This is a genomic window from Sphingobacterium alimentarium, assembly GCF_004342685.1.
Lineage (GTDB): Bacteria > Bacteroidota > Bacteroidia > Sphingobacteriales > Sphingobacteriaceae > Sphingobacterium > Sphingobacterium alimentarium.
This window is the reverse complement of sequence record NZ_SMBZ01000016.1, coordinates 1-57,671: the sequence shown is the minus strand read 5'-3', so window position 1 is coordinate 57,671 and position 57,671 is coordinate 1. Positions and strand designations below refer to the sequence as shown.

Annotated in this window: 47 protein-coding genes, 2 tRNA genes and 1 pseudogene (1 of these 50 running past the window's edge); 29 read left to right on the top strand and 21 right to left on the bottom strand. The window is 38.5% G+C overall.

Translation table 11 applies throughout. The features are described from left to right. From EDC17_RS07640 to EDC17_RS07630, 3 genes are all read right to left on the bottom strand, one after another. Positions 1 to 26, bottom strand: partial view of an MlaD family protein gene (locus EDC17_RS07640; protein ID WP_132777502.1) — the 5' end (the start) only. 922 nt of this gene lie to the left of the window's left edge; 26 of the gene's 948 nt are visible here — the first part of the coding sequence; the start codon lies at positions 24 to 26; its stop codon lies off the left edge, out of view. Between the two features lie 75 nt (positions 27 to 101). Then, positions 102 to 968: an N-acetylmuramoyl-L-alanine amidase family protein gene (locus EDC17_RS07635; RefSeq protein WP_243646077.1), complete on the bottom strand. Its 867-nt coding sequence runs from the start codon at positions 966 to 968 to the stop codon at positions 102 to 104. A gap of 28 nt (positions 969 to 996) precedes the next feature. Further along, complete coding sequence (locus EDC17_RS07630) at positions 997 to 1,821, bottom strand: N-acetylmuramoyl-L-alanine amidase family protein (RefSeq protein ID WP_132777500.1); 825 nt, start codon at positions 1,819 to 1,821, stop codon at positions 997 to 999. Between the two features lie 195 nt (positions 1,822 to 2,016). On the opposite strand from EDC17_RS07630, the gene EDC17_RS07625 reads away from it, so the two are divergent. From EDC17_RS07625 to EDC17_RS07605, 5 genes are all read left to right on the top strand, one after another. Next, positions 2,017 to 4,638, top strand: coding sequence for a putative LPS assembly protein LptD (locus EDC17_RS07625; protein ID WP_132777499.1), 2,622 nt, complete (start codon positions 2,017 to 2,019; stop codon positions 4,636 to 4,638). Positions 4,639 to 4,661: 23 nt separating this feature from the next. After that, entirely contained in the window at positions 4,662 to 5,903 is a 1,242-nt protein-coding gene (locus EDC17_RS07620) for a competence/damage-inducible protein A (RefSeq protein WP_132777498.1), read from the top strand. A gap of 102 nt (positions 5,904 to 6,005) precedes the next feature. Further along, complete coding sequence (locus EDC17_RS07615; protein WP_132777497.1) at positions 6,006 to 7,364, top strand: dihydrolipoamide acetyltransferase family protein; 1,359 nt, start codon at positions 6,006 to 6,008, stop codon at positions 7,362 to 7,364. A 159-nt stretch (positions 7,365 to 7,523) separates the two neighbouring features. After that, positions 7,524 to 9,008, top strand: a complete 1,485-nt coding sequence (gene cls, locus EDC17_RS07610; RefSeq protein ID WP_132777496.1) for a cardiolipin synthase — start codon at positions 7,524 to 7,526, stop codon at positions 9,006 to 9,008. An 84-nt stretch (positions 9,009 to 9,092) separates the two neighbouring features. Next, the gene (locus EDC17_RS07605; RefSeq protein WP_132777495.1) at positions 9,093 to 11,798 is read left to right on the top strand and encodes a carboxypeptidase regulatory-like domain-containing protein; all 2,706 of its coding nucleotides are present in this window, start codon (positions 9,093 to 9,095) and stop codon (positions 11,796 to 11,798) included. A 143-nt stretch (positions 11,799 to 11,941) separates the two neighbouring features. Here the strand turns inward: EDC17_RS07605 and EDC17_RS07600 are convergent, their stop codons facing one another. The 3 genes from EDC17_RS07600 to EDC17_RS07590 are packed head-to-tail and all read right to left on the bottom strand — an operon-like array spanning position 11,942 to position 15,574. After that, positions 11,942 to 12,793, bottom strand: coding sequence for a DMT family transporter (locus tag EDC17_RS07600; protein ID WP_207895720.1), 852 nt, complete (start codon positions 12,791 to 12,793; stop codon positions 11,942 to 11,944). Next, positions 12,793 to 13,848: a YihY/virulence factor BrkB family protein gene (locus EDC17_RS07595; RefSeq protein WP_243646076.1), complete on the bottom strand. Its 1,056-nt coding sequence runs from the start codon at positions 13,846 to 13,848 to the stop codon at positions 12,793 to 12,795. Before EDC17_RS07595 ends, EDC17_RS07600 begins: the two co-directional genes overlap by 1 nt. Then, the gene (locus EDC17_RS07590; protein ID WP_132777494.1) at positions 13,814 to 15,574 is read right to left on the bottom strand and encodes an AMP-dependent synthetase/ligase; all 1,761 of its coding nucleotides are present in this window, start codon (positions 15,572 to 15,574) and stop codon (positions 13,814 to 13,816) included. The genes EDC17_RS07595 and EDC17_RS07590 overlap by 35 nt, the downstream gene beginning before the upstream one ends. A gap of 184 nt (positions 15,575 to 15,758) precedes the next feature. Here EDC17_RS07590 and EDC17_RS07585 point away from each other — a divergent pair, with 184 nt between their 5' ends. Beyond that, complete coding sequence (locus tag EDC17_RS07585) at positions 15,759 to 16,265, top strand: hypothetical protein (protein WP_132777493.1); 507 nt, start codon at positions 15,759 to 15,761, stop codon at positions 16,263 to 16,265. Between the two features lie 53 nt (positions 16,266 to 16,318). Here EDC17_RS07585 and EDC17_RS17580 read toward each other — a convergent pair whose 3' ends face one another. From EDC17_RS17580 to EDC17_RS07570, 3 genes are all read right to left on the bottom strand, one after another. Beyond that, the gene (locus tag EDC17_RS17580) at positions 16,319 to 16,636 is read right to left on the bottom strand and encodes a transposase (RefSeq protein ID WP_394343353.1); all 318 of its coding nucleotides are present in this window, start codon (positions 16,634 to 16,636) and stop codon (positions 16,319 to 16,321) included. A gap of 77 nt (positions 16,637 to 16,713) precedes the next feature. After that, on the bottom strand, positions 16,714 to 17,421 hold the full coding sequence (locus tag EDC17_RS17020; protein ID WP_207895719.1) for a hypothetical protein: 708 nt from the start codon (positions 17,419 to 17,421) through the stop codon (positions 16,714 to 16,716). A gap of 65 nt (positions 17,422 to 17,486) precedes the next feature. Then, positions 17,487 to 19,265 (bottom strand): M61 family metallopeptidase, encoded by a 1,779-nt coding sequence (locus EDC17_RS07570; protein ID WP_132777491.1) that lies wholly within the window; start codon positions 19,263 to 19,265, stop codon positions 17,487 to 17,489. Positions 19,266 to 19,408: 143 nt separating this feature from the next. On the opposite strand from EDC17_RS07570, the gene EDC17_RS07565 reads away from it, so the two are divergent. Both EDC17_RS07565 and EDC17_RS07560 read left to right on the top strand, forming a co-directional pair. Continuing rightward, on the top strand, positions 19,409 to 20,272 hold the full coding sequence (locus EDC17_RS07565; RefSeq protein WP_132777490.1) for an N-acetylglucosamine kinase: 864 nt from the start codon (positions 19,409 to 19,411) through the stop codon (positions 20,270 to 20,272). Between the two features lie 9 nt (positions 20,273 to 20,281). Continuing rightward, on the top strand, positions 20,282 to 20,788 hold the full coding sequence (locus tag EDC17_RS07560; RefSeq protein WP_132777489.1) for a glutathione peroxidase: 507 nt from the start codon (positions 20,282 to 20,284) through the stop codon (positions 20,786 to 20,788). Between the two features lie 43 nt (positions 20,789 to 20,831). Here the strand turns inward: EDC17_RS07560 and EDC17_RS07555 are convergent, their stop codons facing one another. Beyond that, positions 20,832 to 21,416, bottom strand: a complete 585-nt coding sequence (locus EDC17_RS07555; protein WP_132777488.1) for a thymidine kinase — start codon at positions 21,414 to 21,416, stop codon at positions 20,832 to 20,834. Between the two features lie 192 nt (positions 21,417 to 21,608). Between EDC17_RS07555 and EDC17_RS07550 the strand changes: the two genes are divergently transcribed. Then, on the top strand, positions 21,609 to 22,508 hold the full coding sequence (locus EDC17_RS07550; RefSeq protein ID WP_132777487.1) for a hypothetical protein: 900 nt from the start codon (positions 21,609 to 21,611) through the stop codon (positions 22,506 to 22,508). Positions 22,509 to 22,563: 55 nt separating this feature from the next. On the opposite strand, the gene EDC17_RS07545 is transcribed toward EDC17_RS07550, so the two are convergent. After that, positions 22,564 to 23,052 carry a substrate-binding domain-containing protein gene (locus EDC17_RS07545; RefSeq protein ID WP_132777486.1) on the bottom strand — a complete coding sequence of 163 codons (489 nt, stop codon included), beginning with the start codon at positions 23,050 to 23,052 and terminating at the stop codon, positions 22,564 to 22,566. Positions 23,053 to 23,144: 92 nt separating this feature from the next. Here EDC17_RS07545 and EDC17_RS07540 point away from each other — a divergent pair, with 92 nt between their 5' ends. Both EDC17_RS07540 and EDC17_RS07535 read left to right on the top strand, forming a co-directional pair. Further along, positions 23,145 to 23,459, top strand: coding sequence for a YbaB/EbfC family nucleoid-associated protein (locus EDC17_RS07540; protein WP_132777510.1), 315 nt, complete (start codon positions 23,145 to 23,147; stop codon positions 23,457 to 23,459). A gap of 11 nt (positions 23,460 to 23,470) precedes the next feature. After that, positions 23,471 to 24,166: a metal-dependent hydrolase gene (locus EDC17_RS07535; RefSeq protein WP_132777485.1), complete on the top strand. Its 696-nt coding sequence runs from the start codon at positions 23,471 to 23,473 to the stop codon at positions 24,164 to 24,166. Between the two features lie 78 nt (positions 24,167 to 24,244). Here the strand turns inward: EDC17_RS07535 and EDC17_RS07530 are convergent, their stop codons facing one another. Both EDC17_RS07530 and EDC17_RS07525 read right to left on the bottom strand, forming a co-directional pair. Continuing rightward, positions 24,245 to 25,105, bottom strand: coding sequence for an N-acetylglucosamine kinase (locus EDC17_RS07530; RefSeq protein ID WP_132777484.1), 861 nt, complete (start codon positions 25,103 to 25,105; stop codon positions 24,245 to 24,247). 192 nt (positions 25,106 to 25,297) lie between these two features. Continuing rightward, on the bottom strand, positions 25,298 to 27,025 hold the full coding sequence (locus tag EDC17_RS07525) for an MFS transporter (RefSeq protein ID WP_132777483.1): 1,728 nt from the start codon (positions 27,023 to 27,025) through the stop codon (positions 25,298 to 25,300). Positions 27,026 to 27,352: 327 nt separating this feature from the next. Between EDC17_RS07525 and rho the strand changes: the two genes are divergently transcribed. Further along, positions 27,353 to 28,858: a transcription termination factor Rho gene (rho, locus tag EDC17_RS07520; protein ID WP_132777482.1), complete on the top strand. Its 1,506-nt coding sequence runs from the start codon at positions 27,353 to 27,355 to the stop codon at positions 28,856 to 28,858. 59 nt (positions 28,859 to 28,917) lie between these two features. Continuing rightward, positions 28,918 to 29,598 carry a CDP-diacylglycerol--serine O-phosphatidyltransferase gene (gene pssA / locus EDC17_RS07515; RefSeq protein WP_132777481.1) on the top strand — a complete coding sequence of 227 codons (681 nt, stop codon included), beginning with the start codon at positions 28,918 to 28,920 and terminating at the stop codon, positions 29,596 to 29,598. Here the strand turns inward: pssA and EDC17_RS07510 are convergent. Together EDC17_RS07510 and EDC17_RS07505 are read right to left on the bottom strand one after the other, a co-directional pair. Continuing rightward, a complete protein-coding gene (locus EDC17_RS07510; protein ID WP_132777480.1) occupies positions 29,591 to 30,004 on the bottom strand; it encodes a hypothetical protein in 414 nt (137 codons plus the stop codon). The genes pssA and EDC17_RS07510 overlap by 8 nt on opposite strands. An 82-nt stretch (positions 30,005 to 30,086) precedes the next feature. Then, on the bottom strand, positions 30,087 to 32,900 hold the full coding sequence (locus tag EDC17_RS07505; RefSeq protein ID WP_132777479.1) for a hypothetical protein: 2,814 nt from the start codon (positions 32,898 to 32,900) through the stop codon (positions 30,087 to 30,089). A gap of 584 nt (positions 32,901 to 33,484) precedes the next feature. Between EDC17_RS07505 and mgtE the strand changes: the two genes are divergently transcribed. The 7 genes from mgtE (at position 33,485) to EDC17_RS07470 (ending at position 37,558) form a co-directional block, all read left to right on the top strand. Beyond that, entirely contained in the window at positions 33,485 to 34,864 is a 1,380-nt protein-coding gene (gene mgtE / locus EDC17_RS07500) for a magnesium transporter (RefSeq protein ID WP_132777478.1), read from the top strand. A 111-nt stretch (positions 34,865 to 34,975) separates the two neighbouring features. Beyond that, positions 34,976 to 35,049: transfer RNA gene (locus EDC17_RS07495), tRNA-Asn, on the top strand. Positions 35,050 to 35,129: 80 nt separating this feature from the next. Next, positions 35,130 to 35,203, top strand: a tRNA-Asn gene (locus EDC17_RS07490). Between the two features lie 380 nt (positions 35,204 to 35,583). Beyond that, positions 35,584 to 36,045 (top strand): patatin-like phospholipase family protein, encoded by a 462-nt coding sequence (locus EDC17_RS07485; RefSeq protein WP_132777477.1) that lies wholly within the window; start codon positions 35,584 to 35,586, stop codon positions 36,043 to 36,045. Positions 36,046 to 36,102: 57 nt separating this feature from the next. Beyond that, entirely contained in the window at positions 36,103 to 36,891 is a 789-nt protein-coding gene (locus EDC17_RS07480) for a hypothetical protein (RefSeq protein ID WP_132777476.1), read from the top strand. Beyond that, a complete protein-coding gene (locus tag EDC17_RS07475) occupies positions 36,884 to 37,234 on the top strand; it encodes a hypothetical protein (protein ID WP_165894382.1) in 351 nt (116 codons plus the stop codon). The genes EDC17_RS07480 and EDC17_RS07475 overlap by 8 nt, the downstream gene beginning before the upstream one ends. Positions 37,235 to 37,243: 9 nt before the next feature. Next, positions 37,244 to 37,558, top strand: coding sequence for a hypothetical protein (locus tag EDC17_RS07470; RefSeq protein ID WP_132777474.1), 315 nt, complete (start codon positions 37,244 to 37,246; stop codon positions 37,556 to 37,558). Between the two features lie 433 nt (positions 37,559 to 37,991). Here EDC17_RS07470 and EDC17_RS07465 read toward each other — a convergent pair whose 3' ends face one another. Both EDC17_RS07465 and rlmF read right to left on the bottom strand, forming a co-directional pair. After that, positions 37,992 to 38,333 carry a hypothetical protein gene (locus tag EDC17_RS07465; RefSeq protein WP_132777473.1) on the bottom strand — a complete coding sequence of 114 codons (342 nt, stop codon included), beginning with the start codon at positions 38,331 to 38,333 and terminating at the stop codon, positions 37,992 to 37,994. 100 nt (positions 38,334 to 38,433) lie between these two features. Next, entirely contained in the window at positions 38,434 to 39,309 is an 876-nt protein-coding gene (gene rlmF, locus EDC17_RS07460) for a 23S rRNA (adenine(1618)-N(6))-methyltransferase RlmF (RefSeq protein ID WP_132777472.1), read from the bottom strand. A 202-nt stretch (positions 39,310 to 39,511) separates the two neighbouring features. On the opposite strand from rlmF, the gene thrS reads away from it, so the two are divergent. From thrS to EDC17_RS07420, 8 genes are all read left to right on the top strand, one after another. Next, positions 39,512 to 41,437, top strand: a complete 1,926-nt coding sequence (thrS, locus tag EDC17_RS07455; RefSeq protein WP_132777471.1) for a threonine--tRNA ligase — start codon at positions 39,512 to 39,514, stop codon at positions 41,435 to 41,437. A gap of 48 nt (positions 41,438 to 41,485) precedes the next feature. Beyond that, on the top strand, positions 41,486 to 42,010 hold the full coding sequence (gene infC, locus EDC17_RS07450; RefSeq protein ID WP_394343352.1) for a translation initiation factor IF-3: 525 nt from the start codon (positions 41,486 to 41,488) through the stop codon (positions 42,008 to 42,010). Between the two features lie 39 nt (positions 42,011 to 42,049). Further along, the gene (gene rpmI / locus EDC17_RS07445) at positions 42,050 to 42,250 is read left to right on the top strand and encodes a 50S ribosomal protein L35 (protein ID WP_132777469.1); all 201 of its coding nucleotides are present in this window, start codon (positions 42,050 to 42,052) and stop codon (positions 42,248 to 42,250) included. A gap of 99 nt (positions 42,251 to 42,349) precedes the next feature. Continuing rightward, positions 42,350 to 42,694 (top strand): 50S ribosomal protein L20, encoded by a 345-nt coding sequence (rplT, locus tag EDC17_RS07440; protein WP_132777468.1) that lies wholly within the window; start codon positions 42,350 to 42,352, stop codon positions 42,692 to 42,694. 251 nt (positions 42,695 to 42,945) lie between these two features. After that, positions 42,946 to 44,013 (top strand): LacI family DNA-binding transcriptional regulator, encoded by a 1,068-nt coding sequence (locus tag EDC17_RS07435; protein ID WP_132777467.1) that lies wholly within the window; start codon positions 42,946 to 42,948, stop codon positions 44,011 to 44,013. Positions 44,014 to 44,297: 284 nt separating this feature from the next. Continuing rightward, a complete protein-coding gene (locus tag EDC17_RS07430; RefSeq protein WP_132777466.1) occupies positions 44,298 to 44,846 on the top strand; it encodes a zinc-binding metallopeptidase family protein in 549 nt (182 codons plus the stop codon). Between the two features lie 59 nt (positions 44,847 to 44,905). After that, positions 44,906 to 45,298 carry a M20/M25/M40 family metallo-hydrolase gene (locus EDC17_RS07425; RefSeq protein WP_132777465.1) on the top strand — a complete coding sequence of 131 codons (393 nt, stop codon included), beginning with the start codon at positions 44,906 to 44,908 and terminating at the stop codon, positions 45,296 to 45,298. Between the two features lie 134 nt (positions 45,299 to 45,432). After that, on the top strand, positions 45,433 to 48,033 hold the full coding sequence (locus tag EDC17_RS07420; protein ID WP_132777464.1) for a DUF3857 domain-containing protein: 2,601 nt from the start codon (positions 45,433 to 45,435) through the stop codon (positions 48,031 to 48,033). Between the two features lie 63 nt (positions 48,034 to 48,096). Here the strand turns inward: EDC17_RS07420 and EDC17_RS07415 are convergent, their stop codons facing one another. The 4 genes from EDC17_RS07415 to EDC17_RS07400 form a co-directional block, all read right to left on the bottom strand. Next, positions 48,097 to 48,540 carry a retropepsin-like aspartic protease gene (locus EDC17_RS07415; protein ID WP_132777463.1) on the bottom strand — a complete coding sequence of 148 codons (444 nt, stop codon included), beginning with the start codon at positions 48,538 to 48,540 and terminating at the stop codon, positions 48,097 to 48,099. Positions 48,541 to 48,610: 70 nt separating this feature from the next. Then, complete coding sequence (locus tag EDC17_RS07410) at positions 48,611 to 49,549, bottom strand: malate dehydrogenase (RefSeq protein WP_132777462.1); 939 nt, start codon at positions 49,547 to 49,549, stop codon at positions 48,611 to 48,613. 87 nt (positions 49,550 to 49,636) lie between these two features. Continuing rightward, positions 49,637 to 51,964 (bottom strand): translocation and assembly module lipoprotein TamL, encoded by a 2,328-nt coding sequence (gene tamL, locus EDC17_RS07405; RefSeq protein ID WP_243646074.1) that lies wholly within the window; start codon positions 51,962 to 51,964, stop codon positions 49,637 to 49,639. Further along, the gene (locus EDC17_RS07400; RefSeq protein ID WP_132777460.1) at positions 51,954 to 57,236 is read right to left on the bottom strand and encodes a translocation/assembly module TamB domain-containing protein; all 5,283 of its coding nucleotides are present in this window, start codon (positions 57,234 to 57,236) and stop codon (positions 51,954 to 51,956) included. The genes tamL and EDC17_RS07400 overlap by 11 nt, the downstream gene beginning before the upstream one ends. A gap of 217 nt (positions 57,237 to 57,453) precedes the next feature. Here EDC17_RS07400 and EDC17_RS17220 point away from each other — a divergent pair. Then, positions 57,454 to 57,671, top strand: a pseudogene (locus EDC17_RS17220) (IS5/IS1182 family transposase); the annotation flags it as partial.

The following is a 57,671-nucleotide window of genomic DNA, read 5'->3' as shown; positions in this document are numbered from 1 at the left end:
ACTTTAGTTTCGTTAGATAATTTCAATTTTACTACGTTTAGATTCTACCTGATATATGCATAACATCTTAAATATATAAAATGTTTATATATCCCCTGCATTTAGAATTTTTTTATAGCGTTAAATAAGCTATTAACTATTGCATCTTGACCTTTCGCAGACATTAAGTATTTTTCTTCTTCCGAATTACTGATAAAACCCACCTCCGTCAGTACAGCAGGCATGCCCGCAGTTTTCAACACGGCTAATGGTTGCTCTTTTATCCCTCGGTTGACACGACCTGCTTTAGCATATTCCGCCTGTATGAGTTTGGCCAAATGAATGCTGCGGTCTCTGTATTTTCTTTTTAGCACCTTGAAGACAATATAGGAGGAAGGATCTTTTGGGTCAAATCCCCCGTAGTTTTCCTCGTGATTTTCTTCCAATAATATGGAAGCATTTTCACGGATAGCTACATCTTGATTTCCCATGCTATTGTATCCCAATACCAATGTCTCTGTTCCCCTTGCCGAAGAGTTGGCTACTTTTTGAGTGACCCATTTACCTTGTTTATTTTTGACACGACGCGTGGTTGTGCCTCCGGCATTCAGGTGAATGGATATAAAGAGATCAGCATGGTGTTTGTTTGCTAATTGTGGGCGTTCGTAAAGATTGGGGTAAATATCTGTTTTACGTGTGTATATGACTTTTGTGTTGGGAAGTTCTTCTTCCAAACGCTTTCCAAGCTTTAAGGTAATTTTTAGAGCAATATCCTTTTCTTTGGAGCTTTTGCCTACGGCTCCTGGGTCGCGTCCTCCGTGCCCTGCATCCAACACGATTATCCGTTGTTTGGGGTTAGGAGTTGGGCTATCAATGGTGGTAAAGCTGCTAATTACGGTGAATAAACATAAACCGAATAAGAGATGACTTATCTTTATAATCCTATTTTTCGTGTATTCCTTATTTTTCAACATACTGATGTTTTTCACTTTGTTTTCGTATCTCTCTAATGAGAGATTAACGCTCTACGGCAGATTTATAATTTTTGATGGCGTCAAAAAGATTTTTTACAATCTCTGTTTGTCCCGCTTCAGATAGCATATAATCCTCTTCCGTCGGGCTGGAAATAAATCCAATCTCAGTCAATACAGCCGGCATACTAGCACGAGCCAATACCGCTAATCCTTGTTCTTTCACACCACGATTAGGTCTTTGGGAAGTGACATATTCATTTTGAATCAAGGAGGCCAAGCGAATACTACGGTCACGATACTGACGTTTCATGACTTTGAAGACAATGTACGATGAAGGATCTTTTGGATCAAAGCCCACTAAATCGGCATTATTCTCTTCATAATTGTCTTCCAATAACATGTCAGCATTCTCACGGATAGCCACATCTTGCTCATTCATGCGGTGAAAACCCAAAACCAATGTTTCTGTTCCAGTCACTTGCGGGTTTTTTCTGCGCTCCGAATTTGCGGAGTTAGCATGTATAGATATAAAGATGTCTGCGTGATTTTTGTTTGCGATCTCCGAACGTGTGCGAAATGGTACATCCACATCTGTATTTCGGGTTAAGATAACGCTGATGGCCAATTTATCTTCAAGTTCTTTTTTTAATTTTTGGGATACTTCAAGCACGATCTCTTTTTCTTTGGAGCGCCTTCCGACAGCACCAAATTTGTCACCTCCATGACCTGGGTCAATGACTACCGTGAAAGTTTTTTTAGGAGGATTGGAGTTCGTAGAAGGGTTAGTCTGAAACGAGGATGTCGTTGTAATAAGAATAATGGCTAATACGTGGAAGCTTATATATTTAACACTATTTATAAATTTCATCTTTATAATTTTGACATTTTTGTATGGTGAATCAAAAATTGTTCAGTGACAAAGATAAAGCATAATATTTTAATCAAAAAAATATGACCTTTATCTATTTCTTTTTTGACTATTTTTGACCTTAATAGTTTATTTTTGCGCTAAATTAATTATAAGATTTTCGATTTGAAGACGGTAACAAGTTTTTTATGTGTAATGGTATTCCTTTTCCTAGGAATAAGTGTTGGTAATTCACAGGTTATTCGTCCTCAATCTTCGAATATAACCGTACCCGATACGAGTCGCGCAGCAGCAGATACTTCCAAAAATCATCTTAAAGTGACCAATGGTCAGGACACTGTCGTCATGAAAGGCGAGAGTGGATTAGAAACTGTAGTTACTATCGTAGCCAATGACTCTTCGTGGAATGAAGTAAACAAAAATATAATTCACCTATATAGCGGTGCGAAGGTCAAGTACCAGGATTTTGAACTTTCGGCAGACTATATCCGACTGGACCGTAATACGAATATGCTTTATGCCAGTGGGGTGACAGATCACACCGGTAAATATGTCGGTCGACCTGTCGTACTATTTCCGAATGAAACACCCAAAGCGGTCGATTCGCTATTGTATAATTACAAAACCCAAGAAGGTAAGACGTTTGGGATCATGACCGAAGAAGACGGTGGATATATTCAGGCGCGTGTGCTGCGCAAAAATTTGTATGATGAAATGTCCATACAAAATGCAATGTACAGTACCTGTGATTTGCCTTTTCCGCATACGCACTTTGGAATTGCTATTCCCAAAGGATTAATTACCTCAAAGCAAGTCATTGCTTCGTGGCCACATTTGGTCGTGCAGGGTATTCCTTTTAAGTTTATAACCGTTCCATTTGGCTTCTTTCCGAAGACCAATAAAAAGCAATCGGGCTTTTTATTTCCTTCATTTGGTGATGATGTCACTCGTGGTTTTGGTTTACGGGATTTTGGTTGGTATTTGACATTCAATGATTATTGGGATTCGGAGCTACGAGGTTCCTTTTACTCCAAAGGAGCATGGGAATCATCTATCCGTACAAATTATCTTGTCAATTACAAGTATAGTGGTGGTTTTAATATCCGTTTCGCCTCGACACCAACGGGTGTAGAGGGCTCTGATAATTATAAAAGAGCAAAAGATTTTAACGTCACTTGGACGCATACACAACGTCAAGAGGCTAATCCGGGAACATCCTTCTCAGCTTCGGTGAATTTTGGTACTTCCTCTTATTTCCAAAATTCGGGAGCAGGAAGTACCTACAACTATCAAGAGTTGACGCGTAACAATATGTCCTCTTCCATCAGTTATGGTAAAGTATTTGCCGATGGCAAGGTGAACTTCACATCGAGTGCCACGCACCGTCAGGATATGAGCACTGGAAAAGTTGATATCGAGTTGCCAACATTTTCTCTCAACGTTTCAACTTTCAATCCTTTCGATTCGAAAGATCGTGTAGGTGAGCAAAAATGGTATCAGCGCATTACGGTAGGTTACAGTTTACAAGGTAGAAACTCCCTATCTACGGGCGACTCCACTATATTTTCAAAACAGACGCTTCAGCAGTTTACTAATGGATTCCAACATAATATTCCTGTAAGTTTAAGCTTGAATGCTTTTAAGTATTTCCAATTTAATACTTCGGTAAACTATACAGAGCGTTGGTATTTGCAAAGTATCCGTAGGTATCGTGCTAATGAAATAAATGGATATATCAATGCCCGCGATACTGTACCGGGTTTCCGCCGGGCTTATGATTATGGTGTATCCAGTGGATTGTCCACCAAGATATACGGAATGTATCCGAAGATTGGTAAAATAGAAGCTATCCGTCATGTGGTAACACCGTCTATCAATTTTAATTACAGACCCGATTTTGCTGATTCACGCTACGGATACTACCGAGATTGGATAGATGAGAAAGGTAGACTTTCCAATTACTCTATTTTCGAAGGCGCAATTTTTGGAGGACCTTCTTCAGGTAAATCTATGGGAATTGGTTTCTCCGTCGATAATAATATCGAGGCTAAGGTTCGCAATAAAGGTGATTCCACGGACAATAGTGCATTTAAGAAAATTCCTATTCTGCAAGGTTTAACTTTTAGTGGGGACTATAATTTCGCAGCGGATTCACTCAAATTGTCCATTATTTCCTTTTCGGGACGTACAAGTTTATTCGACAAAAAGATCAATTTAAACTTTAATGGTACGTTGGATCCTTATCAACTTGATAACCAAGGTCAACCTATAAATAAATTTGCTATTGAGAACGGTAAGTTAGCACGCTTGACACAATTTGGGGTTTCTTTTGATTATAGCTTTAATCCAGATGCATCACGTAGTCGGAGCAATAATATTGATTCGATGAAAAATCAGATGCCAAATATGACCCAAGAACAAGCGCAGGCACTTTCACGCATCAGTAGAGATCCTAATGCGTTTGTGGATTTCAATATTCCATGGAATTTGGCAGGATCTTTCAGTTTGCAATATTTCAATCGGTGGGATTCGCAGGTTCGTCGTGAGCGCAGTGATTATACAGCGACAGTCAATGTACATGGGGATATAAATGTCACTCCAAAGTGGAAAATTCAATTTAATTCGGGGTATGATATCAAGCAGCGCGAAATTGCAATGACGAATTTTTCTATTTATCGTGATTTACACTGTTGGGATATGTCCGTGGGATGGGTTCCTTTTGGTCGCTATCAATCCTACAATATTACAATTCGAGCTAAGGCATCCGTACTACAAGATTTGAAATTAACAAAACGTAATAGCCATTATTCTTATTAGAATATTTTTGGTAACTATGTGTTATGAATGCTGAAATCATAACCATAGGTGACGAAATACTCTTAGGCCAAATTGTCGATAGTAATTCGGCTTGGATAGGTCAACAACTGAATTTGTTGAATATTCGTGTTCGACAAATCACTTCTATTGCAGACAAAGCGCAAGATATTACGCAGAGTCTTTCCCTCGCGTCATCCCGTGCTGAATTAATTATAGTAACAGGTGGGCTGGGACCGACCAAAGATGATGTCACTCGACAGACGATTTCCACATATTTTAATAAACCATTGGTTCGTGATGCTGCGGTATTGAAGCATGTGGAGACCTTATTTAAAAGGTTTGCTCCCGACCGCATGATGCCCGAAATAAATAAAGCTCAAGCTGATGTATTGGATGGCTGTGAGGTGCTTTTCAATGATGTGGGTACAGCACCGGGTATGTGGATAGAGCATCAGCAGATCAAATATGTCTTTTTGCCGGGGGTACCTTTCGAAATGAAATTTTTGACAACGAATCGTATACTTCCAAAACTTAGGGATGGGCAACGGGAGGCAGTAGCCCATAGGCATATTATCACCATAGGACTAGGCGAATCTTTCCTAGCGCGCGAAATTACCGATATAGAAGAAAGCCTTCCTGAGTCTATCAAATTAGCATATCTGCCAAAATTAGGGTTGGTGCGGCTTCGTCTGACACAAATCGGAGAGTCAGAAAGCAGCATCGATTACTTCCATAATCTGCTGGTAGAACGCTTAGGCCGTCATGTGGTTAGTACCTCGGACATCTCTTTAGAGCAGGCTATCGTGGAATCCTTTACCCAAAAGGGATTAAAATTAGCGACTGCAGAAAGCTGTACCGGAGGCGGTATTGCAAGTAGTATTACGTCGGTTCCGGGTGCCAGTTGCATTTTTGATTGTGGCATAGTTGCCTATCATAATACTATCAAACAAAATCTTCTCGGCGTAGACCCAAAGGTGCTGGACCAATATGGCGCAGTAAGTGAACAGACGGTAATTCAGATGGCAGAGGGTGTCAAGAAATTGTCTCATGCGGATTATGCGATTGCGAGCAGTGGTATTGCAGGTCCCGGTGGTGGAACTCCCGAAAAGCCTGTAGGAACGGTATGGATAGCTGTAAGCGGCAAAAACAAAACTATTTCGCGACTTTTTAATTTTCAAAATAGCCGGGAGATTAATATTGAGCGTAGTATAGCTCAGGCATTGGCTATGTTATGGAATTTGTATATTGAAGAATTAGACAATTAAAAATATACTTCTGGAAAAATGGTAAAACAAAATATTATATTTGGTTTTTAGGGATTGTATTCCTAATTATTTAATTTAGTAACATCAAAAAACGAAATTAATATGTCAATATATAAGTTGGTTCTTCCTAAAATGGGTGAGAGTGTATCGGAAGCGACTATTACCAAATGGGTAAAATCTATCGGTGAGTCTATCGGAGAAGATGATACTATTGCAGAAATCGCTACAGATAAAGTCGATTCGGAAGTGCCATCTCCAGTCCAAGGCGTGTTGAAAGAATTTCTTTTTGAAGAAGGATCGGTTGCGCAAGTGGGCGATGTGATTGCATTGATTGAGATTGAAAGAGAAGGTGAGAACACAGCTCCCACAGCCGCTGTGGAGGAGGTATCTTCTACACATCAAGAAGAAGCAGAACCGACAGTGCATGAAATAACTATTCCCGGAATGGACGAACTCAATCATATGGAAGAGCGTGAATCCGTGGCAGCACTTTCAGAAGGACGTTTCTATTCACCATTGGTACGTAGCATAGCGCAGCAAGAGCAAGTTTCGCAAGCGGAGCTGGACCTGATAGTGGGTTCGGGAGCCGACGGAAGAGTGACCAAACAAGATGTATTGGACTATATTGCTTCGCGCGGTACGACTACTGTTTCTAAACCAACGGCGACAGTTTCTACTCCTCAATCAACAGTTGCAAAACCACAACCGGCAAGCGTACCTGCTGCTCCAGCTCAAGTCGTAAAAAGCATGAATGGAGATGAAATCGTAGAGATGGATCGTATGCGCCGTCTTATTGCGGATCATATGGTGCAAAGTATCCACACCTCACCTCACGTATTTTCTGTTGTAGAAGCTGATGTGACGAATTTGGTGAACTGGAGAAATAAAATTAAAGATTCTTACAAAAAACGCGAAGGGGAGAATATTACTTTCACTCCGCTAATCATAGAGGCGATAAGTAAAGCGCTAAAAGATTTTCCAATGATAAACGTGTCAGTCGATGGATACAATATCATCAAGCGTAAGCACATTAACATCGGAATGGCAGCAGCATTGCCTTCGGGCAACCTAATCGTGCCAGTTATCAAGGATGCAGATCAGCTAAGTCTGGTGGGCATAAGTAAAGCCGTGAACGACTTAGCAAATCGTGCTCGTGCCAATAAGTTGCAACCTGATGATACGCAGGGTGGTACTTTTACATTTACCAATATTGGAGCTTTCGGAAATATTTTCGGTATGCCTATTATTAATCAACCGCAGGCAGCAATTCTGGCGGTAGGATCTATTACCAAGAAGCCAGCAGTGCTCGAGACTGAAGATGGAGATGTTATTGCCATTCGACATATGATGTATTTAACGATGTCCTATGATCACCGTGTGATAGATGGCGCCTTGGGCGGTACTTTTTTAAGACGTGTGGGTGATTATCTTGAAAATTGGGATAAAGACCGTATTATTTAGTATATTATACAGAAGTTCAATAAATTTTCGTTCGGACCGTCAATTTGAGGTGGGAAAGTAGGGCAGAATAATCGAACGTTCTGTATGACTTATTTCTTTTCAGATTGACGGTTTTTTATTGTGTACGTTGTTGATTAGCTACCTAATAGAAGAATAAGAATGCATTTAGAACAATTTAAGCCATTTTTTGATTTTGTTATCAATTGGTATTGGGTACCTCTTTTGATTCTTTATGCAGGCATAATTAGTGCGATACTCATTGAAAATCGCAATCCGACCAAGACTGTAGCATGGATTCTAGTCATTGTTTTCTTGCCTTTTGTGGGGATTATATTATACTATTTTTTCGGACAGAAATTTGTTAAAGTCAAAAAACTAAAACGCCTCAATCGACAGCAAGCCTTACGTCTTGAACAGAAATGGAAAGAACTTGATCCTATTATTGAATCCTTCATTCGCGATATAAAAGATGACATTGGCGGTTTATCGAAGGTCTTCCGTTTAATGAAAAAAGAGCGGCTTTCTTCGCCCACGTTAAATAATGACGTCGAATTACTCATTAATGGGGAAGTAAAATTTCGCTATCTCCTTGAAGATCTTGCGCAGGCTAAGCACTCTATCCATATGGAATATTACATTTTCGAAATGGATAATATTGGAACGAAGATATTAAACCTACTCGAAGAGAAAGCGGCAGGAGGAGTAGTGGTAAGACTGATAGTGGACAGTTTTGGTTCTCCCAATTTAGTGAAATATATGCGCAGGCAGAAGGAGAGCAAAATCGATTTTCATGCTTTTCTACCCGTGACATTTACTTCGCTAGCCAATTCAAATTACCGAAACCATCGCAAAGTTTGTGTCATCGATGGAAGGGTGGGCTATGTCGGCGGAATTAATATTTCGGATCGATACGTCAATGATTCGCAATCGGAACAAAAGTTATACTGGAGAGATACATCAGTTCGTGTCAAAGGTTTAGCTATTAATCTTCTGCAGGTTTCCTTCTGGAATTCTTGGAATCAAACCGATGGGAAATCCTTTTATCTGGAGGACGGGTATTTGCAAGCCTTGCAAGATAATAAAGAAGTGAAAGGCGATGCGAGTGTTGGATTTATTTCCAGTGATCCAGCATCCCTAGGGCCTTATAATATGGAAGCATTGCTCATTGCTATCGGAGAGGCCAATCACAAAATACAGTTGTGCACTCCGTATTATATCCCGGGTGAAGAATTGGAGCGTGCCTTGATAATTGCGGCATCCTCCGGTGTCGAGGTCGAATTAATGGTTCCGAAAGCTTCGGATTCTATATTGGTGCATCATGCATCTTATTCTTTTCTCAAGCCTTTATTAGAAAGAGGTGTCAAAGTATATTTATACAAAAAAGGATTTTTACACGCCAAGACTGCAGTTTTTGACGAGAAGTTATCTTTTATAGGCACAGTAAATCTGGACATACGCAGTTTTTATATCAACTACGAAATAGCTACGGTAATTTCCGATCCCATATTGTCCCGAAATCTATCCCAACAGTTTGAAATAGACAAAGAAGAATCCGAATTGCTGACGCTTAGAGCATGGAAAAAACGTCCGCGGTGGCAACGGGCTGCTGATTCGGCTTGTAGACTCCTGGCTCCACTACTCTAAAAAGTGTTAAATAAGGTCAGATATTCATATCTATTTGTCTTCTAATTACAAAAATTTGTATTTTTAGCTAAATACCGTACATAGATGAAAAAAATAGCTATTTTATTTTCCGTATACTTTTTAATTTTCTTCCAATCCAATTACCTTGCCGCACAAGAGATACCTCGTATTCCTATTAATACGGTGGTCGAACGTATTCAAAAATACTTAGGCGTATATCCCGTAGAAAAGGTCCATTTACATTTTGACAAACCCTATTATGCGGTTGGGGATACACTTTGGTTTAAAACCTATTTGTACACCAATCAATTGGAATATGAACCCAGCAAAATTGCCTATGTAGATATTATTAATGGTCGTGATTCCTTAATTCAGACATTACGTATTCCTTTGAAAAACCACGGGGGTGAGGGATATTTTGTATTGGATCCGCAATTTATCAAACAAGACAATTATCGTTTCAGAGCCTATACGAAGTGGATGATGAACTTCAGTATGGATTATTTCTACAATAAAGTAGTGACGGTAGGAGATGCGATTAATAAGAAATTGGCTTCCGAAGTGACCTATATCAATGAGGGAAATAAAACCAAAGCAAACATACAGTTTAGGGATGCAAAGGGTACATTGTTGAGCCGTAGGAAATTGACTTGGGAAACTATCGATGGGTGGGATCCTTTCGATAAAGGAAAGGGAGAAACTGATGATATGGGACGGGCTAATATTACATTTTCTGCTAAAGAAAGAGAACTGTACAAGAATGGACGCCTTATCGTAAAACTCGAAGGAGAAACAGCGATGGTAGGTGACTTCCCATTAAAAAATGCCCTGACAAGCTACGATGTGCAGTTTTTCCCAGAAGGAGGTGAACTTTTGGCAGATGTTAAGAAACCCATAGCTTTCAAAGCCATAGATTCGCAAGGAAAAGGCGTGCAACTAAAAGGGAAAATTATTAATTCAAAAAAGGCAACTATCGCGGAATTTGAAGATTTTGGATTGGGCATGGGATATGTTGATTTTACACCTGCCGAAGGAGAAAAATATAAAGCCGTAGTAACTATAAATGGGCAAGAATTGACCTACGATCTGCCGGAAGTAAAAAAGGACGGATTAAGTCTTAGCTTGAAAATGATTGACGCTCAAGCCGTGCAGATGGAAATTCTTACCAATGAGGCATATCTGAGCCAAGTACAGAATCAACCTTACTATATTTTTGGACAGATGAACGGACATTTGATTTATGGAGCGCAGGTGACTATAAAAAATGCTACCTCATCCATTAATATCCCGATCAAAGATCTACCTAATGGTATTATGCAATTCACATTGATGACCTCACAAGGAAAGGCTGTCAGCGAAAGGTTGATTTTCCACGATTTTGCGGAGAATTTAAAAATCCAAGTCAGCACCGATAAGGCAAACTACCGAAAAAAGGACAAAGTTATTCTGGATTTGGCGAATATGACGAGCGAAAAAGCAGCAGCTAACTTGTCTATTTCTGTGATTGATGAGACAAAAACACCATTTGATGACCATCAAGAAAATACTATATTAAGTAACTTGTTGTTGACATCCGATTTGACAGGATATATTGAAAAACCTAACTTTTATTTTGATGAGAAGGTCAGCAATCGCAAAGAAGCACTCAATGCGCTGTTGTTGACACAAGGATTTAGAAGATTTTCGTATGATGATCTATTAGCAGAAAAATATCCAGCAGTCAATTTTATGCCTGAACAGGGTATTACATTATCGGGAACGATGCGCCTGAATACAGGACGTGTTTATCCGAATGGAGGACTTTTGCTGTCAATTCCCGCACGGGCGTATCGCAAAGACACGTACACCGATAATAATGGGCGTTTTGCATTTGAAAATTTAAATTTCCCGGATTCGGTAAAAGTGACAATCAATGCACGTAGCAATGAGAATTACCGCAATATCATAATCAATATGGATCAATCGTTTTATGCTTCTGTAGATCCAAATAATCCTTACAAGGCTAACGAAATCCTCAATATTGATAAGGAGATGTCGAGCTACCTTGCGAATAGTAAGAATGAATTTAGGACTTCGATATTGATTGATGAAGTCACTGTAACAGCCTCGCGTAAAGAAAACAGAACCAGTAAGGAATTCTCCGCTTTATCGGGATTGTCCATGGCGGATCATCGCATTGAGGGCGAACGATTGAATGGTTGTAATGTGTTGACGATGTGTCTAAATACGATGCTCACAGGAGTAACTTATGATGTCAATACGTTAAAATATTATTTGACCCGCAGTTATAATCAAGGGAGTAGAGTTCCGGTTCAGTTTTTCTTAAATGGTATGCCTATTGATGAGAATACACTTAATTCTATCAATCCGATGGAAATCGAAGCCATTGAGATTTTTAACCGTGATGATTTGGGAACAGTAAGCCGCCTTTACCAAAACGACGGGGTCGTTTCCATTATCACCAAGAAAGAAAAACCAAAAGGTCCGCGAATGACTTTAGCGCAGATTGAGGCTATGCTTCCAAAATCAAATGTGATTGATCTGTTCCCATTGGGCTATATTAAGGAGCGTAAATTCTATTCTCCGCAATATGTAACGGATCAGCAAAAAGCAGTAAATGATTACCGTACTACCGTGTACTGGAATCCAACTGTTGAGCTTGATGAAACAGGTAAGACAACCCTGGATTTCTATAATGCGGATGGAAATGGTAAGTACAAAGTCGTCGTAGAGGGAAGAGATAGTGTAGGCCGAATTGGACGCACAGTTTTCCATTACAATGTCAACTAAAATCCTTGTTCAACGAAGCGTATTTTAGCAATTGTTGTGTGGTATTGTAAATACCGATAGATAACAAAAAATGTCTGCATGAAGCAGACATTTTTTGTTAAGTGTTATGGTAGATGATTAATCTCCACCTAAGAAATACAGAATTATTTTTTAAAGAATTTATACACTTGGCGATCGTACAGATTCAAAAATACGCCAATCAAAATAACAAGAATACCAATCAAACTCATGGTATTAAATGTTTCTTGATAAAATATATAGCCAAACCCCAATGCATAGAGCACGCCCAGATAATTTAAGCTGGCTACTTTCGCTAAATTAGCACTTTGGTAGGACAGGGTCATATAATACTGTGCCACTTGGGTGCATATTCCAATCAATAATAAATACAGCCAGTCTATGCCGATTGGTGTCTTCCAGTCAAACAAGGTATATATCCCTACCACAGGTATTGTCAATAAAGGAAAATAAAATATGACTACAAGTGGATGTTCGTTGCCTTTGCTTCTCGCTATCATATTGTAGGCTATACCAGCGAATAAGGCGGCACTTAAACCAATAATAACATCCAGCGTAGAAATTCGGAAATCAAAACCTTTTAGTAGAAATACACCTGCAATGGCGAGTGCAAAATATAAAAATTGAACCGGTCGCACGGATTGCTTTACTATAAATATGCCCAAAATCGCTGTAAAGAATGGCGACAGGTAATTGATAGTTACCGCAGAAGCCAAAGGTATATGCTGCAGCGTATAAAAAGAACCTATCAACCCCAGACAACCCGCGATCCCGCGCAGAGTGAGCACTGGTATATTGTTACCTAGAGGTGGGATATTATTTTTCCGCAAATAGTAATAGGTCACAACAAAGCTAAAGATACTTCGGAATAAAACTACTTCCAATGTCGGAAGATGTGATACGAACTTGACACAGACATTCATGATGGCGAAGAAAAATCCAGCCATCAACATGTATTTTACGCTTTGGTCTTTCACTAATTTACGGGGTCATTGTGTTTTTTGACAAGCTCGCGTTTACCGGTTTCAGGGTCTATTTCGAGCTCTGTCTGTTTGACCAAAACAGCATAGGAAGCTGGCGTAATGCCTTTCCCATACCTAATAGCGTACTCTTTAGTAAATTCTGCCCCGAAATACAGTATAGCTGCCGAATAATATACAAAGCCCAGCAAAATGATAATAGAGCCTGCAGCACCATAGGCGGTGGCGGTGGCATTATAGGATAGATATAATGATATACCATACTTACCTATCATAAATAATATGGTCGTAAATATAGCACCTCCCAAAATATCTTTAAATCGAACTTTGGCGTCTGGAAGAAAAGTAAATATAAAGCCAAATAAGGTCACAATAACTAAAAATGTAATGCCATTGTTGACCCAGCCCCAGAATTGAATATCAAAATGCTGAATTTGAAATCGATCCAAAAGCAGTTCAATATTTTTAGTTATAAGGCCGATGACACTACTAATCAAAAGTGAAGCCATCAACAAAAAGCTCAATCCTAATATCATAGAAAAGGATATCAGTCTGTTGATAATGATTTTTAACCAGCCTTTTTTCGGCTTAGCTTTTACCTTCCAAATGGTATTAATGGAATTTTGAATATCGACAAAGATCGTGGTAGAGGTCATGATTAAGGTTACAATACCTATCATCAACCCGATGCTGGATTTATTTTCTAATGAAATCTGTTTGATAGCATTATCAAGAAGCCTAGTGATTTCTGGCCCAAAAATATCGTTGAGTTCGCTGATGACTTTATGTTTTGCGCCATCTGGACCTTCCAGCTGACTGCCATAAAAAAATCCCAAAGCCCATATTAGAATAATAATAAGAGGTCCTATAGAAAAGACGGTGTAGTAGGCGAGGGAGGCGCTGAGTTTCATGCAATTGTCCTCCGCAAACCCATTGCCACTGTCAAGTAATAATTTGCCAAAGCCTTTTATCTTTTGGATAAAAGGCTCTTTTTCTTTGTCTGTATTATTATTTACATTATTCTGCATATATCTTGTTGATATCTTCATCATGTTTTTGAAGAATAATCTTTCTTTTTAACGAAAGTTTTGGAGTGAGTTCTCCATTATCAATCGTCCATTCCTTAGGCAATAATACAAATTTTTTGACCATTTCCCAGTTTCCAAAATTTTCGTTGGCCTTATCTATCTCTCTTTGGTACTTTGCTATTACCTGTGGATTTTGCACTATAGACTCTTTTGAACCGAATGTTATGCCTTTTACTTTACAGTATTTTTCCAGTTCTTCAAAAGCCGGAACGATCAGCGCCGATGGGAATTTCTTGTTTTCACCAATAATCATTACCTGACCAATTAACACGGATTCCATCAGTTTGTTTTCCATCACTTGTGGTGCGATGTATTTACCACCTGCAGTTTTGAATATTTCTTTCTTACGATCCGTAATTTTCAAAAATCCATCAGCTGTCAGTTCGCCTATATCGCCTGTGTGCAAGTAGCCCTCATCATCGATCGTCTCGGCTGTAGCTACGGGGTTATTATAATATCCCGACGTAATCGAAGGACCCTTAACAAGGATTTCTCTATCCTCAGCAATTTTTACGTGCAGATTTTTCAGAACCCGTCCGACAGAACCAAATTTAACATCATTTTCATCCCATGAGTTGACCGCTATTACGGGTGATGTCTCAGTCAAGCCATAGCCCTCCAAAACTTTTATGTCAGCGGCCCAAAAGATACGCGCAAGTCGTTGTTGCAAAGCTGCACCACCTGATATGATAAACTTAATTTCACCACCCAACGCATCTTGCCATTTCGAAAATATCAGTTTTCGGGCGATAGAAAGCCTTAGGTTGTACCAAGCATTATTGGATTTAGGCTCTTGGAATTGATGGCCAAGATCCACAGCCCAGAAGAACAGGGATTTTTTAATTCCAGTAAGTGCTTTTCCTTTTTCAATGATTTTGTCATATACTTTTTCTAAGACACGCGGCACCGTGGTGAACACTTGTGGTTTCACATCATTGATATCCACGACGATATTATCTAGATTTTCGGCATAATAAACATTCACACCCTTGGATATATACATGTACACCACCATACGTTCGAAAATATGGCAGAGCGGGAGAAAGCTTAATGATTTTTTAATATCATCCGTCAATAAATGCGAACACGCACCTACATTACTTATAATATTTTTGTGGGTCAAATAGACCCCCTTAGGCTTGCCCGTGGTACCTGAAGTATAGATGAGTGTTAATAAATCATCTTCATGTACAGCATCGTTATACTGTTGTAAGTCTATGTTCTGTAGTTTTCCTTGTTCTATTAATTGGTTATAATGCATGTGGTTTGGTACTTCATCCAGCGTATAAATATCCAAATGAAGATCATTATTAGCCAATGCTTTTTCTACTTTTTCTGCAAGCTCCTTGTTGCTCACAAAGATTAATTTGGCCTCCGCATCTTTTACTATATAAGATAAATCTTGAGCGGACAATGTAGGGTATAATGGCACTAATGCCACACCTAATTGATTACATGCAAAATCTACAAAGTTCCATTCCGGTCTATTACCGGACATGAGTCCTATACGGTCGCCTTTTTTTATTCCTTTGGCTATGAGTCCTTTACTGATGTTGTCTACGATATCAATGATTTCATTTTTATCATATGATTTCCAACCACCTTGGTCTCTTTTTGATAGCTTTAGGACGCGCCCGGCGGTATCTATGTTACTTTTTAAATAATCAAATAATCGAGTAGGTTTGCTCATGGTTTACAATTTATTTTTTTATAAGTGGTTATAATAACGCTATGTTAGCATAATAAATTTACTGAAAATATGTTTAGAAAAAAAGAATAGTTGAATTAAAAACGCTTAATTAACAAACGTTAACGATTTTTTTTGCCTATAGCATTGAAAATATGTTATTTTTGGAACTCAGATATTTATTGATATGCAAAAAGTGATACGTAATATTTTTTTATTGGCTGCCGGTATATTTTTAGCAAATGATGCTTCTGCTCAGTTAACGAGTCAGCATGCTATAGGCGCACGTTTTGGTTCTGCTTCGGGTATCAACTATCGCTATACGTTGAGTCAGGATAGGGCGATTGAAGGTATTTTGAGTGTACAGAGTAATTCGACGAGCAACCGATTCAGAGTCGTAGGTTTGTATGAATACCACAAAGAATTGCCGTTAAACAATTTTTCTTGGTATTATGGTTTTGGTGGAAGTATAGGGAATTATACTTATAAAGCTTATACCAACAGCAATGGCGAACATATTCCAAAAAATTCTGAATTATTGTTAAGTATTGATGGTATAGTGGGGATTGAATATAGCTTACCTACCGCACCGATTTCACTTTCCTTGGATGTCAAGCCTTATTTTGATTTCGTACAAGAGTCTTCGATCAAATTATTTGATCCAATAGGATTCTCAATTCGTTATAAATTCTAAAACAGAAAAGCTTTTCAAATATTGAAAAGCTTTTCTGTTTTTATTAGTCTTTTCTATGTACATGGCAAAAATTGTAATAAATTGATGTTTAACTTGTTGAATCCTGACAATAAACATTCTGTGATATAATCAAGGCCATATTTGATTATTGACACGGCTTTTCTTTGATGTTTCTTGATTTTAATGGGTCGAATCTGGGTATGAATATATTCTCCAACTTTGTAGCACCACAGGCATGCTATCATCGTAAGCATGAACAATTTTTCAAGGCGGTCCAAGTCAGTAACATGGGTATCTTCTATATTGAACCCGCTAGATTTCATAAATTTGAATAGTGTCTCGATATCCCAGCTCCGCCTATAATATTCCAGTGCCTGCTGTGATTCATAGAATGATACCAGTATTAAAATTCAACTTTTCCATCGATAACAGTTTTAGTAGCTGATAGCTAACATAATTGACCGTGCATTTCTACAATATGCTGGTAATGTCTGAATACCCTGCTATTAAGGTTGTTAAACAAGTGACATACCGTTATTTCTTTTTGTTTTCTAGCCAAGAACACCTTAAAGTTATTCCGGATCCTGATATGATACTGGATGCTATGTTCATTTAAGAATCCTAACCATTTCTCTCCGATAAATTCACGATCAGCTAATATACAGTCGATGGAATCCAGTCCAAACCAATCGATGAAATTCTGGACCAATGTAATTCGTTCCTGTGAATTAGAGTTCCCTCGCTTGTCCAGCATCTTAAACATGATTGGAATGGCAACAGACTTATAACTGATACCCAACATGAGTATATTGATGTTTTGCTGTCCAAATTTCCAGTTTGTCCTATCCATGACTAGAATAACGGGGCTGTTGTTTTGTAAAAGATTGAATATAAGTGCACTGATAAGTCGCATTGGCAGATCCACTTGCGCCATGAAGCGCTGGATTCTCCTAAAACAACTGCTGGCAGCGGATGGAGAATCAAATCCTGGAGACAATTTGGAATAGTTTACTGACTTAACTTTGCATAGAGCAGTTATAAAAAGACAGACCTGGCGGATGCTGGAAAGATTGAGATCCTTGCTTAGATGGGCTGTAAATACGGTTAATAAATCCGTATACTTATCGCACTGACTGGTATTCGTGTTTAAGAGCATTACGTTGGAAATAATACCTTAATATACTGAATATCAGTCTTTTAAACAAATTTATTATGAAATAATCACCTGATAATTAGGTGGTTATATTTTTTGTCATGTACTAAATAGTCTTTTATAGATAGCCAGATGTTACCGAGTCGGCGTTCTTCGTCTGTAGCAATTTCCCTGCGTTGTATGCTGTAAGACTTTTTGTCGGAGGCAATCAGTTTAACTGGGATTTCTTTTATGAGTCCATCTCTTGAAATAAGTATATTAACTGTATCTCCGGCTGAGGCATGAGCCAATACATATTCAATAGCCTTGCCATTAATCTCAATACGGTGATTGTTAATTGCAATGAGCTCATCGCCAACATTTAGGCCCGATATCCATGCAGCAGAGTCGCGATCTACATTCTTGATCACGGTATGCCCCTCATTACTTCCCACCTTAATGCCCAGAGTTAGATAATTTTGTTCTTCAGCCTTATCTATGATTTCATAGCCCACGAGGTGAAAATACTGGTTGTAATCCACCTCTTCGGCATGATGTGCAGCGGTGAATATATCACTTAGATCCACACCTGTTACTCTTTCTGCCAAGGCTTGGAACTCGTCTTCCTCAAATCCTCTATTTTCGATTAAGTAGAAATGCTCGTATGCAGCACGCATCACATCATCCAAGCATTTGGTTCCCTGTGAAGCTGCAATAATCTTTATATCCATAGCAACGGCATGCATGGCTCCTTTATTGTAATAGGAGATAGCGACATTGTGTGAATTCTCATCCGGACGGTATTGTTTGATCCATGTGTCAAAACTTGAAGCTGCCGCGCTCTGCAACAAATAGCCGGGACGATTGTAGACAGTGTTAAAGTCTACAGCGAGTTTTTGTAAATATTCATATTCATCAAATATCCCACAGCGACGGATGATCAAATTATCGTAATACGATGTAAAACCCTCAATAATCCACAAACCTGTGGTATAATTTTCGGCGTCGTAATTGAACGGTCCTAAAGCTTTCGGGCGAAGACGTTTCACGTGCCACAAGTGGAAATATTCATGCGCTACTAAACTCAGGTAGTTTTTGTAAGCCGTGGGCTGAGCATAATTAAAGCGTGAGGTCGACAAGACTGTCGAGTTCAGATGTTCTAATCCCCCGTTGCTATTTTGGTAATTGTGCGTTATGATGAGGTAATAATAATTGGGATTTGATCCCCAGATCTTATTTTCTTCCCTTACAATGGTTGTAATATCCTCTGTCAAACGCTCTTTATCATAGTCAGCTTCGCCCACCATAGCACATTCATGCAGAATGCCATCCACGTCAAAGGTCCATGTATCTTGTGTACCTATTTCAATCGGAGAATCAAAAAGAATATCAAAATTCGGCGCGTAGAATGTGTTTGTTTCCGAAGTCTTTTGTAGGCCAGTCGAAATCTTGTTCCAGCTTGGGAACAAATCAATGTGTACCGAAGTTTCCAAATCCAAATAGCCGTCGATATACATGAAAGTGCCTACCGGACTTAGAAATGCTCGTGAAGCATCGATAAAAGATGTACGGACAGAGACTTCGAACCCATAAACGGCGTACGATACTTCGATATGTTCGCTGGGATTGTAGATTCTCCAGGTATTTTTAGCGATTTTTTCCGCTGTGACTGCTCTAGCAGGACTGCTGAATTTTATTTTTTCTACATTTTTAGCGTACTCACGTATTAAGTAAGAGCCGGGAGCCCATACGGGCATTTTAATGTCAATATATTCTTTTTCCTGAAATCCGGAGATGCTCATACGTACATCTACATAGTGTGCCTGCGGTTCAGAAAATGATAATTCGAAAAATATCGATTTTTTCATGTATGCTTGGGTTACTGAAATTTAACCAAAGGTAGAATTATCGCTATGGACTTCAAAATATTAATAATAATACAAGAGCCAAAGTCCTAAACTCTCTAGGGATTTGTTATATTTGGTATGCAAAGATATAACGTAAAAGAATAATGATACTAGTTGCTGATAGCGGTTCTTCGAGTTCGGATTGGATGTTAAACCTTCCCGATAGTAAACCTTTGTTTTTCAAAACTAAAGGCCTTAATCCTTTCTTTGTGAGTGAAAAAGAAATCGAGAAGGTGATGAAGGATGTTCCCGAAATCATTCCTTATTCGAATGAGATCAAAGAAGTTTACTTCTTCGGAGCAGGGAGTATTACTCCCGACAGACGAGAAATCGTATCGAATGCACTGACTACATTATTCCCTAATGCTTTTATATCGGTAGAATCTGATTTACTGGGTGCAGCATATGCGACGTTGAAAAACGACAAAGGGCTAGTAGCCACTTTGGGAACCGGTTCGGATATAAGTTTTTATGATGGTCAGAATCTATTGCAGAGCCATCATGGTATTGGCTATGTGCTGGGCGATGAAGGTTCAGGAGCTTGGTTTGGAAAGCGGCTAATTACGAACTATCTGTATGGCACTATGCCTCGCGATATCGCAAAGGTATTCGGCGAAAGGTATAGACTGACAAAAGATAACGTGATAAAGAATGTATACCAAAAAGATCGTCCGAATTCTTATTTGGCGTCTTTTCTTCCGTTTATCGCCGATAATCGATTGCATCCTTATATCGACAAGCTGCTCGCTGAGGGTTTTGACGAATTTGTACGCACAAATATTATGACATATCCCAATTATTGGGAATACTCCTGTAATTTCGTAGGTCGAGTAGCCTATACATTTGATCTGCACTTGCGTCAGGTATGCCAGATGCATGGGGTCAAAGTTGGCAAAATTCTTGCTAGTCCTATTTACGATTTATTCGACTACGTCATCGAACGCGAAACATCTAATCTTTCATTATAATTCAAGACTATGATTACATTATTAATGCTATTGAATATGCTAATAAATCCATCATCGGTGCATGATTTTTCATTCACTACCATAGATGGAAAGGAAATTCAAATGGCTCAATTCAAAGGAAAAAAAATACTCTTGGTCAATACAGCATCTAAATGTGGTTATACGCCACAATATAAAGAGTTGGAGCAACTGCACAAGCAATACGGTAAAAACCTGGTTGTGATCGGGTTTCCGGCTAACAATTTTGGAAATCAAGAGCCGGGTAGCAACGAAGATATTGCTGCATTCTGCGAAGAGAACTATGGAGTTACTTTTTTGATTGCTGAAAAGGTGGAAGTCAAAGGTGAAAAAATCGATCCATTATTCAAATATTTGACCGAGCAGCCTAACCCTGATTTCACAGGAGATATAAATTGGAATTTTGAAAAATTTCTGATTGATGAAAACGGGAAATTAATCCACCGTTACAGATCAAAGATAAAACCATTGGATCCTGTTATTGTGAACCAATTGTAGAAAACAAAAAAAGACTTCGAAATTTTCGAAGTCTTTTTTTGTTCTATTTATTCTCATCGCAATAATAACAATGTCTACATCGCGGTTCATAACTTTCTTTTTCGCCCAATAGTACGACACTCTTTTCTTTTGTAAATCGGTAGGAATAATTCGCGGGAGCACCACATTTGACGCATACAGCATGTACTTTGTATACATCTTCGGCCACTGCCATGATATTGGGCATAGGTCCGAATGGCCTTCCTTGATAATCCATGTCTAAACCTGCAACAATTACGCGCACACCTTTATTAGCCAATTGTATGCAGACATTCGGCAAATCTTCATCAAAAAATTGTGCTTCGTCAATACCGATTACTTTCGCGTCGCCGCTTAATAATAAGATAGCGGAAGAATGCTCTACAGGCGTAGAAGGGATGCTGTTGCTATCATGCGATACCACTTCCTTCTCCGCGTAGCGGATGTCAATAGCAGGCTTAAAAATTTCAACCGGTAATTTTGCAAATTGTGCTCTTCTCATGCGGCGTATCAGCTCCTCTGTTTTACCTGAAAACATTGAGCCGCAAATGACCTCTATACTACCCACTTGCCGATCTCTTTGGCTAAAGTATTGTTCTGAAAAAAGCATATTCTTTGTTGTGTGTGAAGATTGTATAATTATCAAAAATAATTATAAATCAACCCTTGTTAGACGATACGAATATCGAAATTATATCTTATTTTTACAGTATGAAAAGCGGATGTAGACCAAAATCAAGTCATTATCAGACGATTTTGTTTTCCACCGCACAATGTCGACGACGATTCAAAAAATATATCCATGGCAAAAACTAAAGGGCAATTACTTTCAAAAATTGATTTTTTATTAGCTGATATTCATTCTCAATATAATGAAATAAAAAGATCCAGTGAAATAGACAGCGTAGAGGTTACCTTACTAGAAGCTAATCTGGCTTCTCTGGCTAAGCATATCGAAGCTCTAAAAGTACATGGGCAACTTGCTGGTACAGGCAGTATAGCAAAAGAGGCTGCTTCGGCCACCATCTTTACACCAGCTACACCCATCAATAAACCTACTGACAAGCAAGAAATATTTGAAGAAATCAAAGAAGAATTGCCTGAAGATGCAGTAGAGGAGAAGGAAGAAACCCAACAAGAAGAGTTTGCTTTTAACATTAAGGATATAACGCCTGAAGTGCCTCAAGAGGAAGACCCGATTGAATCAGCAGAAGATGTAGCGGATATTAAAGAAGACATGGAGCAGAAGGAGGATGAGACCCCGGTTGCTGAGGAGAAAATCGTGACGGAAGAAGAAACTGTAATTCCCGTAACGGTTCCGGCAAAAGAAGTCGAAATCCCTGTTCAGGGAGCTGCAGCTGAAGAATCGGCACGCCCATTGACCATTAATGAATTAATCCAGCAGCAAAAGCAAGCCGGAGTCAATGTCACGCAGCAATTCCAAACGTCAACTACTAAAGAAAAAATCGTAGACTTAAAAACAGCGGTGAGTTTGAATGATAAATTATTATATATCAAAGATTTGTTCAACGGCTATAGTCTAGCCTATAGCGAAGCCATCGAGTTATTGAATAGATTTGATTCCTTTGCTGAGGCGGATGCATTCTTACAAGCTAACTATGCGCTCAAAAATGGTTGGGCTGAAAAAACGCAAACTGTAGATAAATTTTACACCTTGCTACGCAAAAAGTTTAATGTTTAATAATAAATCGATAAGTTAAAAAAATCCTGTAATGTTCTTACAGGATTTTTTTGTTTTATTTAACGTCAAATTTTACCCAAGCAGAGCCATCATGGCCGTAGACAAAATACTTAGGTTGGAGTATTTCGGCTAATATTTCTGCATCTCTAAGGTAAACCGTATCGTCCGTGTTAAAGCTGTTTTCTTGGATAATGTATATATTATTCTGTTGATAAGCACTGCTCGCTGTTACAATAGGGTTGTTTAACATGTCCGCAATGTGACTATAAAGACTTTCATTGGATTGAACGATAATGATGCAATCCGGATTGTCGATCCAATGACTAATAAACTGGCCACCCGCAACCTTCACTTTTTCTTCAATAATTGCATCTTGCATCGGCTCGAAGTTGGTTTGTTGGTTGAGAACTATCGTTTTTGGAAAATTATCCTGCGAGAGAAATTTCAGTTTATGGATGATTATATTAATTTCTTCGTCGATATATTCCGCCTGCGCAGGGTTATGCTTTTTTAAGGAGTCGATTATTTCTTGGTATTTTGTCATGCTACAAATTTAAAGAATTAAGCTTATTCTATGACTTATTTTGAGGGCAAAACATGATTTCGTATTTTGGTCTTACAAAAAATACAGAGACTATGTTTGACAAATTATTCCAAGCGCAGCAAAAAGCGCAAGAAATCAAATCGCGTTTAGATAATATTTCGGTATCAGGAGAAGCTGAAGGTGGTAAAGTGCGTGTCGTAGCTACCGCAAACAAGGAAGTGAAGGAAATTCATATCAGTGATGAATTATTTGCGGATGCTGACAAAGAGCAAATTGAAGACCTATTATTGGTAGCAATCAATAAGGCTTTGCAACAGGCAGAGAATGTGAGCCAGACAGAAATGGCTGCCGCATCGCAAGATATGTTGAGTGGACTTGGAGGTCTTGGTAATCTTTTTGGAAAATAAACGTATTATATATGGCAAATGAAATTTCGGTAAGGTATTTAGGACATGCGTGTTTTGAGTTTAATTTTAATGGTACCAAAGTCCTTTTGGATCCTTTCATTACGTACAATCCGTTAGCAAAAGATATCGCAGTAGAATCTATCCAGCCCGATTATATCTTTCTATCGCATGGACATGAGGATCACGTAGCCGATGTGGCTAAGATTCAGTCACAGTCTGGCGCTACTGTTGCCGCGATCGTGGAGACTGCTGGCTGGGTACGCCAGCAAGGTGTGCCAGATGATAAGGTGTTGGAGTTTAATTTTGGTGGTACATTGTCCCTGCCTTTTGGTAAAGTGAAAATGGTATACGCATTACACACCAATTCTACGCCAGATGGGGGATATGGAGGTGTTCCATGTGGATTTGTGTTCTTTACGGGCGATAAGAAGATTTACTTTGCAGGGGATACAGCACTTACATATGAGATGATGTTATTGGAAGATTTACAGTTGGATTGGGCATTTTTACCAATCGGAGGTCATTACACCATGGATATGTATGATGCGGTGAAAGCTTCAGCATTCATCAACTGCAAAAACATTATTGGGATGCATTTCGATACTTTCCCGCCGGTAACTATTGACAAAGATGAAGCTAAAAGCGTATTTGAAAAAGCGCAACTTGATTTACATTTATTAGAGCTAGGAGATAGTATTACCTTATAATTCTAGGTTCGCTCATTATAAAAAAGCAGAGGTCCCAATCTATTGATTGGGACCTCTGCTTTATAAGGTTTTCCAAGTTTACTTGGAAGTCGTATATCTGTCGATGTGGAATTGAACTAGATCATCAATTGGTGAACGCAAGATTTTACCTACTTGCATACCATATTGATTCGCTTTATCTTCTAATACGTTGCGGAAATTATATCCTACAGAACCGATACAGTTGAATGTATATTCTTTGTAATTCGGGTATTTGCTTACTAAGTTAGAGAAGAATGCTTCAAACGAATCATCAACGATTTTTCTTGTGTATTCAATATTAACATTGTTGTCGTATACAAACTTACTGAAGCTTGCGCAGAAACGGTTTGCTAATGGCTTCGTATATACATTGTCCATGATTTCATCTTCAGACAATTTGTACGTATCATAGAATGCTTTTGCCACATCCTCAGGCATTAAGCCGCGCACGAAGTCTGTTAATAATTTCTTACCAATATATGAACCTGATCCTTCGTCGCCCAAGATATAGGCCGCAGAGTTGATATTGTGTGTGATTTTGTCACCATCATAGATACATGTGTTTGTACCAGTACCTAGAATAGCTGCAAAACCAGCTTCTTTACCCAATAGTGCTCTTGCAGCAGCTAATAAGTCGTGACCAATTTCGATTTTTGCGTTAGGAAATAATTCGCGGAAAGCGTCAGCTACAATTTTAGCTTTTTCATCATTGTGTACACCTGCACCGTAGTAATTTACTTCTTGAATTTTATCTAAAGGTAAATCGTTTGGCAATCCTTTTTTCAATGAGTTTACAATATAGTCGCTATCTACAAAGTAAGGGTTATATCCTTCTGTATTGAAGTAAATTTTTTTGTGATTATCATCTAATAGGCACCAATTGGTTTTGGTGGATCCTCCATCTGCAATAATGATCATTATTAGTTTATTTTAGTATAGTTTTTCAAAATTATATCTCTCGAAGATACATTTTTATTCATAAAAACAATAGCAATTGTACATTTTATTTTATAGAATATTTCGCTAAAAACAAAAAAACCATCTTATTGATGAAATAAGGCGGTTTTTTTGTTTTACTACTTAGTGTAAAAAGTACAATTAGCTTATGGATTAATGCGTTGATGAGCCTTCAATTTGATCGATATTTATATTTTGTTTCTTTAAGAAACCTTTGACCAAAACAGCAAACAAGATAATATATGCGAAACCCACTAATGGAATTATATAAGAGTTGTGAATACCAATTATATCTGCTAATTTTCCTTGAATAGGTGGGATGATACCTCCTCCGAGAATCATCATTACCAAAAATGCAGAACCTTGTTCGGTATATTTTCCAATACCTACTATAGACAAGGCAAATATAGATCCCCACATAATCGAACAAGCTAATCCTCCGGTCAAGAAGGAATAGATGGCTACTGTTCCTGTAGACAAAAGACCTACTAGCATAGCCGCTAGACCCAAAGTTCCGAAAATCACCAACGTCGCTACTGGTTTCTCTTTACTAATGAAAAATGCTACCACCTGAATAACAATACATATAGCAAAGAAATAGAGATGCGACATGTTGAATCCGGCGATAGAATTGACCGAAAGCACAACACCAAAAGCGACAAAAGGTACGACAGCGGTAAGGATTTTTTTAGTCGCATTCGAAAAGTTGAATGCTGTAACAGCTCCTGCCCATCGGCCGATCATCATGCCTCCCCAATACATAGATATATAAGGTGTGATTTCAGAAGATTGTAAGCTGCCAAATTCTTCTAAGGTGAGTAGTTCGCCCAAATTACTGCCTATAGCCACTTCGATACCTACATATATAAATAAGGCTAACATACCTAATATCAACTGTGGATATTTCATGGCGCCCCATCCTTGCGAATTTTTCTGTGCATTGCGGTAGCCATATACCAGCGCACCAATGACAGCTACTAAAGCCCCAAATAATAAAGCCATACGTTGTAATTCCAGTGGATGGATTAATTTTTTAGCCTGATTTTCCAGCGCGGCGATGGTCGTGGCATCCGTCGTAGCATTTATCTGTGCTTCCAAATTTTCTACCATAATAGCGGTGTCACTTTTGTAGCTTAAGAATACAGGGATGAAAAATACCGCCAAAAGAACAGTCATTATGATTAACAATCTTTTGGCTTTGGAAGCTTCTTCCATCGGTTCATTATTAATCCCAGCAGGTACTCTTTTAGAGAAATGGAATAGCGCTGCCGCAAAAATAAAGAGCAATCCTACTCCTATATATAGGTATACTACTTTATTAAGGGGAAGATTCGATATCTCTGAATCCGAAATCGGTTCGAATGAGCCGAATAAAGCATATCCAATGACTAGCGGTCCTATGGTCGTGCCGAAAGAATTAACAGCACCTCCAAGATTCACGCGGGAAGCTCCCGTCTTTGGATCGCCCAAGAGTACAGCAAAGGGGTTGGCCGCAGTCTGCTGCAGCGAAAATCCCAGGGCTACGATGAATAGACCTATCAGCATGCCCATATAGACATTGACCTCTACGGCTACAATCATGGCTGCCGCGCCTAAAGCTGAAAAGAGCAATCCATATACGATACTTTTCTTGTATCCCCATTTACCTACCAAATCTCTGCCCGAAAGCGTACCAAAAATAAATAGGGCTAAGGCGCCAACATAATAGGCACTGTAAAAAGCAAAATCAATCAACTGAGACTGAAATTGATCGAGATGAAAGTAGTTTTTACAAAAAGGAATAAAAATACTGTTGCCAGCGGCGATAAATCCCCAGAAAAAGAATACCACGATGAGGGTATACAACGCTGGGTAATTGGTTGGTTTACTATTCTGATTCATATATAAGGGTATATCATAATATTTTTGTGATATAAACCTACAAAAAAAACTTTTCAAATAATTGAGTAAAACCATTTAGTAAGCAATAATTGTTGATTCTGTATAAGCATAGCGATATTTTTATTACTTTTTCTTTGATATTTCATTTCTTATAGTTTTCTTTGTGCATTCTCAAATTTATCCTAGTTCATCAATTATCTATTTCGAAAGTCAGTTGTAGAATGATGAACAAGTAAAATTTTCAATCTTTCCTGAGGGAGAATTGTTAATAAATAGGTTAAATTTCAAATTAAAAATCCAAAAAGATATAATCATAATTCAATATTAATGAATATCAACGAATTGAATTCAAAGCTCGTGTCCGAATTGCGCGAGATAGGAAAGGTGTTAGGTATTGTAGACGTCGAAAAACTACGTAAGCAGGAACTAATCGATAAAATAGCAGAAATAGCTCAGCAATCAGGTGGTGAAGAACAAGAACCCCAAGCAGAGAAACAAGCAGCAAACGTAGAATCAGCTGATTCATCGCCTAGAAAAAGAACAAGAACAATCAAATCCGAGCCAGTAGCCGTTACCAAAAGAACGAAATCAGAAGACGAACCCGTTTTGTTTTCTTCAGATTCTACCACTACAGCTCCCGTATCCCAGCCTTCAACTACTACTTCTGAACAATCCACTGAAACTAAAAAAGTTGAATCAACTTCATCCAATGCAGATTTTGATAATGTAATTGTAAATGAAGGAGTATTAGAAATCATGCCTGATGGTTACGGTTTCTTGCGTTCATCGGATTACAATTATTTAACATCTCCAGATGATATATATGTGTCACAGTCTCAAATCAAATTATTTGGTTTGAAAACGGGTGATAATGTAAGAGGATGTATCCGTCCACCAAAAGAAGGTGAAAAATATTTCCCACTTGTACGTATCGAGTCTATTAACGGTCAGAATCCAGCTGAGATCAGAGATCGCGTGCCATTTGATTTCTTGACACCATTATTTCCTGATGAAAAGTTAAACCTTGACTTAGGATCGAATAATTATTCGACTCGGATAATGGATATGTTTACACCAATAGGTAAAGGGCAACGTGGTCTAATCGTAGCACAACCGAAAACTGGTAAAACTAATCTATTAAAAGAGGTTGCTAATGCTATTGCAAAGAACCATCCAGAAGTTTATTTGATTATCTTATTAATTGATGAGCGTCCGGAAGAGGTAACTGATATGGCGAGATCGGTGCGTGCAGAAGTTGTTTCATCGACATTCGATGAGCCAGCAGACAGACACGTGAAAATTGCTAACATTGTTTTGGAAAAAGCAAAACGTATGGTAGAGTGTGGACATGATGTGGTTATCTTATTAGACTCAATCACTCGTCTTGCGCGTGCTTACAATACAGTTGCTCCTGCTTCAGGTAAGATATTGTCAGGTGGTGTGGATGCGAATGCATTACACAAACCGAAACGTTTCTTTGGTGCAGCGCGTAACATTGAGAATGGTGGTTCATTGACGATTTTGGCTACTGCTCTGACAGATACAGGATCGAAAATGGATGATGTTATCTTCGAAGAATTCAAAGGTACAGGTAACATGGAGCTACAATTGGATCGCAAGTTGGCGAATAAGCGTTTGTTCCCAGCTATCGATTTGACAGCTTCATCTACGCGTCGTGACGATCTATTGATGGACCGCGAAGCGTTACAGCGCTTATGGGTATTGAGAAATCACTTATCGGACATGAATTCTACGGAAGCAATGGAGTTTTTATTGCAACAATTGCGTGGAACTCGCTCCAACGAAGAGTTTTTAGTAAGTATGAATGGATAATTCATATATAATTGATATTTTTAAGCCGTCTAAGTTTTAGACGGCTTTTTATTTTGTAGATGAAAAAATATATACCAAATACTATTACATCGCTTAATTTATTGAGTGGATGTATAGGGATTTTGATGGTCTTGAGCGGGAATTATCTAGCGGCATTCTATTGCGTGTTGGCTTCAGGAATATTCGATTTTTTTGATGGTCTTGTCGCACGTTTGTTAAAAGTAAAATCCTTAATAGGGAAGGAGTTGGACTCGCTGGCGGATGTAATCAGTTTTGGTTTTCTTCCCGGCGCAATTCTTTACAGCATGTTGCTTGAAGTAACTACTTCACCTTATCTGCCTTATTTGGGTTTTATGGTGACTGTTTTTTCTGCGCTGCGCTTAGCAAAATTTAATATTGACGAACGCCAAACATCGGATTTTATTGGTGTGAACACCCCTATGAATACTTTTTTGATTGTATCCTTACCTTTCATTGGCGAAATCTATCCCAAATATGTATACAATGTGTACGTATTAGGAGCAATTACAATAATCACAAGCTTCTTATTAGTTTCTGAATTGAAATTATTTTCGATGAAATTGAGTTCTTTGCGATGGGAAGTGAATAAATTCAAATACTTATTCCTGATCGTATCTTTGCTACTCGTTCTCGGGTTGGAAATTTTGGCAATTCCTCTGATTTTTGTTTTGTATATCGTTTTTTCAGTGCTCCACTTTCGGCAGGAAGCAGCTAATTAGCATTTTTTTGTAAGATAATGTGCCGTATTCGGTCTACCCAGATCTTGACAAATGCAGCACATTCATAACTTTCTATGTCCGCGAATTGTAACATAGTCTGCTGCAGTGTATAATACATTTCCTCATACTCTGGAAAGTAACCATATACGTCTTTGAAATCATTTATGATATCAATAATATGACAATGCGTGTCATATTCGAGAAACTTTTTGTGATAGATTTTATTCGTCAGGATAGGTGATTTATCTTCAACATATCCATTTAGAATAACCAGATTACATTGTTTCTCAAAGGTAAGACGTATAGTTTTTAGTTCTTTCTGTATGCTTGCTCGCTTTTGTAACAGAAGATCATATATGCATATTAATTCTTCTTGAACTTCTGCTTCTTTTGATATGATAGCCATAATTTTCAAGATTGATGCGTAATTTCTATAACAATTTACAAATTAATTTTGTTTTGTAAAATATTGATTTTTAATTACTTGATTAATAATTGTAACTAAGGCTAAAACGCGGAACAAATTTTTTATTGGCTGCTGGATCGATGAGGTATGTGCCTATCAAGCTTAGGTTAAATAAAGGTTCATTATATTTAAAAAGGTTAAAATCAAAATTAAGTGCTGCACTAATCGTTTTTGGTGCTAAGCTACTGTGGTGAATGTTCAGATAATCCGCCGACACTTGTCCATGAATTCGTTTGATATAGGCCAGTTGACTTACGGATAAATCCGGATAGAGGAGTGGTAATCTGTAATCAAATAACAAAGTATTGCGTAGATTCACGTGAGGTAAGTAAGCGAATCCATCGACTAAAGGGATATCATATGAATTATTGAATACACCCTGGGTACGCTGTAAACTGAATCTGGTTTGAAAACTATGGTTTAGTAAAAGTCCGGGGAAATAGAAATTTGTACGAAATGCCCACGAACTATTTTCTCCCTGTTGCAAAGGCATATGTCTATATATAAAACTAAAATTCTGTCCCCATCGCGGCGCCAAATCCATTGCACTCATCATCGCATTACGGTTAAAATAAGCTTGATAATTGAGTGGAAAACGTATTTGATCGACAAAATTTTTGAGGTTGCTTACCGTTAAATCATAGCGTTTGATATAATAAGTTCCAAAATTAAATCCATACGAATACACTTTATTGCCTCGGTATACGCTGAATGGTAGCTGAATATCGGTTGTAATCTGGTGGTATCTGAAATCAAAACGCAAGCTATCTTTGCCAGAAGAGTTCTTAGCCGTTCCAAAATTGCCTGAATTTTTATATCCAATTGTAAGTTTTGGATAGTAACGTTGATACGTGACCTCTGCTAAGTAGGTGTTTTTAGCCAATTCTACCTCTCGTTCATATCCCAAGCGCAGCTGTGTGGTATTAAGAATATCATCCGATAGCCAATATATTCCCGGTTTATAGTTGTCAAAACTCTCAAAATCATTCGCACTTAACGTCAAACTATGAAAATTAACGCTGTTTTTGAGGACACTATATGGCTCAATACTGTCTTCGTAATTGGTTGTGCTGTCGATATTTGCGTATACGAAAGAATTTTGGGACGAATAGAGCGTCTGTGCGGGCTTAAGTACGACAGGAATGGGCGAAATATTGGACAAATCGAGGCTGTTGACCTTATATCCTTCTGTCGTAAAATCATTATACCATAGTTTTTTTTCGCTTACGAATGGGTTGAAAGCGCCGAAATTGCTCTTTGTCAATTGAGTTATTTCGCCATTTTGGAGGCGAAATATATCGTCTTTTCCGTTTTGATTGACCTTAAAAACAATAGCATTGTCCGCGTATATGGGCCTTTCAAATTGCAGATTTGTCCATTCCAATAAGGGATGGATCTGTTTAGTTTGACAGTCAATTTCGATAAGAGTCGTTCCTTTATCGCACAGCGCTATGGCAATAAGTTTAGTCGATTCACTGTTGTATGAGGGCTGTTGTACGTGCATTCCAGCCGGCAAAGGGATACTATCCGTTTTGTCTCCACTGTCCATATCGAGTATGGCTATAGAGCTTTCATTATCGAGATTGACCTCTATACAGGCTATTTCTTTTAGGTCATGGGAGAGGGTCGGTGTGTACAGTCTGGTGTTTTTTGTCAATGTTATTTTTACCCGAGTTTGCGTGTTGTAAAGATTAATAACGTTGTATGTTTGCTTTGAAAAGCGGGCATCTTTGCGGAATTCATCCCACACGATGAGGTTGTTTTTGATGTGAAAATACGGCATGATTTGGATACCCAACTGCAATACTTCTTGCGGTTTTTGGATGCTGTCTACTTGCCATTGGACTATCCGAGCGGTGCGTTGATTGTTTCTTTGTAACGTATAAATAGCACCATTTTCGATCTGTGGAAGTAAGTAATCTGTTGGATATTTGTCGCCAAAATCTGGGTAGTCGGGTGTTTTTTGAATGGGTAGATTGCTCCATTTTTGCTTCAAATCTTGGATGGTTTCATCAAAAATCTTGCTTGCTTTTCCTCCGTAATTTGACTTTAAGGCACGCTGAAAGTTAAAGGGACGGAGCAGTTTTCCATTCATTTCTTCCAGTATTTTGCTTGATATATGCAGGTCTTTTTCGCGCATTTGACTATTCATGAAGTAGCCAATTGTATAGTAACTGGGTACAATATCTTTAAAAGAACCATGTATGTATTTGCTAAAAGTATAGTCTTTGTTGGATAAAATATTAGCTCGTAATTCCATATTCCAAGAGCTCAAACGCCCCCTTCCTCCATTCGAAAAAAGTGTTTCGTGAAGTACGGCGTCACCCTCGTAATACCAGGATGGAAGGTTGATCCCGAAGAATCCTAAGGCTAAAATTTCTCCAAAAGGCCGTTTGATGTTTCCTGTCAATTTGTCAAATTGGGTTACGTGATGTATCTCGTGTAAGGCCAAGTTAGGAAGCCATTCTTGATTGTCAGCAACTCCAGAAGGAGTGGAGAACAACTCCGATTTGCGTGGTGCTAGCTGTACAAAACCATTCTGTGTGACGTGATTTTGCTGGATAATAATATCAATTTTGCGTGGCTTCTCCTGCAACGATAGACTCGAGAAGTGGATGTAATTTTGGATGTTTTGTGCTAGGATAGGAGCTGAGTTTTTGAATTCGGCAGGGAAGGTTAATCTAAATTGTGGGGTGTTGATTTGGTTCCATTTGACGCGAAAATGGGATTGAGAATTGTCAAATATTTGAGCATTACTATAGTGTGTATAAAATATTAAACAAGATGCTATTAAGTTGTTTATTATTATGTTTTTATATTTATTATATTTGCTCATATTTGTGTTTTGCTAAATAAATTAGTAATAAATTGGTTGTTTATATTTATTGTAACTTTACTTATATGTTTTTAATTATTTGATTATTAGATTAATAAATGTTTGTTTAATCACTCAAATTTTCTAGATTTTTAGGTCGAAAAAATCCATTTATAAACAATTTGAGCTTATAGAAAATTGTTAATATAATGAAATACTAAAGTACATTATTTTCGGAAGATTTCGATATAGAGTAGCCGGAAATTAATCTGGATAGTTTTGAGGAACCGCAGTCTACTATAATACACGTGTTGTCTCTTAATCAGAACTTATCGGATTGTAAATTCGTAATTGTGATTTTGCTGATGGGTGATAGATGTAGGTGTGTGATGTCTCTGGTCAAAGAAGTATGAATGCGGCGCTTTTCGATTACCAAATATGTAGAGATTTGGTAATTCCTTGGAATGACATTTTGTCTTTTTCGGGAGTAATAATAGAAGCTTTTTAGTAAAAAATAATATTATATTTTATGCGATAAAAAAGCGACTTTTGCAACAAACTAAAGTCAGACACCAATGTAGGGAAATAATTTCTGGAGGAGCTATATGGAAGAATTGGAAATGCATGTCGAAAAACTCGAACAGCTTATTGAGGTAGGAAATCTTCAAGAGCTGGCGGACTACTTGAATGAATTAAACATTTCTGATGTCGAAGAGTTAATCGATGAGCTTCCCGAACACGGTTCCCTTTTCCTTGAAACTTTAGATTTAAATCGCGCAGTAAATGTGTTTCGTATCCTGGACTTCCCCACACAGGAACGTATCTTCAAAAAACTTTCAGCAAATAAGGTTCGTGAGATATTGAATGAGATGCCTCCCGATGACCGTACGTCTTTCTTTGGTGAGCTCAAAGGTGATGTCGTAAAACGACTCATCACGTTGCTGACTCCCGATGAACGCAAAGAGGCTTTATCGCTGCTTGGATATCCCGAAGATAGTGTGGGTCGTCTGATGACGCCGGATTACATTACGGTCAAGGAGCACTGGACTATCAATCGCATATTGGATCACATTCGTCGATACGGTAGTGCTTCCGAGACGATTGATGTTTTGTATGTCTTGGATTCGGATGGTAGACTTATTGACGATATTCGGATTAAGGATATTCTTTTGGCTTCGCCGGATTCTCAGGTTGGCGAGTTGATTGATAATAGAATGATTTCGCTGAATGCAAATGATCCGCAGGAGGAAGCGGTGACCATCTTCCGGATGAACAATCGTGTCGCTCTTCCGGTAGTCGATGAGCAAGGGATCATGTTGGGTATCGTGACGATTGATGATATCCTTTGGGTAGCCAACGAAGAGTATACGGAGGATATGCAACGTTTCGGTGGTACTGAAGCCTTAGATGAGCCTTATCTGGATGTGACGATCATGCACTTGGTCAAGAAGCGTGCAGGATGGCTTATTGTGCTTTTCTTAGGGCAATTGTTGACCACCACCGTGATTGATCATTTTGAGTCGCAATTGGCGAGTGCTATCGTGTTGTTTGCGTTGATGCCGCTAATCATGTCCAGTGGTGGTAATAGTGGATCACAGGCTTCGACATTGATTATTCAAGCTATGGCTATGGGCGAAGTAACGCTGTCAGATTGGTGGCGCGTCATGCGTCGAGAATTTGTTTCGGGTTCTATCCTGGGATTGATCTTAGGAACTTTGGGATTTGTTCGAATTGCTACCTGGCAACTTTTTTCAGAATACTACGGAGAGCATTGGGTGTTGATTGGTTTGGTGATCAGTTTTTCTCTGGTAGGTGTGGTGCTTTGGGGATCTGTCGTGGGTTCCATGCTTCCCTTTGCGTTGAGAAGACTAGGTGCCGATCCAGCGAGTTCATCCGCACCATTTGTATCAACTTTGGTCGATGTCACAGGGCTAATTATATACTTTACCTTCGCTACATTGCTTTTGCAAGGGGTTTTGTTGTAAAATATTCTTATTGGGAATGAGTAAGTTGTAAAAAACCTTTAAAAAATGTTTGCAGAACTCTCTAAAACTTCCGATAATTGCATCACCGAAACGGAAACGAGTAGGTTGAATTCTTCCTTAGCTCAGCTGGTTAGAGCATCTGACTGTTAATCAGAGGGTCCTTGGTTCGAGCCCAAGAGGAAGAGCAAAAAGAAGTCTAATGTCGTCAGACTTCCAAGTGAAAACTTGACATAATGATTTAACCAGAAACTGTATAGTTTCAAATTCTTCCTTAGCTCAGCTGGTTAGAGCATCTGACTGTTAATCAGAGGGTCCTTGGTTCGAGCCCAAGAGGAAGAGCAAAATTAAAGCCTTTAGAAATTCTAAAGGCTTTTTTGTTTTTAGTGATTTTCTACGAATCATTCCCTGAGCTTTCCTTTTATCATGTTTCCTAACTTTAGTCATTCATTCATCTTATTCTTTTCTGTAAATCAGATCCCTTTAAACCTATCCTTCCAAAAAATGTGTAGCAGATTGCATCTTGCGGAGTATATTTTTGAAAAGGATATCTTCTGTATTTAGCTTTAAATCGTTTGCTATAAGATGTTTAAATATTATTTTCTAACTTTAAGTCCTGCGTTTCCTGTCATTTGTAAGGTTTGATGGATGTGGGGAAAGCCTGAAGAGGAACGGACTAAATAGCTTCTAAAATTAACCAAACGACTTTAAACCCTATTTTTATGAAAAATCTATCTATAAAGGAACCTGATAGGGAGGAGACTCCTTTTGGTCATATTGCGTTAGCGTTTTCAGGAGGAGGTTCTAGAGCTTCATCGTTCGGGTTAGGCGTGTTGAGCTATCTTCCTCAGCTGCAGCAGGAGAACCAAACTTCTTTGCTCGAAAATGTCACTTTTATTTCCTCTGCTTCTGGAGGGACAATAGCCAATGCGATGTACGCACAAAATAGTGTGGCAGGTAAGCCTTTTGGGGAATTTTACAAAAATCTCTTCGAGAATATGCAGGGGACCGTATTGTTGGATAATGTATTCAAGATCCTAAATGAAGATAGTGTCTGGGAGAATCGTCCTGATAAGAAAAGAAACTTAATTAACGCTTTCGCGCTGGCCTACGATTCTATTTTGTTTAAGGGAAGCCTGCTCGGTAAATTATATAGCTCAGATTCTCCTAGCCACCTCGAATAAGTCTGTTTTAATGCCACAGAATTTTATAAAGGACTATTGTTTAGGCAGAATATAAAAATGAAGGAGGATATGACTGCCAAAGATGATGTTACGTTTCGGTATGGTAATTTTGCCATCAATTTGGATTTGGATATAGCTGGGAAATTAAGGCTTTCTGACTTGCTCGCGGCCTCCTCCTGTTTTCCTGCTGGTTTTGAGCCCATAATTTTCCCAGATGATTTTACCTACAACAATGCACTAACCGAAGAGGATAATAAGAAATTGACTCCAGGCGAACTATTGGGTAAAATGAATATACAATTGAGAGAAATGGATCGGAATGTATTGACTCGATTGTATGGGAAGGAGGTGGTCAACCGCGTCATCCTTAATCTTCCGGAAAATCCGGACTATGAGGTAATAAATCGAACTTTTGCATCGGAAAAAATCGTGGATGGATTTAAGTTTGGAATGATGGACGGAGGAATTACCGATAATCAAGCCCTAGAAAGCATTTTGGATGCGCAGGAGCGACGGCTTAAGCGAACGGGAACATCTTTTTCTCCTTTTGACTTAATGCTTATAAACGATGTGGGAAGCGATTTTATGGACCCCTATAAGCCTGCACAGGATAGCTCATCTTATACCGGAATAAAAGGGATAACGATAAATACTTTGCTGCTGATTCTTTCCGTACTGTGCTTGATTGGTCTTGCAGGTGTCGCTGTGGGCTTTTTTACGAATTATGCGACAGAGCTTCAGCGAAAAAGTTTTTGTGCTAGCAGGAGCGGTCATATCGCTTCTGTGTGCTCTTGGATTAAGTTTATTGTTGTTTGTGCGCTCGTATATCAAAGGAAATGTGCATAATATTGGTGGGCTGGATCTTAATAAGAATTTCTCCGGTTCCATCGTAAACAATCTTTTTGATCACTTTGGCAAAACTCCAGTGGGCGTAATTCTGCGTATGCTCAAAGATCGTATCAGTTCCGTTCTGCTGTTGAATAATGATGTATTCCTCAAGCGAATACGCTATTTATTATACAATGCGGCTTATAATAGCAAAAGATATCAATATCGTATTATGACAAATCATGTCTATGATTTGTCCTTCTCCAACGATTCGAAAAGGGATGAAATAGCAGGAGGGGTGGCAAGCAAGAGTATGAAAGTTGTAGCGCAAGTTGCTTTCGAGATGCGTACCACGCTTTGATTTGATACCATGGCACAGAGGAATTTAAGCCAGGCTTCGCTAATTGCGTGTGGGCAGTTTACGACTTGTTATAATTTGCTCAAATACATTCATCTTCTTAAATATTCAGTAGATGACGCTTCGACCTACTACAGCAATTTTTCATCTGCATGCCAAATGAAGGTCGATTTCTTGGAAGAAGAGTTGAAAAAGGATTTTGAACGCTTTAAATCCGATCCGTTTTGGCTGTATAATGTTTGTGGAGAATCTTTTGGGAGAGTAAATTTTGAAAAGTGTGATGTGTCAAAATTTGAAAATCCAGAAAAGTTTAAGAGATTGAGGTAGCAGGGTGGGGTAGTGTTCTAGAAGTGAATGGGGAAAAACGGAGCCTGCGAAATTTTTGAAAGCTTCGTTGCATTATTCAGTAAACGTCTTTGTACACGAATCGTAAATTGGTTTTATAACTGTGACAGTTGTGTGGAACTTAAAAATAGTAATCTTACTTCCACCGCAGGTGTAAGAGGTTTGTTGACTTGTGTTCCTTTTCAATACATTTCAATTCGCTTTCGAATCTCTCCTTCATTTCCTGGTGACATGGGCTGTCAATCGTCAACTCTTTATTTTTGCTACAGTCGGAAAAAAGAAATAAAACCAGAATGCATGCTAGTGCTCGCATAGTTTTAAGCGTTTTAAGTTGGTTTTGTTTTAAACGAAATGGTGTTAATGCCATTACATTGCGTTACCAAAAACTCTTCAACAATTTTGAAGACTTTTTATTTTAGTCTACAAATTTCTTTGTACACGAGTTATATATTTGTTTTATATCGGTGACTTTTGTGTTGAAATCAGAAATATTTATTTTTTGACCAGCGCAGGTGTAACCAAATTGTGGAGGTATAGTATTACAGGAAGGGCACATGGTCATTGGAAAATAGAGATCATTTTCTTCGTATTTTCCCGAATAGAGGTTTACTTCCATTTTATCTTTTTCAGTGCATTTCAATTCGCTGTCGAATCTATCCTTCATGGCTTGATGGCATGGATTGTCTGTGGTCAATTCTTTGTTCTTGCTACAGTTGGAAAAAAGAAATAAAATCAGAATGAATGTTAGTGTTCGCATAGTTTTAAGTTTTTAGTTAGTTTTATCTTTGAACGAAAAGTTTTTTAATTGTGCTACATATGCTAACAAAAAAAGCCTTCAAATTTTGAAGGCTTCGCTATTATTCCCAGCGCCAAGCTAGGATTCTCATTTTCTTTTGTCCTTGCTCCATATCAATTATTTTGATCTGAGCGGCTTTATGGTATTCCAAGACGGCTATTAGCGGCTTTAAGTTATCTTTACTCGATACCAATGAAGTCGTCCATCTGATTTGATTTTTGTATTTCTGACTGTCGTAAATCAACTGGGTGATAAACGATTTTTCGCCACCTGGGCACCACAGTTCATTGGGATGACCGGCAAAGTTTTGAACCGTTGGAGTCTCTCCGCCCTTTAGATTTTGAAACTTTTTCGTGCTTTTAGCCCAATTTTCTTCTCTGGATTTGAAAAATGGCGGATTGCACATGATGGCGTCAAATTTGTCCTCCGGAAAAATAATTCCATCCAAGATTCTTTCACGCTCGTCTTGATAACGTAGCTTGATTTTCTTCTTTAACCAAATATTTTTGTTGACGTTTACTTCTGCTTGGTGAATGGAGCTTCTGTCGATTTCTGTTCCCACAAAATCCCATTCGTATTCTTGCGCACCGATTAATGGGTAAATAATGCTTGATCCCGTGCCGATATCCAAAATTTTAACATTTTTACCCCTCGGGATGACGCCGTTGTTGGATTCTGCTAATAGATCGGCGACATGGTGTACATAATCTGCTCGTCCTGGTACAGCAGGACACAAGCTATTCGGTGTCGGCTGCCAATATTTTAATTTGTAATCTGCGATTAGTAAGGCTTTATTCAATTCCAATACAGATTTTGGATTCGAAAAGTCTATGGTGTCTTTGTCATTATTTTTGATGATATGAGTGCTTAAACCTTTGTATGCGGATTTAAGTTTTTGCAAATCATACCCATGTAAGTGCTTATTTCTATTGTGCATGTAATATTATTTTCCTTACAAAGGTACTGTTATTATTATAATTGCTCGTCAGAAGCTTTTCATTTTTCAATACGTTCTCTATTTGGGTAAAATATTAGTAAATTTGCACTTCCTAGAATTTAGAGGATATGCAATGTGTTTGTAAGCATTGTATCTGGATTTTTGGGGTGCATATTTTAATAATTTTAAATCATAATTGTTGATGATTAACATTACACTACCTGACGGCTCAGTACGTCAGTACGAAAAAGGGACAACTGCTATGCAAGTGGCGTTGTCTATCTCCGAAGGTTTAGCTAGAAATGTATTAGCTGCAGAGGTAAACGGTGAAATATGGGATGCTTCACGTGCGATTGAGCAAGATTCCGCTGTAAAATTGTTGACCTGGAACGACGATAAAGGTAAAGCTACCTTTTGGCATTCATCCGCTCACTTATTAGCTGAGGCTTTAGAAGCACTATATCCAGGTATCAAATTTGGTATTGGACCAAATATTGAAACCGGTTTTTACTATGATGTAGATTTTGGCGACAGAGAATTCTCGTCCGATGATTTCAAACAAATCGAAGACAAGATGTTGGCATTGGCGAAGCAAAAAGAAGTATTCGCCCGTAAAGCAGTTTCCAAAGCGGAAGCGCTAGAATATTTCACAGAAAAAGGTGATGAGTACAAACTAGATTTGATCAAAGATCTTGAAGATGGCTCTATCACATTTTATACGCAAGGAAATTTCACGGATTTGTGCCGTGGTCCACATATTCCAAATACAGGATTCATCAAAGCTATCAAATTAACAAACGTAGCTGGTGCCTATTGGAGAGGTGATGAAAGTCGCAAACAGTTGACTCGTATCTATGGGGTGACTTTCCCAAAAGCTTCTGAATTGACAGATTATTTGAAATTCATCGAAGAAGCGAAGAAACGTGATCACCGTAAATTGGGTAAGGAATTAGAATTATTTGCTTTCTCCGAAAAAGTGGGAGCTGGTTTGCCGTTGTGGTTGCCAAAAGGGACTGCTTTGCGTCAGAAATTGCAAGATTTCTTACAAAAAGCACAGTTGAAAGGAGGATATGAGCCTGTGATTACACCGCATATTGGTAACAAACAGTTGTATATCACATCAGGTCACTACGAGAAATATGGAGCGGATGCATTCCAACCGATTCATACACCGGTAGAAGGTGAAGAGTTTTTCTTGAAGCCGATGAACTGTCCACACCACTGTGAGATTTATAAAACAAAACCTCGTTCGTACAAAGACTTGCCAGTTCGCTTTGCGGAATTTGGTACAGTTTACCGTTATGAGCAGTCTGGTGAGTTGCATGGATTGACACGTGTGCGTGGGTTTACACAAGATGATGCTCACTTATTCTGTCGTCCAGACCAAGTGAAAGACGAGTTCAAAAAAGTAATTGACCTGGTATTGTATGTATTCGGTGCGTTAGGATTTGAAGATTATACTGCACAGGTGTCGCTAAGAGATCCAGAAAACCGTTCTAAGTATATTGGTTCGGATGAAAACTGGGCATTGGCTGAATCAGCTATCATCGAAGCAGCTGAAGAGAAAGGTTTGAAAACTGTCGTAGAATACGGCGAAGCGGCTTTCTATGGTCCTAAATTGGACTTCATGGTGAAAGATGCTTTGGGACGTAAATGGCAATTGGGAACGATTCAAGTGGATTACAACTTGCCAGAACGTTTTGAATTAGAATACACCGGTTCGGACAATCAAAAACACCGTCCTGTGATGATTCACCGTGCACCATTCGGTTCATTGGAGAGATTCGTAGCGGTATTGATCGAGCACTGCGGAGGGCAGTTTCCGTTATGGCTTGCGCCTGAGCAATTTATAGTCTTGCCAGTGTCAGAAAAATATGAAGAATATGCTCAAAATCTTTTAGATTCGCTAAATAATTCCGATATTCGCGGTCTGATCGATCTTCGTGACGAGAAGGTAGGACGTAAGATTCGCGACGCTGAAGTGAAAAAAATGCCTTACATGTTGATTGTTGGCGAAAAAGAGATGGAAAGTGGCACAGTTTCTGTGCGCAAACATGGGTCAGTGGATTTAGGATCTATGACCGCAGACGAATTTAGAGATTTATTAATAAAAGAAATAACCGTTTAAAAATTTAAACATTTGGCATTAAAAAGACCTAGTGGTCCAAGACCACCAATGAGAAAGAAAGAACCAGAGCACCGTATCAACGAGTTTATACGTGTGCCTGAAGTACGTTTAGTGGGTGATAATGTTGAGCCAGGAGTGTATCCTACGCGTAAAGCATTGGAATTGGCTGATGAGTTGGAGTTAGATTTAGTAGAGATTTCGCCAAATGCTGTACCGCCTGTTTGTAAAATTGTGGATTATAGCAAATTCATTTACGAACAAAAGAAAAAACAAAAGGAAATCAAAGCGAATGCGAAGCAAACGATTATTAAGGAAATCCGTTTCGGACCTAATACCAGCGAACATGACTTTGATTTCAAATTAAAGCATGCTATGCGCTTCTTAGAAGCAGGGGAGAAGGTACGTGCGTACGTTCACTTCAAAGGTCGTGCTATCGTATTCAAAGAGCAAGGTGAAATCTTGTTATTACGTTTTGCGCAAGCACTAGAGGATTATGGTAAAGTGGAATTATTACCAAAATTGGAAGGAAAACGTATGTTCTTAACTTTGGCTCCAAAAGGAACTAAAAAATAAAAAGATATTCTAACAGATTGATATAAAATAATAAGTATTATGCCAAAAGTAAAAACCAATTCCAGCGCTAAGAAACGTTTCAAGTTGACTGGAACAGGTAAAATCAAGAGAAAAAGCGCTTACAAAAGCCACATCTTGACTAAGAAAACTACAAAACAAAAACGTAACTTGACACATTCACAATTAGTTTCTGATGGTGATACAGGTAACGTAAAACGCATGTTAGCGATTGGTAAATAATCGTTTCCAAGCACAATTAACAATATTTTATAACCGGGTATCAGGTCGTAAGCTAGTTGAGATACACAGCGCCTCATACCAAATTTAATTTAAAAAAATATGCCACGTTCGGTTAACGCAGTAGCTTCGAGAAGAAGAAGAAAAAGAATCATGAAATTAGCTAAAGGCTATTTCGGTTCACGTAGCAAAGTATATACTATTGCTAAAAATACAGTAGAAAAAGGTTTACAATACGCTTACCGCGATCGTAAAACCAAAAAACGCGAGTTTAGAGCTTTATGGATTCAACGTATCAACGCTGGTGCTCGTCAACACGGAATTTCATATTCTCAATTGATTGGTAAATTAAACGCTAAAAACATTGGTTTGAACCGTAAGGTTTTAGCTGACTTAGCTTTAAACAACCCAGATGCTTTCAAAGCAGTTATTGATGCAGTAAAATAATTTAGTTTTTAAACCGCTATCAATTTGTTAGATATAAAGGGAACTCGTGAGAGTTCCCTTCTTTTTTTTTACAGATATTTTTACGGCAATGCATATCAATCTTTCTTTGCCGAATGAAGTTAGTTGGCCTCCGAAGAAGCCTTATAGGAGTTGTGGAACTCAAAAATAGACCAAAAACTGATATACATTTTTTACAGGTTCGATAAATATTAATAGATTAGTGATTATTAAAATCAAGTAGACTTACATTTATGAGTGACCACGAGGAGAAAAAAAAAATTGGTATTAAGGATATAGCACGCTTGGCTAATGTATCAATAGCCACGGTAGACCGCGTGTTGAATAATAGGAAGGATGTATCAGAGAAGACAAGGCAAAAGATAAAAGAGATCATCAAAGAGCATAATTATCAGCCAAATCTCTACGCGCGTTCGCTATCTGTAAAAAACAATCTGAGTTTTGCGGTGCTGATACCTCGGACTTCGCTGGAGACAGGTTATTGGCAATTGTGTCTGGATGGTATCAACAAAGGAATCAGTGAGTTTAGTGCATTTGGAATAATCATAGAAGTTTTCTTTTTTGATCAAGAAGCGCAACAGACTTTTCATGATGCTGTCGAAAATATCTTAGCAAAGAAATTCAATGCTGTGATTATTGCTCCTATATTTATAGAGGAGACTAAGATTTTTGTACAGGAATGTAAGTCTCGAAATATCCACACCTTATTTATCAATTCGGATATAAAAGGCCATTCTTCGATGGGCTATATTGGTCCAGACTTATATAGTACCGGAAAACTAGCCGGCAATTTAACTTCGTACTTGGTAGGAGATAGGGCCAAGGTATTGATATTGAGTGTGGCCAAAGGTCTAGAAAACTACAAATACCTACAGACCAAAATAGATGGCTTTGTTGATTATCTATACAACACGGATAAGACTTTGGATGTGACGGTCAAAGATATTCCATTCAACAACTATGATGAGATTGAGCCAGAACTATGGAGAATGACGAATGAATTTCATCCGGATGTTATTTTTGTCACCACTTCACGTGTATCAATAATAGGAAAGTTTTTCCAGGATCATCAAGAGCTGACAAAGCCATACATTATTGGTTTCGATTTTTTAAGTGCGAATGTGGATTATTTGGCAAAAGGGTATGTAGATTTTCTAATTTGTCAACGACCTGACAAGCAAGGATACCTCGCTTTACATCATTTGTACCGCTATTATCTATTGAAGGAATATTCGAACGAATTCAAGTCTATGCCCATTGATATCCTCACCAAAGAAAATTATGCATTCTACGAAAATTAAAAATATTTTGGGTTTTTAATTTTTTTGTATACTTTGCATAAAGGAAATTATACTAACCCAATTAATTAGAAGTTTCTGGCTTAATTATGAGAGAGGAATCACTTTATACTTATTATTTATGTGTATTATCCAACAATCCTTTTTAATTAAGTCATTTCGGTAACGTTAACAGTTGGTCGTATTTCTTGTTTAAGAATTGATATACAGTCATATGACTATTATTTATAACAGATGTGGAATGTATGTGTTGAAACACATTTTATTAAATATTACACAAAAATAAAATGCTTAAAAAATTAGTAGTACTCGCACTTACGGTGACATTGAGTGTGCAAGTGAAAGCGCAGTTCGCCAATCATGGCCCCCAGGTTTTTGCAGCAGCGATACAAGGAAATCACTTTTTGAAAGATCCTAAGACTGTAATGGATTACATCTTTACGGTGGTAAGAGGTGTGCCTGCTCGGTTAGTTGGATTCCAATTGAAATCAGGAGAAATGATTGTGAATTCGGCCTTGGAAGCTGAAGAAAAAATCCCAGGGGGCGCAAAAGCGGTTCTGGAATCCCAAAAATTAAATAGCTACGACATCAAAGCTGTTGTAGGGCTCCACGTGTCACCCAAATACGAAGTAGCTAATGTAGCCATTCGTGCTGGGAAATTTATGGCTTCTAGCGACGAAATATTCATCACTGTGAAAGGCAAGGGAGGGCACGGGGCACAGCCACACTTGAATATTGATCCTGTTGTGATATCCTCCCAATTGGTTATTTCTTTACAACAGATTGTTTCTCGATTAGCTAATCCTGCTATACCTTCGGTATTGAGAAGTTTATAGCTAATGGCGCGACGAACGTCATTCCTAATGAAGTCTATTTGGAAGGTACTTTCAGAACAATGGATGAAAGTTGGCGTAGTAAAGCTCTATCTATCATCGAAAAGCAAATTCAAGAATTGCCCGCTTTATACGGTGCTACAGTAACATATGAAATCCGACGTGGCTATCCAGCACTCATTAATCATGTGGCGCTGACGAATGAGATTACGACTTCGCTTATAGAATTTCATGGCAAAGAATCTGTCCATGAGGCTGAAATTTGGATGGCGGCAGAAGATTTTGCCTATTATACGACGACTTATCCAGCCGTATTTTATCTGGTAGGCATAGCCAATCAACAGAAAGGCATTGGCTCCGAATTGCATACACCTACTTTCCAAATTGATGAAGATGCTTTCGATTTGGCAATAGGGGGAATGATGTATACAGCTTTAAGACTTCTTGATGACTAACTTGTTGTTTTCAAGTGATTAATAATGTCCGATAGGTTGTGTAAAGGTAGCTCCACATTTATTTTTTAGAAATGTGGAGCTATTTTCTTTTTCTGAACAAAAAGTTAATTACATTCGTGTAATTAACTTAAAATATGAATTTCTCTTTATTTAAATCCTTGTTATTCCTTTTCTTAGGACTCGGAATAAGTAATGTTTATGCCCAATTGTCTCAATCCGAGGTTCCGAGCTGGGTGATTACACCAGATTCAAAGCCAATTGTTCCGGACTTGGAAGATATCAGTGATGGCTACTATTTCGAATCCTGTGAATATCAAGTAAATGTTCAGTCAAAGACCCGATTTTACAGAGATGTCAAAGTCGTTTTTGATAATGCCGGAACGGAGAGCGCAGGTCAAATTAACATTAATTTTAATCCCGAATATCAAAAGGTTATTTTTCATGAATTGGCGGTAATCCGCAATGGTAATCGTATTAATAAGCTAGATATTAAGCAGGTAAAGCAGTTGTCTCTGGAAGATGATTTGACAAGATCGATTTATAATGGAATGAAATCGGCTTACTTCATCATTGATGACCTGCGAAAGGATGATAAAATAATCTCTTCCTATTCTATCCAAGGATTTAATAGTGTGTTTCAAAATAAATTTTCGGACTCTTATTACCTGCAGTCTTATGAACCCATAGGTCGAGTGTATGGGCGTTATATTATTCCGAATCATCGCACTGTAAAATTTAAAACCTATAGAAATGCTCCTAATCCCGTAGTTACGGATATTGGAAGCGATAAGGTGTATACTTGGGATGTGACGGGTACTGAAAAGGCTTCTTATTCGTTCAACACACCTAGCTGGTATACAAATGTTGATTATATCGAATGTTCAGAATATACCAACTGGCAAGAAGTCTCTGATTGGATTGCCAACATCAATCCCATTTTACCCATTAATCCCAATAGTTCATTGGGCAAATATGTCGACAAACTCTGGAAAGAGGCAAAAGGAAATACGAATGCTTTTCTAGATGTTGCAACAAAGTTTGTCCAAAATGACATCCGCTATATGGGTGTAGAAGTAGGAGAATATTCGCATCGGGCCAACAATCCAGAAAAGGTATTTCAGCAGCGATATGGTGATTGTAAGGATAAGTCTGTCCTATTGGCTTCTATGCTTCAGTCAAAAGGTATACAGGCGTATTTGGTGCTCGCAAATACAACGGTTGATACGGGATTAGGAGATAGACTGCCCTCTCCTTTACATTTCAATCATATGATTGTGGAAACTAATATCGACGGCCGCAGCCAAATTATTGACCCTACGATTAGTAACCAAGGAGGAGATATTAAAGACCGTTATCTGCCTTATTATGGGCAAGTGTTGAGTACGAGTAGACCCAAAGAACTATTAGGATTGAGTAAGGTTGCTAATCGTAAAATAAAGATAGTGGAAACCTATAAGATGGAAGCGGGATACAAAGCTCAATTGCTGGTGGAAACGATTTATGAAGGCGGAAGTGCCGATGAGATCCGAAATTATTTTAAATCAACAGCAAAAAATCAGATTCAAAAATCCTATTTAGATTATTATACGCGCCTATATCCTAAAACCGAAAAGAAAGAAAATCTAAGATTTGAAGATAATGTGGCTCATAATGTCTTTAAAGTTTTTGAAAGCTATAGCATTAGCGAATTGGGTACTTTAGATAAGGATTCAGGAAACCGAATATTACCCCTGTATGGCAATCAGGTGAACAATTATATTCCAGAGATAGAAGGTAGTCATTTGGGACCAATAAGTTTATCCTACCCGATGGATATTAATCATGTTATAAAAATAGTGAACGCCGATGGAAGCTCTTTGGATTTTCCGGTAGACAATATGTTCAAAGAAAGAACAGCTTATAGTTACGGAAAGCATGTGATGACAAATCAGGATACTTTAAATATCGCTTATCAATTTTCAATTCATTCCTCTTACATAGACGAAAAGGACGTAGATGCATTCAAACAGGATTTTGTGGATAGAGATGATTATCTGTATAATGCTTTTTTTATTGCGGAGAATGGAACGCTAGAAGGAGCGGACTTTTTCGGTTCTCCATCCTGGTTATCTTATCTCATAGTCATCCTTACTATAATTATTACGCTGACATTTATAATCAAATATTATCATAGAACGTCACCTAAATATTTGGTTTTCCCGCAAAGAATTGAATATGATGCGCGTATGAATGGCTGGACTGTGTTCTTAGGTTTTTCACTCGTTGCGTCAACCATTAAACTTTTATATTTTTTCTTTTCCGATCATTCCTTATTAGTGGAGAGTGTCTGGATTGCTCATAAATATTTAAATATTAATGGACTGTATTATTCAGGACTTATTGTATTTGAGATTTTTGCGAATACGGTATTGGTTATCTTGTTTATATATACCCTTGTCTTGTATTTCAATAAACGGGATATTTTCCCACAGACTGTATTATTTGTCCTTATTTTGAATCTTTCATTCATTCTATTAGATACAACTTTTGCTTATTTATTGATGCCGACTCAGGTTTCTGCTCAAGAGGTGATTCCAGACATACTTAGAAATTTGATTTTCACTTTCGTTTGGGGAAGTTATGTTCTAAAATCAGAAAATATTAAAAATGTATTTGTGAATACATATTCTGGTGAAAACGAGGAAATTCGTGATATGAATAATATCGAATGGGAAAATATTAGCGATATAAAATAATTTTTTAAAAACCCTCCACATAAATTGTGGAGGGTTTTAACGCATTTGCAGGCGTTATGCGAGTTACTTCATTTTGGTTGCCCGCTCATTTAATTGTAACGTGCGCTTTTTGTAATTGATTACAGCCCCGTATTTATATAAAATATCACCGCCAAGGACACCCACTACGGGATCTGCGTTAATCTGGGAGTAAGCATAATTAATGCTGGAGAGATCCAATACGGCGACTTCAAATTTTTTGCATATCCAATTGCCAATTTTCAGGTAGGGAAGGACATACATGGCCGACTGCATTTCATTAGTCCCTAGTCCAGAGGATAATATACTGGTTTCGATTAATGTTTGCTCATCTATTCCCGATTCTAATAAAGTTGTTCGATCCAACACGGTCTTTGAGGCTCCAGTATCCAATACCATTTTGAATTTTTTATCGAGGATTTCAATATGGAGGATAGGATGAACGCCTTCTTGTTGCAAAGGCAAAATTTCAAACGGAATAATCTTCATGTTACAGCTTATAAAAATAAAAGAGGACCCAATAAGTCCTCTCAAATATAAAGAAAGTTTATATTTCGAATTATAGGATATTGCTATCCTTTAGTACAGCATTCATAGCGCGTACCGCGGAAGCACTTGCCTTAAATTTAGCACTTTCTTCTTCATCCAATTGAATTGGCACAACCTTATCCCACCCATTTTTGTTGATGACTACCGGCACGCCAATACAAATATCGCTTTCTCCTAATTCACCTTCCAAGTACACTGATGCGGTAAATAATTTATTTTGATCCAAAGCAATACTTTCGACCATCGCTGCTGCGGCTGCACCTGGAGCATACCATGCGGATGTGCCTATCAATGCTGTCAATGTCGCTCCGCCCACCATTGTTTTTTGCACGATTTCTTCTTTTTCTATCTCTTCCAGAAAATCTTTAACAGGAATACTATTCCACGTCGCCTTATTGATGAGTGGAATCATCGTAGTATCACCGTGTCCACCAATGACTATAGCATTTAGATCAGCAGGAGAAGCGTTTAATTTGGTTGCCAGCTGGTATTTGAATCGCGATGAATCCAATGCACCACCCATTCCGATTATTCTGTTTTTGGGTAACCCTGCTACTTGGTACGCCAAATATGTCATAGTATCCATCGGATTGGAAACAACCAGAATGATGATATCTGGGGAATATTTCACCAAATTATCCACCACTTCCTTGACAATATTGGCATTCGTACCAATCAACTCTTCACGGGTCATCCCGGGCTTTCTTGGGATACCAGAGGTAATCACCGCAATGCTTGAACCAGCTGTCTGTAGATAATCATTTGTAACCCCTTTTATTTTTGTATCAAATCCTAATAATGCAGCGGTTTGCATCATATCCTGCGCTTTACCTTCGGCAAAACCATCTTTGATATCTAATAAAATGACTTCTTCAGCAAAATTTTTTCTAGCAATATTGTCCGCTGTAGTAGCTCCTACAGCTCCAGCTCCGATAACCGTTATTTTCATATATAAACAGGTTTTAGTTATAGCTAAATATAATCAAAATCAGAGACTTTTGGTATATATCAATAATTTTAAATTACCATTTTTATGTTAAAATGGATAGCCGATAGCCAAATTGAATACTAAGTTATTTCTACGCCAGTCTGAATCTTTGAAATCGATGTCTTTAAAGACCCAACGATCACCTTTAGGCAAGTATGGAACACGGACAGGGATAGCTAAATCCGTACGTAGGACCAAGAAGGTGAAGTCAAATCGTAAACCTGCGCCGGCACCTACCGCCAATTCAGAAAGAAATTCCTTAGATAGCTTGCCGCCCAGTTTGCCATCATCGCGATTTTGTAACCAGACATTTCCGGCATCAATGAATGCAGCCCAATTAAGAATGCCGACGCCAAAATCAACAAGACGATTTCTATATTCTGTATTTAACTCCAGCTTGTAGTCTCCAGTTTGGTCGGCAAAGAAATTTTCTTCACCCAAATTTTCGGGCATTGAAGAACCTGGGCCAACAGCGCGGGCTCTAAATGCACGCAATCCATTAGGACCACCAGAATAGTATTGTTTGAGGTACGGCAAAGATCTAGAGTTACCATACGAATAACTCATACCCAGCATAATGCGCGATGCAAGTTGTGAATGTTGTCCTAATTTCAGGTAGTGACGACCATCGCCTTCAATTTTCACAAATTGACTATATCGCGTACCAAAAAGTTCTTTTTGATTATCATTTTTATAACTAGCCCCTTGGATTAGCCCTAGTACATTACCCGAAAGATTTAATCCACCTTTAAAATAGAACGTATTTTTTAGGCTTTCTTGCATGGTGTTGGTAAACGTATAGGTATAATTCGGACCAAAAGAGAATTGAGGCTCAACGATACGACGAAGGGTAGGCACGGTGTCCATTTGAGCTTGATACGCTTCCGAAATATTGCGAGGCTGCACGTAAATGATTTCGGCAAGGGTCAGGTCATGCTGCTTTTGCTCATTTTCTTTCCAGATATAACCATAATTCAGACTCGAAGAATTGAGGGTATAGGCAGTACGCCTATTCAAGAACTCATAGCCCAACTTCAAGTATGTTTTCGGAATAAAACGCCTTCCTGGTGTCCACTTGTAAGGAGAGAGCAGGCGCGGCCAAGTAATAGCAACCTCTGCACCATAGCGATAATAGGACGAATTTAGATTGACATTTCCACCCGTTTGGGTTTCATAGCCCCCAAAGACATTCACACTGACCGTTTCTGCGCCTTTGAATGCATTGCGAAGTGTCCAAGTCACATTGGCTTCCGAACCATTATACACGGTAGCGGTTTTTGCCAACAATTCTACCCGAATAGATTTTTTTGGAAGGGGAGTGAGGTGATAAAATACATCCAACGTATTTGCCGAATCCGGATTTGGCACAAAGCTATTTTTTACAAACTTGAACGCATTTAAATTCACCAAATGATTTATCGTCAGATTGTGATTGTAGCGGTCATATAATCTTCCGCGCTCGAAGAATATGTGATTCGTCAGCACACGTGGTCTGAATGTATTTTGTCTATCAATTACATAATAATTGTCATCAAACAAATCTAAATATTCCGTATTGGGTCTGCGGGTGTAGCCCTGCGAAGTGAGCGTGTAATTCGGAAAAATAAAGATATCACCGATTTTTTGCGGTTCCTTCGCTTGTTGTGTAGTTTCTGGCTTGATGGTGACATACATGTTGACTTTGTGGTCACCGATCGTGCTGTCCACCTCTACCAATATATTTTCGGGGCTGAAATAATAATAGCCTTTATTTTTAAGATCATTATCTATTCTGTCACGTTCATTGACGATGACATCCAGATTGTAGTTTGAATTTTTCTTTAATAAGGATTCTGATTTTGTGGCGATAATATCCTTGCCAATATTAGTTGTCGAGTCAATATCAAATACGACAGAATCGATGCGATAAATTTTACGTGGAATACCAGTATAAATTATTTTTGCTGTCTTGTCATCAATACTCGTGTCGGAACTTACGGTAGCATTGAAAAATCCAAGATTTTCCATTCTGTTGCGTAAAAGATTTTCGTTGTACTCGCGGTTTACGTCACTTAAAAGCACAGGTTCTTCACCCCGGTTTTTGAGCCATCTTCTTACAATATTATTAGTGGAGTCATATCCTCCACCCGCATTCCAAAACAATAATTTCCAACGTATACCTAAAGCTTTTTTGTTGGGTTTAGGCATGAGAAGGCCCTCAAGATGTTCTTCAAAAGCTTCCTTGCGCTCCACGTTGACATTGCTGTCCATTTCCAATTTCACATCGCCTTCGACATATAATTTTTCGCCTTCTCGAAGATGTTTGGTCGTGCTACATGACATAATGGAAAAGCAGATAACACTCCATAGTGTTAAGCTCAGTTTATTACTTTTCATTCGATCTCCTTTCCTCATCTTCATTGCGAATAGCTGTATCTTTTATGGACGGTTTTGGTATGCTATCGTTTGTATTATTCGTAGAATCCTGTAGACTTTTGTTCAATTCTTCTTTCTGACGCTGTTCTTCCACTCGTTTGCGATAGGTAGGATTATGTTTCATCATACTATCACGAATGACAAGGCGTACACTGTCACGATATACTGAATCCGTTTCCATTCTTTCTACATTAAATCTTTTTCTGAAATCACTATTATTTGTGTTTGTATATTCCGCTAGGGCCTTTTCATTCATAAATAATTCCTTGAATTGATTATAGTTCATGTTGATAATGAAACCTATACCTGTCTCCACAAATTGACCTTGTAAAGTAGCTTGATATTGGTTTTTGCGGTACACACGTGCAAAATATCGGCCATCTTTGGAGAGTTGGTAATCCAACGAAATATCTCCAGCGATATTATTAGGTTTTTCTCCTGGACGTGTTTTTCCTTCCACCTCAAAATTAGAACCTATGGTGATTTTCAGGCGATCGTCAAATAACATTTTTGACAATCCAATATTTAAGTCGGTACGATTTTGGGCTGAGCCTGATAAGTAATCTTGTTCGGACTGTAAGTTGAAATCCAGTTCGACGCCTTTGATCAGGTCAGAAGCCAAATTGTTAAGTTGGCTGGTCAGGAATGAACTTACCGAACTACGTGCAATACCCTCTACACCGCCACCTCCAGACAAACTTTCGAATGGATTGGCAGACATAAAACGACCCATAATAATCAGGGAGAAGACTTGCTTATTTAATTCTGCGGGATCGTCACGTAACGCGACTAAAGCATTGTTCACTTTGGATACGACATCTTGGGATACTATAGCATTGTTTTCATCCAAATCGATGTCAAAACTCACTTGTGGTTTGAATAGTTCACCAGTCAAAAATAATTTGACATTAAATGGAATACGTTGTTTGTAAAGATTGGCACTTTCGGTTCCCACTTGATTGGCTACCAAATCCAAGGTAGGGAATCGACCTTTGTACAATGCTGTAATATCCATACGTGCGTCCAATGGATCTCCATTCCAGGTGATGGTACTGCCTTTTTCAAAATCAAACTCCTTTTTAATAGGACCAAAGCTAAATGAATAATTACCATCTTCGACGGTGAATGTTCCTGACATAGTGATTTTCTCACTTGCATCAATTGTAGTCGTTAACTCTGCTACACCTTGGATATTCAAGGCATCCTGCGAACCTTCATCAATAATAATTTTGAACTTTGCATCGCGGTCTGTACTCAAGTTGAGTGACAGATCCATACCCTGTAATCGTGTTGCCGTGGTTAGTGAATCTAATTTGGCAAATACGTTGGTACGAGCTGTATCGCTTTTGTCCACAAACTTAACCACACCGTCACGCTCAGCAATACCTGGATTGTCATTAGGTACTATAAATACAAAATCAGTATTTTCATTCGCGGATACATTACCATCAATAGTCGGCTTATCCATATTACCTCGGATACGAATATTGGATGTAGCGTATAACTTTCCGTAGAAAAGGTCATTATCTTCGCGCGTAGAATTGACTACCGCAAAATTATTGGTCGTCAGATTGAGATTAAAATCGAAATCGGTGTAAGTTTTTGTCAGGATTGTACCATTCAATCTGGCTTCATTACCTTTGCCATCCCTCAATAAGAACTGTCTGAACTGTAATCCTTGGTTGGTAAAGCTAATCTTTTGATTGTCCATCAGAAAATCAGCATTCAACATCGCCACATTTAATTTTGCTTGATTGAATGTCAAATCACCCACTATCCGAGGGTTTTCTAGGTCTCCGCTGATGTCCAATACACCGCTTAAGTCACCTTCGCTATTTTGCAAATAGCCCATGCTGAAGGCTTGAATAGCCTTCATTTTTAAAGGTTTTAGGCTGAGTGATGCCTTAAATGATGGTTTGCCATTAATAGGAGCAAAATAATCACCCAATAACTGTACATCATTTCCATTTTCGGTAATACGTATGTCTGCCGTATATGTGTCTTCTTTTTGATTGTGAACATTGAGCAGAATAGTTCCTACAGTATCTTGTCCGAAATAGAATTTGTTTATTTCGATATCCGATACGAAGACTGGTTTGGTGTCAAGGCGCGAGATTGTTGCAGCTCCGTTAATACCACCTCCTACATGCCAATCATCTGATTCGAGGATGTCCGATAAGGTTTCAATACGAAAATTGTTAAATAAGATGTCTATAGGTGAATTGAGTGTCGAATCCTGAGATTGGATACGCAATTCCTGACCCGCATTGCTAAGCAGAAAATCATGCGCACGAATACCATCTTTTCCAAAACTCAATTGATTGCTTGGAGATGTCGACCAAGTATCGTAATTGAGCATCAGGCCATCTTCCAATAGGCTAAGGATATAATTTCCTTTCTCGACGCCCATTCTTGCACCTAAATGATAGCGATCTTTATCTTCTTTATCCTTGATCCAAAGTCCAAAATCCAGATTGTTCTCTACGGCCTGACCACTTAATACCGTATTTTTCAGTTCGATTTGATTGACCTTGATTTTGTCAATTAATGCTGAATAATAGAGGGTGCTATCCACGGTGATAATATCCATACCCAGATTACTGATCTCTGTGCCGCCATAAATGACACTAGGGGCCAATAATTTGGCCATAATATTTTTTTGCTGGCTATTGAAGGAACCATCGAGGGTGATGTCGCTCATCTTCTCGATGTCTGGGAAGAAATCTTTTAAGAATCGCGAATAACTCAGTGTAGCTGAAAATTCGAATGTCTGTGCATCGTATTTAAGTTCTTTTGGCGGTTCATTATTGGGATTATAATAAACTCGTAATACGTCTTGCATCGAAGCACCCAACTCCGTCAATTTATATTGTCCTACCAGATGCGCACGCAAGAATTCAGAACGTAGCATCAGCGTATTGCGCGAAGTGTCTGCACGCGCTATCAGGGATATCGTGTCTAGGGCATAACGTTCTTCGTTGTATGCAATCGAGGATTGGGTAATATTAAGCCTACCGTTAAGGAAATTTAAATCCGCAGTTTCGAAATCCGCATCGATTTTTCCGTGATAGCGGAAGTTGTCATCTATCAATTTTAGATTCTGCAGATTTACCGAATCAATCATCATGTTGAGTTTTACCTTAGGATAGGTCGCACTCATATCGGCAGCCAGATTGGCGTTGAATCGAATATTCGGGTCCGTGCTATTGATAGTTCCTGCAATATCTCCGCTTTGCGCCATGAGGTCCAGATTGATATCATGGTAACCATATCCCATTGCGTCGAAACGATTGATTGTCCCTTTTACATCAGCATCCATCGTTTTAGGATTCAAGCCTCGACCTTTAACTTGTGCATCAGCAGAGATAATTCCTAATACAGAATCTTGCTTCAACAGATGACCAATATTAAAATTGTCGATACTGATATGCGCATCGTAAGTGGTATCGCGACTACCCATAGTCAAGTATCCATCTACTGCAGCATTTCCTTTTTCTGTCACCAACTTCATATTGGTGTCAAATCCATTCATACCGCCTTTGAAAGTTCCGGTGAGGGATATAGAATTAGGATATTCGAAAGCCATATCTTGCGGCAGCAATGATTTAGCTATCAAACGCTCCAAATCTGCTTTGCCCGTAGTAAGTTTTTTGAGATTGAGGTCAATAACCAATTTATCGGTATCTGGCAGACCTTTAATCCGTGCAGAAGCAATAATGTGCGTTTTATCTAGTGTTTTGAATTCAATATTTGGGATATTCAAATCATCCAATCGACCCGCAACTCGACCGTCGATATAAAAACTGCGTGTCATTAGTGGCTTCATGACATCCATCTGCTCCAAATCAGGAGCAAAGTACTTGATGTCGGTCATATCAATCTGGCTTTTGCGGATACGCGCATCGACCTGAACCAATTGAGGGTATTTGGATACCGCGTCCAACGATGGATAAGTGATTTTTATATAATCCCTGATTATAGTTTTCGGGGTTTGCACCAATAGATTTTCTATCACAGCGCCATTATTACCATAAATAAAATCGGCTTGCAATTGCTTAAGGTATAAACCCGAATGATCCTTGGCGGTTAAATTCTGAACAGCACCCGAAATGGAATCATTGGAATAGTAAAGGCTTTTTATTGATCCAGCGAGGTCTTTTATACCTATATTTCCATAGTCAAATCCTTTTGTGCGTGCTTGATTATTGTCTCGGAATATGAAATTTGTTTTGTCGACGGCTATTTTGTCTGCCGAAACTACCCAATTCACAGGTGCAGATGAAGTGTCTGGTTCTTTAGTTTTATTTATTGGGTCAAATATGACATACGAGTCCGATTGATCCAAGATAACCTCTTTGAGTTTTACAACCTCTTCATTCAAGTCAATTCGATCTACATTAGCAGAAAGATTCTTGATATCAAATTTGGTTTTCATGGCGGATGAGGCATCCTCATACTTCACGAATATATTTTTGAGCGTAATGGTTTCGGTTCCAAGATTCGGTAGGAGCGAAGTAGTATTGGCTGTGGCGTCGGTGATACCAAAATCTTCAGGTTTTACCTCTTTGGATTCGGTCATCGGTGCCCACTGTTTGACATCAGCTGTCAGACCATCTATATTGATATTGGGCAGATCAAAAGTCATGTTGCTCGCCAAGTCAAAAGTTTTGACCCGGGTGTCGAACTTATTCAGTCGTAAATCCGCTGAAGTACCAATCATATCATCGGTATACACAAAGTGGATACGTTGCAAACCAATTTTATCGAGTTTGAAGATCAGAGCAGATGAGGTATCGGGGGCCGTTACAGTGCTTTCTTTTTCGGAAGAAAAAGCTTTAACTATATAGTCAAAGTTGAAATTACCATCCGGCGCTGAACGCTTTATTTTGGCAGTAATGCCTTCGAGTTGTATTTCTTGGACTTCGATTGTGTTTTTAAGGATCTTGAACATATCGATGTCCACTTTTATTTTTTCGCCCGAAACCAGCGTATCCTGCGTTTGGTCTTCAAAATATACATTTTCTAACACCAGCATCTTCGGAAATGTGATGTTTACATACCCAATATCCACTGGGGTGCCGATTTTGTTTTCAAGGTAATTTGATACTTTACCTGCAATATAGTTTTGCACAGCAGGTAGACGTACAAGAAATACCAGCAGCAATAATAAAGCAATAATGGAACCTATGACCCATAGGAAAATACGTACAGCAACGCGAGTAAATCTGTTCAAAGCTAAGTCTATCTACTTATTAAATATTAATACTTAAATAATAACATAAAAATAGTGGAAAAGTTTACTTTTTTAAGGTTTAGGATAAAAATAATTAATTAGTCAGCCCTTAAAAAGAGTTTACTATATTGAAATTCAGATACTTAATTATATATTCTATTGTTTTTATTTACCAGATTCCGTATATTTAGTGTAGAAACCTTGCAAACTCAACCCTATGCTAGCGAAGAAAAAGACCACAAATCAATCCAGTTTCTTCTTCACTTTAGAAGATACCTTGAGTCACAAACACCCTCTTTATATTTTGGCTAACCGCGTTGATTGGCAGTTGTTTGAGACTGAATTTAGCCCTCTGTATTGCCAGGATAACGGACGTCCAGCCAAACCGATCCGCTTGATGGTTGGTCTGTTGATTTTGAAGCATATCCGCAATAT

Coding starts and splice junctions, on each gene's coding strand:
- EDC17_RS07630 (WP_132777500.1), bottom strand. CDS start 1,821: ATGAAATTTATAAATAGTGTTAAATATATAAGCTTCCACGTATTAGCC.
- EDC17_RS07625 (WP_132777499.1), top strand. CDS start 2,017: ATGGTATTCCTTTTCCTAGGAATAAGTGTTGGTAATTCACAGGTTATT.
- EDC17_RS07620 (WP_132777498.1), top strand. CDS start 4,662: ATGAATGCTGAAATCATAACCATAGGTGACGAAATACTCTTAGGCCAA.
- EDC17_RS07615 (WP_132777497.1), top strand. CDS start 6,006: ATGTCAATATATAAGTTGGTTCTTCCTAAAATGGGTGAGAGTGTATCG.
- cls (WP_132777496.1), top strand. CDS start 7,524: ATGCATTTAGAACAATTTAAGCCATTTTTTGATTTTGTTATCAATTGG.
- EDC17_RS07605 (WP_132777495.1), top strand. CDS start 9,093: ATGAAAAAAATAGCTATTTTATTTTCCGTATACTTTTTAATTTTCTTC.
- EDC17_RS07595 (WP_243646076.1), bottom strand. CDS start 13,848: ATGATGAAGATATCAACAAGATATATGCAGAATAATGTAAATAATAAT.
- EDC17_RS07590 (WP_132777494.1), bottom strand. CDS start 15,574: ATGAGCAAACCTACTCGATTATTTGATTATTTAAAAAGTAACATAGAT.
- EDC17_RS07585 (WP_132777493.1), top strand. CDS start 15,759: ATGCAAAAAGTGATACGTAATATTTTTTTATTGGCTGCCGGTATATTT.
- EDC17_RS17020 (WP_207895719.1), bottom strand. CDS start 17,421: ATGCTCTTAAACACGAATACCAGTCAGTGCGATAAGTATACGGATTTA.
- EDC17_RS07570 (WP_132777491.1), bottom strand. CDS start 19,265: ATGAAAAAATCGATATTTTTCGAATTATCATTTTCTGAACCGCAGGCA.
- EDC17_RS07565 (WP_132777490.1), top strand. CDS start 19,409: ATGATACTAGTTGCTGATAGCGGTTCTTCGAGTTCGGATTGGATGTTA.
- EDC17_RS07560 (WP_132777489.1), top strand. CDS start 20,282: ATGATTACATTATTAATGCTATTGAATATGCTAATAAATCCATCATCG.
- EDC17_RS07555 (WP_132777488.1), bottom strand. CDS start 21,416: ATGCTTTTTTCAGAACAATACTTTAGCCAAAGAGATCGGCAAGTGGGT.
- EDC17_RS07550 (WP_132777487.1), top strand. CDS start 21,609: ATGGCAAAAACTAAAGGGCAATTACTTTCAAAAATTGATTTTTTATTA.
- EDC17_RS07545 (WP_132777486.1), bottom strand. CDS start 23,052: ATGACAAAATACCAAGAAATAATCGACTCCTTAAAAAAGCATAACCCT.
- EDC17_RS07540 (WP_132777510.1), top strand. CDS start 23,145: ATGTTTGACAAATTATTCCAAGCGCAGCAAAAAGCGCAAGAAATCAAA.
- EDC17_RS07535 (WP_132777485.1), top strand. CDS start 23,471: ATGGCAAATGAAATTTCGGTAAGGTATTTAGGACATGCGTGTTTTGAG.
- EDC17_RS07530 (WP_132777484.1), bottom strand. CDS start 25,105: ATGATCATTATTGCAGATGGAGGATCCACCAAAACCAATTGGTGCCTA.
- EDC17_RS07525 (WP_132777483.1), bottom strand. CDS start 27,025: ATGAATCAGAATAGTAAACCAACCAATTACCCAGCGTTGTATACCCTC.
- rho (WP_132777482.1), top strand. CDS start 27,353: ATGAATATCAACGAATTGAATTCAAAGCTCGTGTCCGAATTGCGCGAG.
- pssA (WP_132777481.1), top strand. CDS start 28,918: ATGAAAAAATATATACCAAATACTATTACATCGCTTAATTTATTGAGT.
- EDC17_RS07510 (WP_132777480.1), bottom strand. CDS start 30,004: ATGGCTATCATATCAAAAGAAGCAGAAGTTCAAGAAGAATTAATATGC.
- EDC17_RS07505 (WP_132777479.1), bottom strand. CDS start 32,900: ATGAGCAAATATAATAAATATAAAAACATAATAATAAACAACTTAATA.
- mgtE (WP_132777478.1), top strand. CDS start 33,485: ATGGAAGAATTGGAAATGCATGTCGAAAAACTCGAACAGCTTATTGAG.
- EDC17_RS07485 (WP_132777477.1), top strand. CDS start 35,584: ATGAAAAATCTATCTATAAAGGAACCTGATAGGGAGGAGACTCCTTTT.
- EDC17_RS07480 (WP_132777476.1), top strand. CDS start 36,103: ATGAAGGAGGATATGACTGCCAAAGATGATGTTACGTTTCGGTATGGT.
- EDC17_RS07470 (WP_132777474.1), top strand. CDS start 37,244: ATGGCACAGAGGAATTTAAGCCAGGCTTCGCTAATTGCGTGTGGGCAG.
- EDC17_RS07465 (WP_132777473.1), bottom strand. CDS start 38,333: ATGCGAACACTAACATTCATTCTGATTTTATTTCTTTTTTCCAACTGT.
- rlmF (WP_132777472.1), bottom strand. CDS start 39,309: ATGCACAATAGAAATAAGCACTTACATGGGTATGATTTGCAAAAACTT.
- thrS (WP_132777471.1), top strand. CDS start 39,512: ATGATTAACATTACACTACCTGACGGCTCAGTACGTCAGTACGAAAAA.
- infC (WP_394343352.1), top strand. CDS start 41,486: ATGAGAAAGAAAGAACCAGAGCACCGTATCAACGAGTTTATACGTGTG.
- rpmI (WP_132777469.1), top strand. CDS start 42,050: ATGCCAAAAGTAAAAACCAATTCCAGCGCTAAGAAACGTTTCAAGTTG.
- rplT (WP_132777468.1), top strand. CDS start 42,350: ATGCCACGTTCGGTTAACGCAGTAGCTTCGAGAAGAAGAAGAAAAAGA.
- EDC17_RS07435 (WP_132777467.1), top strand. CDS start 42,946: ATGAGTGACCACGAGGAGAAAAAAAAAATTGGTATTAAGGATATAGCA.
- EDC17_RS07430 (WP_132777466.1), top strand. CDS start 44,298: ATGCTTAAAAAATTAGTAGTACTCGCACTTACGGTGACATTGAGTGTG.
- EDC17_RS07425 (WP_132777465.1), top strand. CDS start 44,906: ATGGATGAAAGTTGGCGTAGTAAAGCTCTATCTATCATCGAAAAGCAA.
- EDC17_RS07420 (WP_132777464.1), top strand. CDS start 45,433: ATGAATTTCTCTTTATTTAAATCCTTGTTATTCCTTTTCTTAGGACTC.
- EDC17_RS07415 (WP_132777463.1), bottom strand. CDS start 48,540: ATGAAGATTATTCCGTTTGAAATTTTGCCTTTGCAACAAGAAGGCGTT.
- EDC17_RS07410 (WP_132777462.1), bottom strand. CDS start 49,549: ATGAAAATAACGGTTATCGGAGCTGGAGCTGTAGGAGCTACTACAGCG.
- tamL (WP_243646074.1), bottom strand. CDS start 51,964: ATGAAAAGTAATAAACTGAGCTTAACACTATGGAGTGTTATCTGCTTT.